The organism is Colwellia sp. E150_009, from assembly GCF_053543955.1.
In genome coordinates this window covers 1-57,671 of sequence record NZ_JBHFOM010000023.1, presented here as the reverse complement: position 1 = coordinate 57,671, position 57,671 = coordinate 1, and the positions used below count along the sequence as shown (strand labels likewise).

Sequence of the window (57,671 nt, the reverse complement as noted above, 5' to 3'; positions counted from 1 at the left end):
TTGCCCTAGAAATTGTAGAAATGCTAGAAAGCGAAGGCAAGCCTATTTTATGGGGGCCAGATCGTCATTTAGGCGCGTATATTGAAAAAGAAACAGGCGCAGAAATGCTAATGTGGCAGGGCGCTTGTATTGTTCATGATGAGTTTAAAGCACAAGCCCTACGTGATTTAAAAATTCAATACCCTGACGCTGCAGTATTAGTTCACCCTGAATCACCTGCTAATGTTGTAGCCCTTGCAGACGCGGTTGGCTCAACAAGTCAACTGATTAAAGCTAGCCAAGAAATGCCTAACCAACACTTTATTGTGGCAACTGACCAAGGCATTTTTTACAAAATGGAACAAGCCAGCCCTAACAAAACTTTTATAGCCGCCCCAACAGGTGGTAATGGTGCTACTTGTCGAAGTTGTGCTAATTGTCCTTGGATGGCAATGAATGGCTTAAAATCAATAGCAGATGCGTTAGAAAACCCTTTGGGCAAAGAGATCTCTGTTGACGAAACTTTAGCAAAAAAAGCCTTAATACCGCTGCATAGAATGTTAAATTTTGCGGCAGAAAACAAACTTAAAGTAAAAGGTAATGCGTAGTTAACCTGAACTCGGCTTATCTTATGATAGTTAATTGAATAAAGTTTCTACAGTCATTCATTTATATTGAGTTATTAAAGGGTTCCACTTGCGTGTTAGTTTCTTTTTCTCTACTATAGCGCGGTTAAAAAATATTGGTGAGCTGGCTGAGTGGCTGAAGGCGCACGCCTGGAAAGTGTGTTTAGGTTTATCCCTAACGAGAGTTCGAATCTCTCGCTCACCGCCATATTTTAAGAAAACCGTTAATTGAAAAGTTAACGGTTTTTTTTTATGTTAAAGCATTTCCTCAATAGTCACTAATGGTATTCGAGTTGATAAAGCATTTAGTGCAATATTATGAATCATTTCATCTATGGTTGTGCAGCAATCCGTTAAAATTGAGACTTTATATTTTTCAGCTGCTTTAGATATTGCAGTATGTGTTACGCAATTTTGAGTCATCATACCGCATATCAATAATTCATCAACTTGTATATCTGAAAGTGTTTTATCTAACGTTGTTTTTTCAAAACTGTCTGCAAATGATTTTATTACTACTTTAGGAAATGGTGATATTTCCATAATTAAAGGATGAATTTTAACACCTTCACTCCCTTTATTAAAAAATGGTGCTTTTCCTTTAGTTGAGTCAGCTATATGTTGAATATAAATTACAGTAATATCTTTTGCATTAGCTTTTTCAATCGCTACTTTAATATTATTGAGTGTTTTTTTTGTATTCCAAAGTGGATATTTACCTCCAGGAAAATAGTCGTTTTGCGGATCGATAATAAGCAGTGCTTTCTTATTCATTTAACTCTCCATTAATTTACAGGTTTATTTTGAATAATTATCGTAAACTTGTAATATAGCTGCTAGTGTCTAAAATGACACAAAACAAGTCAAAAACTACAAAAGTATATTTTAATCAATGAAAAAAATTTCGATTGGTATTTGTTATTATCCTAATGCTTTAAAATCAGCTATCTATGGGTTAGAAGAAATGTTTGTCATGGCGAATAGGTTTTGTAAAGCGCAAGGAATAGAATTTGAACCTATTATATTCAAGACGACAAATAATCTCACACCAAAATTTTCTGTTATTTTATTGCCACCTAGTGTTCAAAGTGATTATTATCTTAAGCCCCAAAGTATTTTAATTGAATGGCTTATAGTACAACATGCCAACGGAACTATTATTGCGTCAGCCTGTGGTGGTGGTTTTATTCTAGCAGCGACAAAGTTGATGAAAACTAGATCTATCACCACACACTGGAATTTATCAGAACTGTTTAAAAAGCAGTTTCCTCATATTTCACTCAATACTAGTGAAATTTTAATTGATCACGGTGATGTTATTAGTGCAGGAGGAATGATGTCTTGGCTAGATTTAGGTTTTGAATTAGTGGCTAAATATTCATCGTTAAATGTGATGAGGCAACTTGGTAAGGCACTTGTCGTAGATACAGCACAAAGGGAACAGCGTTTTTATCAGCAATTCAATCCGTCCTATTTACATGGGGATCATCCCATTATTACCATTCAACAAACAATGAATATTGGGTATATGAAACTTATATCAATTCAAGAATTAGCGAAGCAAGCTAATCTTACTGAACGCACTATGCAACGTCGGTTCTTAAAAGCAACAGGTTACAATCCAAACCAATATTTACAACGTTTAAGAATTCAAAAGGCGTGTGATTTACTAGAGAATTCACAGTATTCATTTGATTGGATCGCTAAACAAGTAGGGTATGAAGACACAGGTGCATGTCGCAAGGTATTCAATAAAACGATGGGTTTAACACCCAAAGAATTTCGAATCAGGTTTGCTAGAAACTAAATTATCTACACTTTATAGTCAAAAAATCAAAGATTTTGATTGCTATCGCTTCGCTCAGCTGTAAATAAAAATCTTATTTTTGACTGTTTTTAGGATTAATCTAATTACTTTTAAATGCAATGCATGCCCACCAATGAGCCTTATTATGTTTTAAGTTTCTGCTGTTACGGGATCAATCATTTTCCGAACTTCGGTTACCTTTGTGGCAGGAAAGCCGCTACGTTCAGCGTGTTCTTGAATGTATGCCTCATTATCGGAAATGTAAATACAGAATGTCTTATTGCCAGCGACATAGGAATGTTCCCATTGAATATTTTTCTGCTCTGATTTCATTTCGGCTAAGATGCTATTAGATTTTTTCGCGGCTTCACGCAGAGCTTCACGTTCGGCTGAGCCGATTTCTGGAATGTCGCGTTCGATTACATATCTTGGCATGGTAGTTCCCCTTTGTATTATGGATTTTTTTATTGCTTAACGAGTTGTAGGATTACTTTTTATATTATTTTTTAATGAAATTACTTTAACTGTATTATTTTTTTTTATCAATCCAAAACATTCACGTTTTTGCCAAATGTTCTCGGGTTGGTTGTGGTGCTTTTAACAGCGTTATTTCAACAAGCCAAAACATTTTTCATACTTGCTCGAATATCGTGACTTGTTAGCCATTTACGGTACAGTGTACATCAATTCAAATTATGCTTTTTTCTCTTTTTTTCTGTGGTATTGTTTTAAAATTCAATTATCAAAAGGCAAAAGAATTAGAACTTTCAAAAGCCTAATACTGAATTCAATTTACCTTATAAATTTTAAAAAATGATGAAGACTTTTATTTATATAATATCGCTAGTGCTCGCGCTTGCAGTACTGGGGCTGTTTGTTATTAAACAGCCTAATGGCGAACCTTGGCTTTCAATAGATGCTTTTTCACCTGGTACAATAGATATTAAGGAAAAAGTTAACCTAGTAACAGGTAAACTTAACAACGTTTATAAAAACATTACATCGCAAGAAAGTGATGATATAAAAGTTTACCGCTGGAAGGATGCAGATGGAAATTGGAGTTATTCAGATAAACCCAATGAAATGAGCAATAGTCAAGAATTAATCCTAAACCCTGATGATGTAATGGTGATACCGTCGTTTGATGCTAGTACTATAAATCAGCCAGAATCTAAGACGGATAAAAGCAAGGCCAAAGCATCACCAAGCAATGAATCTAACTCACCGAGTAAAGTGTTAGATGTGTTTAAAGAAGCAAACAATGTGCAGAAAATAATGGATGATAGGCAACAAACGTTGTCAAAAGCCATTGAAGAAAGCTCTGGTTAATTATGCTACCATCTTCGGCTGAAATAGGTGTCATCGATGCAATTAATTTTTTAATGTGTTTTATCAAGCATATATACTTCAAGCTATTGGTTATATTGTTGTTTGTTAAAGTATTAGTTAGATATTTTTAAACCAAGCACACCAGCAAAAATCAAACAAAAGTAAAATAATTGTTGAAATGAAAGCGGTTGCTCAAAAAAATAATGATTGATGATTGAAATGGATGACGCGCCTATTGCTAACCAAACCAGATAAGCATGGCTAATAGGAATGTCTTTTATTGCTATTGAAAACAACACTAGGCTTAGTGTCATTGATAAAACAGCCAATAAAACATAAGGGATATTTGTAAAAGAGTTAGATTTTTGAATACCAACTAACCAGCCAGCTTCTAAAATTCCAGCAAGAAATAAGATAAACCAACTCATGTAAACACCCTATTAAATATAGGGGTCGTCCCCTGAAAAAATAGAGTGGTGAGGTCGTCCCCACATCGATACTGATTTAATACCGTTGAACCTTAGCAAAGAAAATTTAAAAAGTGAAATTACTTTATTCTCATTTTTTAATTGAAGGGGTAATGAACAAAAATATTGTCAATCATTGTTTCCAATTTACTTTTTTCATTACTTATTTTGGCAAAGGTTCGCAATCCTGCAATTTGAATTTGAACATGTATGGCAAGATCTTTACTATTTTTGTCTTTGTTGATTTCTCCCATGGCTTGGCCTTGTTTAATTAGCTTTATAAATTCACTCGCTATTTCGTTCATGTAAGTTTTTGTTGTATCAATTAAATCTTGATTGTCTTCGGTTAGCTCGCTAATTGTTTTAGATAACATGCACATACCGTTAGGTGAATCCTTTGCGGTATCGACAACTTGAATTTTTATAAATGCCTTCAATACTTCTGTAGGCGATTTATATTTAGCTTTTAGGTTTTCAAGTTGTGTAAGTGCTATATCGGCATAGTTTCTTAATGCTTCTTTAAATAATCCATCTTTGCTACCAAATGCGGCATAAATACTACCAGGGCGCATATCTATTTCAGTTTGTAAATTACGCATTGATGTCGCATGAAACCCTTTTTTCCAATAAAGATTGGTTGCTTTATCTATTACCTTTTGGCGATCAAATTTCGCTGGTTTGGCCATGGTATTACCTTTAAAAAGCATTCTTTGAACAATCGTTCAATTATAGGGAGTTCTTCTTTTAACGTAAAGATAAAACATTTGAACGATCGCTCAAATTAATATTGAGCGTTCGTTCAATTTTATATATAGTTCACTTCTATTTGAGAGAAGCTTGTATTATTTTTAGTTAGACTTTGGTAAATATGCATAGGAGTTATGAATATGAAAAATCAATATGAACCACCTGAAGTATGGACTCACGACGCGGAAAATGGCGGGAAGTGGGCGAGTATAAATCGTCCTATTTCAGGGGCTACGCATGAGAAAACTTTACCCGTTGGCAAACATGCTCTTCAGCTTTATTCCATGGGCACGCCTAATGGTCAAAAAGTTACCATTATGTTGGAAGAGTTATTAGCGTTAGGTAAAGACGCTGAGTACGATGCTCATATGATAAAAATTGCGGAAGGTGAACAATTCTCTTCAGGTTTTGTTGCTATTAACCCTAATTCAAAAATTCCCGCATTAGTGGATCGATCAATTGACGACACTGCGGCCATTTTTGAGTCTGGCTCTATACTTGTTTATCTTGCTGAAAAGTTTGGCACGTTATTGCCAAAAGACGGATTTAAACGTGTAGAGGTGCTTAATTGGTTATTTTGGTTGCACGGTTCGGCACCCTACTTAGGTGGTGGTTTTGGTCACTTCTATGCGTATGCACCCGAAAAATTTGAGTATCCAATCAATCGCTTTACTATGGAAATCAAACGTCAATTAGATTTATTAAATAAGCAATTCGAAAAGAATGAGTTTATTGCTGGCGATGAATTAAGTATTGCTGATATTGCTGTATGGCCTTGGTATGGGAATCTAGTTTTGGGTAATCTTTACGATGCAAAAGACTTCCTCAATGTAAATGAGTATGAGCACGTGCAACGGTGGGCGAAAGCCATGTTAGCTCGTCCTGCGGTTCAACGAGGTGCGATTGTTAATCGAACTTGGGGTAATGAGTGGGAACAACTTGAAAATCGTCATAGTGCTGAAGATATTGATAAAATTTTAGCGTTAAAGCCTGAGTAGTAAGCTATTTATTGTGCACAATAGTTAAGTTTTAAAGGATTCAATATGAGTGAAAAAATTAAATTAGACATCATTTCAGATGTTGTTTGCCCATGGTGTATTGTGGGTTATACGCATTTAGCTGCGGCTATCGCCGAGTTAGGCTTGCAAGATAAAGTAGAAATTGAATGGCAACCTTTTGAACTTAACCCTGATATGCCTGCTGAAGGTGAAGAGTTACGCACCCATGTGGCGAGAAAATATGGTTCATCGAAAGCGGATAGTGATCGTGCAAGAGAAACGATTACACAAGCGGGTGCTCAGTATGGTTTTAACTTTAACTATTTTGATGGTATGAAAATCGTCAATACTTTTGATGCGCATTTGTTACTTGATTATGCATATCAAATAGGTAAGCAAACGGAACTTAAAATGCGCTTGTTTTCTGCCTTCTTCACAGAGCGCAAAGACGTATCTGATAGAAATGTACTGATTAAAGAAGCTGAAACCGTTGGCATCAGCGAAGCACAGTCACACGCTGTATTTGCAGACGACGCACTCAAAAGTAGAGTGAAATCGTCAATTTCACAATGGCAACAAATGGGGGTAAGTGGTGTACCTACGGTAGTATTTAACCGCGAAAGTGCGCTTACGGGTGCTCAACCCCAAGAAACATTCAAGCAAGTGCTGCAGGAATTAACAGCGTGCTAGATGTGATTTTGCATCCCACATTTGCTGAAGAAAACACGGCAGGAATCGTGAATAAAATAATTCCTGCCAGTAAATGCCCCTGATTCACCTTCCTTTAACAGTGCAAAGATTTGGGATTCCGTAAATCGTTTGTTTTTCATCATTATTTTCCGTTGCTTTTAGTGTAACGGATGCTTTTAGTGTAACGGAAAATTTTATTAAATCGATTCTGATTTTACGGGAGGGTTACAGGAGCATTATGAAGTACTCTTTTTATATTGACGCCAAAAGTCACAATTCTTGCTGGGAGCATCGATTTAGGAAGAGGGAAGCTAATTTGACTTTGGTAAGTTTGAGTTGATTGATCATATAATATATCGCTTATATGTATCTCATTAGCTCCATGAGGATTAATGAATTTTGGCTCATCTCCTTGGTATAAGTCTGTTGTCGCTTGGCTTACGGCAAGGGTATAACCATCAGAATCCATCACTAAAATTTCAGTAATAGTGCTGTTAGAGTTGTTTTGTAAATCAGCCAAAAATTTACTTAGTTTAGAATTAATTATAAAGTTGTACAAACCTCCTTGCTCGCCGTTAACTTCGGCATCCCATCTATGATCTAGAGTTTCATAAGCATTTTTAATTAGTTCATCTTTTAGTAAGGTAACTGGGTGCAAATGTAAATAATTTGCCACTTTTGTAAAGTAGTCTTCTGAATAGGTTTTTAATAACTGTTTTTCGTTGTTTGTTAACCGATGAGATATAGGCGCACAAACAAAAATGAATTGGTTGAATTGATCAATTAAATTTGGGTGGTTGGCTAATATTTTATTTGAAAAAACTAAGTGCTCTGATTCATACCGAATAAATAGCCAATGACTTTCTACCGATGCTAAAGTATTTTGAAAATATTTACTTGTATTTATTAAGTTCTTGTCAAAAATAAACGCATCAACTCTTCCCATTTTAAACATATCGAATAATTGTTTTTGTGTACTAACAAGTACATTAATTTCATAATTATTTTCAATAAGCCAAAAGTGTTCAGGGCTTCCTCTTACCGTGCCAATTAACTTTTTATTTGAAATTAACTGAGCGTTATTTATTTTGAAGTTTGACAACCAGTACCATTTTCTAATGGAAACGGGCAAAGTTTTATTATCGTTTTCATTATCTGAATAATTAACAGGAAATACACCATCAATCGTATTTTTTTGTAATTCAACTAATGCTCTTTCTAAGGGATATATAGCAAAAGAAACATCTACGTTGAGTTTATTGAATATACACTCCATTGTATTTATGGACAGACCTTTTACGGTATTATTCTTTACCTGTAAATACGGTGGAGAGCTATAAGTACCAATAAAAAATTTGGAATGTTCATTGGCTGAAACATTGGTAGTTATTATAAGTGCTAGCGCCAATAATATTAAATTTTTCACTCCACTTTAAACCTATCAACACCATCTTTAATATTTTGTGCTAATAATTGTATTTGACTAGAGGTATCATTTGTATCTAAAGATATTTCTTTTGTGACTATTATTTGTTCATTTAAGTCATGTAAATTTCGATTGATTTCGTCAGTAACTGCTGTTTGTTCTTCTGTGGCTGTTGCCGTTTGAATTGACATGTCGCTAACGGTAGTCACACTAGTTAAAATGTTTTCCAACGATAGCTCTGTATCTTTAGATAGCTCAACTGTGCTTGCTACCTTACTAAAGCCATCATCTATTTGTTTTACAACCTTGCTCACCCCAAACTGTAATGATTCAATCATTCCTTGAATACTGTCGGTTGACTCTTGTGTTTTTTGAGCAAGTGAGCGTACTTCATCAGCAACAACAGCAAAACCACGGCCTTGATCGCCAGCCCTAGCAGCTTCAATTGCAGCATTTAATGCTAATAAATTAGTTTGATCAGCAATCCCTCTGATAACATCCAATACACCTGAAATATTGAGAGAGTCTTCTGATAATTTTTTTGTTCCAGTAGAGGCATCTTCAATTGTAGAATAAAGTTGTTCTATTTGAGTAACTGATTCTCCTATTTTGGTTACTCCTTCTTCAGAAAATTGCATAGCATTTTTAGTTTCCTCTGCTGTTCTAAGTGCTATATTTGCTAACTCTTTTGTCGACATACTCATTTCATGTACAGCACTAACAATCATGTCTGACGCTGTATTTTGGGATTCCGCTACGTGTTGTCCTTTTTTAGCAGATGTTTTTAATATATCACTACTAGACGATAACTGGGTAACATCATGTCTGATGTCTAAAATCAGCCCTTTTAAGCTATCAATAAACATATTAAATGCTTTACCAAGCTCTCCAATTTCATCATTTTGTTTTGTTATAATTTTATTTGTTAAATCACCACCGCCAGAGGTTATATCGTTGATACCATCTTTGATCTCGTTCAATCTTTTTATTAATAGTCTTTGGCTAAGTAGCGAAGAGATTATTGTTAAAACAATAATAACTAATGCAATAGCCATTGTTACCGCTTTAAAGTGACGGTTTGCTTCTTCAATTTCTGCTTTTAATAACCCTGCTTTTTTAAATGCACTTTCACCTGCTTGGTCATATAGTTCTCTTAAGGTTGAAAAAAGTTTTTTTGAGTCGCCATTTGCCATAGCTATTGCATCGTTATTATTACCATTATTTTTCATCAAAATAACTTTTTTAACTTCATCAAACCAACGCTGGTAACGACTATCAAAACTATTTAAGGAGTTGAGAACATCAGGATAGTCTTTCATTAATTCTCTATATTTATTAAAACGCTCTTTCGCTTGCTTAGCATTTTCATGTATATCATCAATGAAGGTTGTTGAGGCAGAGGTAGAATTTACCAGTTGTATTTCTGCAACCCTTGCCTGATATAAGTCTCTGTCGGCGTTTAATACGGCATTTATTGCAGGCATAAATTTTTCAGGGAACACATTCGCATTAGTTTCTAGCTTGCTTGTTAATAGGAAATTAGCGTATGTAACTGCGATTAGGGCAATTAGGGCAATAGCTAAAGGAATAGAATATTTTATTTTTATACTGAGGTTGTTAAACATATACAATTGATTTCTAGGTAAATATATTAATAATTATTAGCTTGTTTATCTCTATAAAGCAATAATTTTTGACAATTATCAAAATTAATTAAACGATTAAGATAAATGTCAGGTTACTTGAACTAGAATACCCATATACAAGAAAGGTTAAGTTTTTTGTAAGTATTTGATTTTTATTTTTTTTGTTGATGGGAGATTACATGACTTTATTTTAATTTAAATTTTTTGATTAGATTAATTGTCAATGATGAATTACCCGCCTTTGAACTAATAGATAGCCTGTGATGCAAGCCAAGACGAGTGAGGGGAAGCTACAGTATTATAATAATCAATGAATAATCTGTTACTCATCATTAAAAACGAAAAGGTTAACCATCAAATTTCTTCATCACAAAAAATGCACTAACAATCATGAAAGCGACTGAAATATTACACAAAGATATTGTCAATGCCTACCCTGAAATCCATAAAATTCGGTTAAATACCTTATTTACTTTTGTTCGCTCAGGTTTGCGTGACACTTATTTGATACGAGTTATTTATAAGAGTGGTATGCCGATCAAAGTTACTGTTAATCTAAATGACAGTAATAGTTTTATTGAGGCTGGCTAGTTTGTTATACTCGCCGTCTTAAATTTCATAGGAACTAACCAGTTGTTAACTTTTTTACGTTTTATTTTGATGTCTATTGTTTTTTTATCTATTTGTATTATTTCATGTTTTTATTGTTTATTAAGACCTTTTCATCGAGATAATGTTTATCATACTTCAAAGTATTTAGGTAAGATTACTAAGCTTCTTGGTTTGGGTGTTGAGGTTAGAGTACCTGATTCAATTAAAAATATAGGTCCAGTGATCTACGTTGCTAATCATCAAAGTAATTATGATGTGTTTACTGTTGCTAATGCTGTACAACCTGGAACAGTGACGGTAGGTAAAAAAAGTTTAAAATGGATCCCTATTTTTGGCCAAATGTATTGGTTAACAGGTAACATATTAATTGATCGTAAAGACACAAATAAGGCCATGGGCACTATGAGTGTTACGGTAGATAAAATTATTAAAAATAAACTTTCTGTTTGGATGTTTCCAGAGGGAACTCGTAGTAAAGGGCGTGGTCTTTTACCGTTTAAAACTGGTGCATTTCGTACTGCGATGAAAGCGAATGTACCCATTGTTCCTATTTGTGCGAGTAGCCAAGGAGACGCTTTTAGTTTGGGCCGTTGGAACAATGGAAAAATGATTATAGAACTGTTAGACCCTGTTTACATGCCTGAAGATAAAAACGTTACTGCGCGTAATCTTACAGACCAAGTACATGCGTTAATGAAAGCTAAAATCAGTCAACTTGACGAAGAAGTAGCAAAAGGTAAATAAAATGATTAATGAAGAATTACAACAATGGTTTGAACATACTGATGCACTTGTTGGCGAGTTATTAGAAGATGGTACTAATGAAGAAGTTTATCATACTATTGAGCATCACTTTGCAAGTGAAAATTTTGATTTACTAGAAAAAACCGCTATTGCTGCATTTAAATTAGGTTTTGAAATTGAAGAACCTGAAGAGGCAGAGCTTGAAAATGGTGATAAAGTATTTGCTTTTGATATTGTTACTGAGCAAATGCTAAATGCCGAGTTACTTAAAGCTGAAACAAAAAAAATGTTTGAACTTGCTCAACAATGCAAAGTGGATTACGACGGCTGGGGAACCTATTTCGAAGAATAATACTTTTACATAGGCTAGATAAATACTAAGCCTATGTAATGTTTACAGTAACCTCTTCCTTACAATCGACAAAACCTGCTAAATAAAATACACTAGTGGTCATACCTTATTTGTGTTTTTAGAGAAAATTATATGGCAGTTGTAATTAGTGGTACGGGGTTATTCACTCCTCCTGAAAGTATTTCAAATGATGAGTTGGTTTCTTGTTTTAATACTTATGTTGATCAATTCAATCAAGATAATGAGCAAGCAATTGCTAACGGGGAAGTAGCGCCCCTATCCCATTCAAGTAGTGCCTTTATTGAAAAAGCGTCAGGTATTAAAAGTCGCTATGTTATGTCTAAAGAAGACATATTGAATGTTGATGTAATGAGACCAACCTTTGTTGAACGACCAAACGATACGTTATCATTACAGGCGGAAATTGGCGTTGCTGCGGCAAAACAGGCAATAGCAGCTGCTAATAAAACAGCAGCGGATATTGATTTAGTTATTGTTGCTTGTGCGTATACTCAACGTTCTTACCCTGCTATGGCTATTGAAATACAGCAAGCACTTGGTTGTGCAGGTTGGGGTTTTGATATGCTAGTAGCATGCTCGGCTGCAACGTTTGGTATTATCAATGCCGCTAATGCTGTTCGTAGTGGTACCGCAAAAACGGTACTAGTGATTAACCCTGAAGTATTAACCCCACAAATTAATTACCGAGACCGAGACAGCCACTTTATTTTTGGTGATGTTGCTACAGCCTCTATCATTGAAGATGAATCTACCGCGACGGGTGAGCATCAATTTAAAATTATTGCTGAGCAACCTATTACGGAGTTTTCTAATAATATTCGTAGCAATATTGGTTATATGAATCAATGTAGCCCAGAAACGGCAAAAAATGTTGATAAGTACTTTATCCAACAAGGACGTAAGGTATTTAAAGAAGTATTACCTATGGTGTCTAATTTAATTGCTTCGCAAATGGAAAAAATTAATTTAGCACCTGAAGATATAAAGCGTTTATATTTACATCAAGCTAATATTAATATGAATAATTTTATTGGCAAAAAAGTTTTAGGACGTGATCCAAGCCCTGAAGAAGCGCCCATTATTCTCGATGAATATGCAAATACTAGTTCTGCGGGTTGTATTATTGCGCTACATAAACACCATCAAGGGTTTAGTTCAGGCGACAAGTCAGTATTGTGTTCATTTGGTGCTGGTTATTCGGCTTGTTGTTTAATACTTGAATATGTGTAAATAACGGATATGAATTATCGCTTTAAATAGGTTTGAATAAGCAAGAATAAAAAAGCCACACTTGAGTAATCATTTGTGGCTTTTTATTGGTATAAATCTTTTAATTCAAGTGTTATCCAAAAAATTGATTAAAGAATAATTTAATATAATCTACAATTTTTGAGAAGAAGCTACCTTCATTTACTTCTTGTAATGTTACCAATGGGTATTGAGCAACGTCTTCGCCTTCAAGTTGTAAGAATAATGTACCAACAACCGTACCTTTAGCGATTGGTGCAGTTAATTGTTGGTCTAATTCAAAGGTAGCTTTTAAGTTTTTACGTTGACCACGAGGAATGGTAATAGGGGTCTCTACTAATATTCCTAAATCAACTTCTTCCTTATCACCCATCCAAATTCGGTTGGTCGCAAATTTTTCGCCTGCTGTATAAGGAGTATAGGTTTCGAAAAAACGGAAGCCATAATTGAGTAATTTTTTGCTTTCCACTTTACGAGACCTTTCGCTTTCTGTACCCATAACTACGGTTACAAGACGCATATCCCCCTTAGTTGCTGAGGTAACTAAGCTATAACCTGCGTTAGATGTATGGCCAGTTTTCATACCATCTACATTTAAGCTTTTATCCCATAATAACGAGTTACGGTTATATTGCTTTATCTTGTTGTAGGTAAAAGACTTTTGTTTATAAATAGCATATTCATTTGGCACTTCACGGATAATTGCGCTAGCTAAAACAGCCATATCACGAGGTGTGGTCATATGAGCAGAGCTATCTAAGCCGTGACTGTTTTCAAAGAATGAACTCGACATGCCAAGTTGTTCTGCATGAGCATTCATTAAGTCGGCAAAAGCGCTTTCACTGCCAGCAATATGTTCAGCCATTGCGACACAGGCATCGTTACCTGAAGCAACGATAATTCCTTGATTTAGTAAGCTAACAGGTACTTCTGTACCTACTTCAATAAACATTTTTGATGAATCTGGAAAGTTTTTCGCCCAAGCATTTTCGCTAATTGTTACTTTGTCATCATTAGAAATATTGCCGCTTTCTAATTCTTTTCCGATGATATAGCTCGTCATCATTTTGGTTAAACTTGCAGGGGCTAATTGCATATCGGCATTTGTTTCTGCAATGACCTTACCCGTAGTGAAATCAATTAGAATATAACCTTTGGCATTAATTTGCGGAGCATCAGGAATAATAGTTGCGGCGTAACTAATAGGTGCTATTACTAGAGCTGTGCTTAATAAAGATGTTGTTATCATCTTAATTAATTTATGTGCAATTTTTTGTGACTGTTTGGATGTTTTTAATAGCATAATTATTTAATAGTGAAATGAATAGAATAATGAATTTAAGGTAAACCGTTGAAAGTATACCATCTCTAATTTACTTGGCTATGGTTGATGTGAAGTTAATTGTAAATATTAACTTCAATAACTTAACTAAGCTGTTTGAATGGCGATTGCACGTTATAATTTTCTTAAGTAGGCATTGGGGTAATTGCCCTGTTTTAGTTCTTGTAACAAATTATTGAGGGTTGTGGTATTAAGAATAGGGCCTATCTGAATACGATAAATGCCATCTTTTTCAGGGTAATGTACTGTTTGAGCATGTTTTTCAGCAAGTGTTTTAGCGGTTTCTTTGGCAAATTCTTGCTTGCTTGTTGCAAAAACTTGAATGTAATATTTTTCTTGGTTGGGTGCTTGATTTGATTTTATATCTGTTATTGTGTCGGTTGAAGGCACAGAATATTTTTTCTTTTCAGTTTCTGAATTTGTTAATGGGGTCGTCTTATTAAATTCAGTAATGGCGGTAATTTTTACTTTTGCAGTGCCTGCTTTTAGCATATCAAGCTTATAAGCAGCGCTGTAAGATAAGTCTATAATTCTATTTTCATGAAAAGGGCCGCGATCATTAGCACGAACAATAACTGACTTATTATTAGCAAGATTAGTTACTTTTAAATACGTTGGCAGGGGTAAGTTTTTGTGTGCCGCACTCATGGCGTACATATCATAAATTTCGCCGTTTGATGTTAAATGTCCATGGAACTTTCTTCCGTACCATGAGGCAATGCCTGTTTGTTCAAACCCTTGTGCACTATTTAATACTTTATAATCAATTCCACGTACACGGTAATTTTTATTACCGCCTCTACTATAGGGTTCTGCACGGGCTATCGCATCTTTAAGCTCACTTTCGTTTGGTAGTCGGCTTGGTATGCTATCGTTCGCATGTTTATAGCGTCCTGTGCTACAGGCACTTAAAAGTGTGAGAAAATAGATAATGAAAATTAATTTAAGCATTGAGTTAATTAGTACAAGTTAGCCATTTGTTAACGTTAAATATGAAAGCGCCGATGTGTTCCTACAGCCATTAGCATGCCAAACCCTGCAAGTAATGTCACCATTGATGTACCACCATAACTAACTAAAGGCAGTGGTACCCCAACTACAGGCAGTAAACCTGATACCATACCAATATTTACAAACACATAAACAAAAAAAGTTAAGGTTATGCTACCCGCTAATAATTTAGTAAATGCATGTTGGGCATTTACTGCAATATATAATCCGCGCATTACAATAAATAGGTATACTGCAAGTAGAATACTTACACCAATTAAGCCAAATTCTTCACTAAAAACGGCAAAAATAAAATCAGTGTGACGTTCTGGTAAAAATTCAAGTTGTGATTGCGTTCCTTGTAGCCAGCCTTTTCCATCAATTCCTCCTGAACCAATTGCAATTTTAGATTGAATAATATGATACCCTGAACCGAGGGGGTCTTGTTCTGGATTTAAAAATGTCATGACACGTTGTCTTTGATAATCTTTCATCAAAAACATCCATAAAATGGGTGCAAAAGCTGAAGCTAAACCAGCACATATACCAATTAATTTCCAACTGGCTCCAGCCAAAAAAATAACAAAAATTCCTGAACAGGCAATTAACAACGATGTGCCTAAATCTGGTTGTTTAGCAATAAGTAATGTTGGAACCAACAGTAAAATAAAAGCAAAAATAATAGTTGATAATTTTACAGGTAAGCTACTTTGGCTAACAAACCAAGCGATCATAATAGGCACAATTAATTTCATAATTTCTGAGGGTTGAAACTTCATGAAACCTAAGTCTAACCAGCGTTGTGCTCCTTTACCAACATGACCAAATAGCAATACAGCAACCAACATTAAAATACCTAATACAAATACTGGTACGGCCCACTTTCGATAGGATAGTGGTGGAATTTGAGCAATTACAACCATAACAATAAGCGCTATACCTAATCGAATAGCTTGACGGTAAACAATATCTAAATTTTGTCCTCCAGCACTATAGACGATAAATAAACCCAGTGCCATCAGCGATAATATGCCCAGTAATAAGGGCAAATCAATATGCAATTTTTGCCAAAGGCTACGAACTTTTTGTTCGTCTTGACCTCTATTACCCATTATTCTGCCTCAATGTTTGTTGTGGTTGTATTATGTGACGGGTGAGGGTGCTGGTGTACATTGGCATTGTCTGAGTTATCGTCATTTGAACTAGCATAGTCTAAGCTAGAGGTTATGACTCTATTGCCAAAATATTGATCCATAATTTGTCTTGCAACAGGCCCCGCATTGGTACCACCGCCACCTTTCGATACATTTTCTATTGCCACGGCAACAACAATTTCAGGTGCATTAAAGGGTGCAAAAGCAATGAACATTGCATTATCTCGTTTGTTTTCTTGAATGGCTTTTGCATCATATTTTTCATCTTGCTTAATACGCGCAACTTGGGCTGAACCCGTTTTACCCGCAGCGTCATACTTTGATCCTTTAAACGGTGTATAGGCCGTAGCGCCAACTTGTTGTACAGTGCGATGCATAGCATTGAGAATTAAGTCCCAGTTTTTTTCTTGTTTTAACACTAAAGGGGCTTGTTCTTCATAAATAATTTCTTCGGTTGATGCTTCGTCATCATTCGAACCAGGTAACATAGTTGATTTTAGCAAGTGTGGTACCTTTCGCTTACCACGGTTTACTAAAGTCGTTAGTGCTTGAGTTAGCTGTAAAGGGGTTACTGTCCAATAACTTTGCCCTATACCAACTGATAACGTTTCCCCTGTATACCAAGACTTATTATAGCGAGCGCGTTTCCATTCAATACTAGGCATAATTGCTTTGCTTTCTTCATGAATATCAATACCCGTGTAATCCCCAAAACCAAAGCGCTCCATCATGGTGCTAATTTTAGTTATGCCAAGTTTAAAAGCTAAATCGAAGAAATAGATATTACAAGATTGCTCAATAGCTCTATTTAAATCTACCCAGCCATGACCCCATTTTTTCCAATCTCGGTATTTATTCGGTAAACCTTTTAGCTGATACCAACCTGGATCCCAAATTTTTGTTTCAGGGGTTATTACTTCTTCTTCTAGGCCGGTTAACGCTAAGAAGGGTTTTACTGTTGAGGCAGGAGGGTAACCTTGTACGCTTCGATTAATGAGCGGGAGATCTTTTGAGTTACGTATTTTTTGCCAGTTTTTGTTACTAATGCCATGCACAAATAAATTACCGTCATAACTTGGATTTGAATACATAGCTAAAACCCCACCAGTGCGCGGATCCATAGCAACAACTGCTCCGCGCTTTCCTGATAATGCCCGTTTAGCAATCATTTGTAGTTCAATATCTAAAGTTAAGGTTAAATCTTTACCTGGTGTTGGTGGTGTGTAATCTAACGTTCGAATGATTCTACCTTGGTTATTAATTTCAACTTCTTGATGTCCTATTTTGCCATGTAAAATATCTTCGTAAAACTTTTCAATGCCTAATTTGCCTATATCGTGGGTTGCAGCGTAGTTTTCAGATTTTCCATCTAGCTCAAGTTGATTGGCATCTTTTCTGTTTATTCGAGCAACATAACCTAAGGTATGCGTGGTTAACTTACCAAAGGGATAGTATCGCTTTAAACGTGCATCAACAAAAATACCAGGGAATTTGTGTTGATTAACAGAAAAAATTGCTACTTGCTGTTCACTTAAGCGAGGGTGCAACTCAATTTGCTTGAAACGCCGTTTACGTTTTACTGAATTAAAAAACTTTTCTTGCATGTCTGTACTGATGTCAAGTAAGTCACTAATGTTAGTCACGCTTTCTTGCAAGTTTTTAGTCTGCTCTGGAATAACGGCTAAGCTATAAATAGGTTTATTATCGGCCAGAATCACCCCATTACGATCATAAATAAGGCCGCGATTAGGTGCTACAGGTAATAGTTTAATACGATTTGAATTTGATCGCGTTTGGTATTTTTCATAAGACGCTATTTGCAGTGAGTAGAGGTTACTAAACAACACCAGTACAAGTACGATTACGCCTACGAATGTGATAAAGGTGCGGCGTGCAAATAAATTTGCCTCTGCGCTGTGATTACGGATAATAACGCGACGAACAGCCACTAAGAGTTAACCTTTGTAAATAAAATCTTCACCATCGCAAATAAATTAGCCTTGGCATTCATACAACAACAGAGATTATAAATGATAACACAAAGGGGAGTCACTAGTTATTCTCTATGATACGGGTGGTTATTATTAACGCTCCAAGCGCGATATAAGCTTTCGGCAATAAGTACTCTAACCATAGGATGTGGTAAGGTTAGTGGTGATAAAGACCATTTTTGTTCGCTGGCATTAATACAAGCAGGTGATAAACCTTCAGGCCCACCTACGAGTAGAGCTACATCGCGGCCATCTAATTGCCAACGTTCAAGTTGCATAGCAAGTTGAGGGGTATCCCAGGGGTTACCTTCTACTTCTAATGTAACTATTCTATTACCTTTAGGAATTGCACTCAGCAATTGGTCACCTTCTTTTTCTAAAATACGTGAAATATCGGCATTTTTTCCTCGTTTACCTGCTGAAATTTCTACTAATTCAAATGATAAATCACGTGGAAATCGACGAGAATATTCGTTAAAACCTTGGGTAACCCAAGTAGGCATTTTAGTGCCAACGGCATATAAAGTTAGTTTCATAAATTAATTTTCTACGCCTTACAGAGATAATTATTAGTATCTATTTATTATCATTAAGAGTAATGATACAGCATTTCGAATTTAACGCCCGCAGACGAGAACATATACTGCATGGATGCAGTTAGTTAGAGAATGTTAGATGCACATTCTCCTGTTTACGTACTAAAGCAAAAACCGTAGTTTATACGATTAAAATCTTGGCATTGAATTTTTTATTTTAAATTAGTTACGCAACGGTGATTGTTTTTTATACTAAAAATTATATTAATTTTCAGCCCATAATTGTTCTAAGTTATATTTATCGCGCTGTTCATCTGTCATCACATGCACAATAATATCGCCTAAATCTACTAATGCCCATTCACCTATGTCATTTCCTTCCATTCCGCGTGGCTCAGAACCAGCAGCACGACATTCAATTGCTACAGATTGTGCAATAGACTTCACATGACGGTTTGAATTGCCTGAGCAGATAACCATATAGTCAGCAAAACTCGCTTTGTCGCTAATATGAAGAGAAATGATGTCTCTGCCTTTCATATCTTCAAGTTTTTCAATAACAAAATTCTTCAATTCTTCAGTTTGCAAGGTGTTCATCCTAGTGTCAGGTTTATGGTTTAATTTGGGTGCAAATTGCTGATAATCACAGCGTAAAATTTGCGATAAAGTAATAAGTTACAATTAGTCACTTATTCACTAATTTAATATTGGTTCAGCATAAGTGCGTAATAATAACACTTTTTAACATGATGGTTAACGGTAAAGCTGATTTTTGTTAATAAAATCGAATACTTTTGATGAAAGTAGGTGCGTACAATTTTTTCTGTGAAGTAAACGTTGTCTGATTTCACTTGATGATAAGTTAATATCTAACAAATTTTCACTATTGGGTAGGCTATTTGGCAGTAGTAATATTCCACCCGAACTCATATTTTGTAATGTCTTTACGTTTTCAACTTTGTGTTTTTCTAGCAATAATTGAGTTGTATTATCAATTGTTGTTAATTGATAATTTGGGCGAGTGTTAACGACCAGATGACAAAGCGATAAAATTTCTTTATATTTGTGCCAACGAGAGAAGGTTAACAATGAGTCTAGCCCCATGATGAAATGTAAGCGTGAGTTGGGGTATGAATGTGATAATTCTTTTAGGGTATCAACTGTGAAAGAATAACCATCTCGTGTGAGTTCTCGTTCATCACAATGCAGTATAGGCTCATCATCACAGGCTAATTTAACCATGGCTGCCCGTTGTGTGGCACTGACGTTGGGAGTGTTTTTGTGTGGCGGAATGCTTGCTGGAATCAATAAAACTTTTTCTAATGAAAGATGCGCTGCAACGGCTTTTACAGGTAAGGTATGCCCTAGGTGAATAGGATTAAATGTTCCGCCTAAAATTCCAATGTTATTCACAACTATTTACTCTTAAATATTAATTATTATGGGGGTGTTTAAACGATATTTAACATTAATATTAACCGTAGTTAAGTGAAAAATGTTGCATTGTTTCACCATGATAAAGTGTTACACAAAGATCGGCTAATAAAATAAAAGCATTAAATTCACTGTTGGTTTTGCTGAGTAAATCAATATCTGCTAGTCGTGATATGGCTTGCTTGATATTTTTAAGCGAAATGTGGGTAAGGGCATGCTGATATAAAGGTTTGCGTTTATCCCAAATGCGATATTCTTTATAAATATCATTGAGCGTTTTACCCTGTGCTATTTTGTATATCATGGCATACAATTGATTCATTTCTTTGTGGAATACCCAAATTACTTGTCCTGGCGCTGTGCCCTCCTGCTGTAATTGGTCTAACATTGCGATACATTTTTTACAATTACCCATTAATAAGGCATCAATAATTTGAAAGGGATTAAATTTTGCTTGTTTAATAACTAACTGCTCAGCGGCCTGTAAACTGATTGTCTGATTTTGAGGAAATAGCAAAGACAGCTTTTGTAACTCTTGTGCTAAAGCGGGTAAGTTGCCCTCGAACAGTTCTATTAATAATAAGGATAACTCGGGCGCTAGATTTACATTGAAATATCTGGCTTGACTTTGCAACCAACGAGGTAAGCTTTGAACGTCAATGTCGTATATAGGTACATAGCAACCTAGTTGCATTAAGGTTTTGAACCATTTTCGGTTAGCACTTGGGCCGTCAAGTTTAGGGCCGTGGAGTATAAAAATTACATCCTGAAGTGCTGCATTTTTCTCAAGTACTTCACTTAAAGCGAGTAAGGCTTTGTTGCCACTATCACCTATTTTTATCGTGGTAAATTCAACTTCGATAATACGCTGACTAGCAAATAAGCTCATAGACTGATATTCGTCCATCAACTGTTGCCAGTCAAATTTATTATCGCTACTAAAACGGATAATTTCGCTAAAACCTTGTTGTTGAGCATGGTTTTTTATTTGGGCTAAACTATCATTTTTTTGCCATGGTTCATCACCAAATACTAACCATACAGGTTTAAAGCCTTGCGATAAGGTTTGCTGTAGTTTGTTATGGTAAATTTTCATGGATGCCTTATGCTATGTAAATATAAACAGTTAATTGTTAGCGTTGGATCCTCGCCATATCGCGTAAAATCTTATCAGCGGCTGATTGTCTCATTTCTCTGAGTAGTAATGATAATTCTCGAGACTTTGCCAATGCTAAATTAGGATCATCTTGATAATCACGGTTTAGTTCGAAACGAAAATTTTGTGGTTCTTCAATAGGGTCACCGTCTTTCGGTGCGAAACGTAATTGGTAATTTACGGTGTAAATTAATTCATATTCCGCCACTTGCCCGTTTTCAAATACAGATAAGGTTCTTCTATCAAGTTTATCTGACATTATGCGTAGTTCAGGTGCTTGAGCATTTTTATGTTTTAGCACATTAACTTGGTTGCGAGATAGGTGCTGCTTAACTAAACGCGTTAATTCTCCATGAACATCACTGGAACTCACGTACAATGTTTGTAATTCATCGCTAAGTAAATAATCACCGCGCAGGTGAAATCCGCAACCTCCTAACCAGCTTGCTAGGAGTATAACGAGGTAAATACGACGAGTTTGTCTCGTCATATTTACGCTGACACGGTGCTTTGATGATAAGAGCATATTAGTTAGCCACAATGTTCAATAATTTCCCTGGAATATAAATAACTTTACGAATAGTGTTGCCGTCAGTAAATTTCAACACATTTTCATCATTTAAACCTAAGGCTTCAACGGTTTCTTTAGTGGCATCAGCTGCTACTGTTATTTTCGCGCGCAATTTACCGTTAACTTGCACAATAATCAGCTTTTCATCTTCAACTAATGCACTTTCATCAACAATTGGCCATTGTGCATTTTCAACCGTAGTATCTGTGTCGTTGCCTATTTGTTGCCACAAATAATGGCACATATGCGGTGTGATTGGCGTTAACATTAATACTACAGCGCGCAATGATTCTAGCATAACGGCTTTGTCTTCCATTGACGCCATTGATGCTTTGCTTAAGTGATTCATTAATTCCATTATAGCTGCAATAGCGGTATTAAAGGTGTTGCGACGACCAATATCGTCGGTTACTTTAGCAATGGTTTTATGTAATTCACGACGCAGTTTTTTCTGTTCTGAATTTAATGTTAATGCGTGAATATTAGTAGTAATGGACTCATTGGTTGTTATTTCAGTAAAATCGTGAATAATTTTATAGACACGTTTAACAAAACGGTGGGCACCTTCAACACCCGCATCAGACCATTCTAACGTTTGTTCTGGTGGTGAAGTAAACATAATAAATAAACGCACAGTGTCTGCGCCATATTTATTAATAACTTCTTGCGGGTCAATACCGTTATTTTTAGATTTTGACATCTTACTCATACCAGCAGAAATAACGACTTCTCCATCTGTTTTACTGATGGCTGAAACCACGTGGCCTTTTTCATCACGTTCAACGGTAACGTCACTTGGCGCAATCCATTCTTGTGCGCCGTTATCTGCTTCACGGTAATAAGTATCAGCTAATACCATGCCTTGGCATAATAATTTTTTGTAGGGTTCATCACATTCAACTAAGCCAACATCGCGTAATAATTTATGGAAAAAACGCGAATAAAGTAAATGTAAAATAGCATGCTCAATACCACCAATATATTGGTCGACAGGCAACCAGTAGTTAGCTTTTGCCGAATCAAGCATTTGTGTATCATCGTTGGGTGAACAATAACGTGCGTAATACCATGAAGATTCCATAAAGGTGTCGAAGGTATCAGTTTCACGTAGTGCGTCTTCACCATTAAAAGTGGTTTTTGCCCATTGTGGATCATCTTTAATAGGAGAGGTTACACCATCCATTACCACATCTTCTGGCAATACAACGGGTAACTCATTTTCAGGCACGGGCACCGATTCACCATTAGCAAGGTTAATGATTGGAATGGGCGCCCCCCAATAGCGTTGTCTAGAAACGCCCCAGTCTCGTAAACGAAAGTTAGTGGTGACTTTTCCTTTATTTTCACTGGCTAATTTTTCACTGATCGCCTTAAATGCTTGCTCAAAATCCAAACCGTCAAATTCACCTGAATTAATTAACATACCTTTTTCAGTGATGGCCGCTTTACTGATGTCATCGGCTTCTTGGTTATTTTCATTTGAGGTAGTAATTACTTGCGTAATTTCAAGACCATATTTTTTGGCAAATTCATAATCACGTTGGTCATGCCCTGGTACTGACATTACCGCACCTGAACCGTAGTCCATCAAGACAAAGTTGGCCGCCCAAATGGGGACTAATTTACCCGTAAGTGGGTGAATTGCTTTAAAACCAGTATCAACGCCTTTTTTCTCCATTGCAGCCATGTCGGCTTCGGTGGTTTGATTGCTTTTGCATTCTTGAATGAAGCTTGCAAGCGCAGGGTTTTCTTTCGAGGCAATTAACGCTAACGGATGTTCAGCAGCAAGTGCTACATAGGTTACGCCCATTAATGTGTCTGGACGAGTGGTGTATATGTCAAAGCTTTCTTGTTTGCCTTCTACTAGACCGTTTACTTGAAAGGTCATATCAACACCTTGCGAACGACCAATCCAGTTGCGTTGCATGGTTTTTACTTGCTCTGGCCAATCGGTTAATTGGTCTAAATCATCCAATAATTCTTGGGCGTAATCTGTAATTTTAATAAACCATTGAGGAATTTCTTTCTTTTCAACAACTGCGCCAGAACGCCAGCCGCGACCATCAATAACTTGTTCGTTTGCTAATACGGTTTGATCAACAGGATCCCAATTTACTGAAGAATTTTTCTTATAAACCAAACCTTTTTCATAAAGTTTAGTGAAAAACCATTGTTCCCAGCGATAATAGTCTTGTTTACACGTAGCGAGTTCTCTACCCCAATCGTAACCAAAACCAAGGGATTTTAATTGGTTGCGCATGTAGTCAATATTTTGATAAGTCCACTTACCGGGAGCACTTTTGTTTTTAATTGCTGCATTTTCAGCGGGTAAACCAAAGGCATCCCACCCCATCGGTTGCATTACATTTTTGCCTTGCATGCGTTGATAGCGCGAAATTACATCGCCTAAACTGTAATTGCGAACATGCCCCATATGTAAACGCCCACTAGGATAAGGGAACATAGCAAGACAGTAAAACTTCTCTTTACTGTCATCTTCTACGGCTTTAAATGTATCATTTTCAGTCCAAAAATTTTGTACTGTCGCTTCAATTGCTTGGGGATTATAAATGGCTTCCATTAAGGGGTCTCTAACGCTATATTTAGGTATTGTCTCGTGAATTTTATCTGCTTAGTTTATGATAAGAACAGTATAAAATGCGTAATACACTTGAGTTTAAATTATCGCGATAGAATACCTTATCTGGCTAGTTAACAACAAGCTTAATTGGTAATTTTGTCTATACTATTAGTCAAAATTACAAACAAAAAGAACAGGAATGTGCTATGACAAATGAAAAAAATTATCTTGTACAAATATATCAAGATCTCAGCAACTGGCTTGATGAAGCAAAAGAGCTGCAAAAACCCAAAGTGATTGAGCTGCTCAAACAGGCTAAACTTTATGCCAAAGCGGCGGAAGAGTTATCAGAAGAAAAAGTAAATCAATTTACGGAAAATTTAAAATATGATTTACATGACTTTTATCAACAAAATCAATCGCAAGCGAAAAACTCAACCTATTTAGGTTTACTCGAAGAAACATTATGGTCGAACCTTGCTCAATTAACTGATAAATCGCAAGTTGAATGGGCAGAATTAGTTGAAGATTTTGAACATGATGGCGTATATAACACTGGCGACATTATTGGGTTTGGCGAGTTGGCTTGCCTTCAATGTAATGAAAAGCTTCATGTTATGCACGTAAGTGAGGTACCCGTTTGTGCTAAATGTGGCGGTACAAGTTTTACTCGTTTACCGCTAGACCCTTAATTGTCAGTGAGTTTTTATATTGTGAGCAAAGCGGTTAGCGGGTACAATATGGCAATCGCTTTCTCTATCTTAAAAAGCACATTTCTCAAGGACATACATGACCACAACACCTGCTTTACAATGTAAGCTTACTGCAGCACAACTTAGCGCAACTTTATCAGCAGCGCTTTTTTCTCAAAATACTCCCTCAAGTGAAATAGAACAAACGTTTGTAGGCCATGAACGCGCCAAAGAAGCGTTAGATTTTGGTCTGTCAATGTCGTCAGTTGGGTTTAATGTGTTTGCCATGGGAGAGCACGGAACGGGAAGACAAACCCTAATTCAGCAACTGTTAACTAAGTTGGCAAAACAACAACCAACCCCCACTGAGTGGTGTTACATCAATAACTTTGATGAAACTCACACGCCATATAAGCTTTATGTAAATCCTGGTGATGGTAAACAACTTTTATCGCGCATGAATAAATTTATTGATGAGCTGATGGATTTGTTCCCTGAAATTTTTGATAATCCCGGATATCAAAGGCAGAAGTCGGCCATAGACCGTGCTTTTAATAAAAAATATGATGACGCAATTTCTGAAGTTGAAAAAATTGCTTTAAAAAACAATGTCTCGTTATTTGAAGAAAATGGTGAGGTTGGCTTTTCACCCTTAGTTGATGGCAAGCCATTAAATGATAAAGAGTTTGCTAATATTAATGAAGCTGATAGAGCAACTTTTTATCAATTATTAGCAGAGCTTGAAGTGGTGCTTGCTGAGCAATTACTTGAACTACCATTGTGGAAGCGTGAGTCATCAGATTTATTGCGGAAGTTGAAAAATGAAACAGCAGCGCAAGCGATAAAACCTTATTTAACCGAATTAGAGCAAGAGTTTAGTGAAAACCCAGGTATTTTAAAATACCTCAGTAAAGTTAGTAATCATGTTGTTGATGTTTCATTAGAAATTTTGGTTAATGATGAAGATGATGCGCCAAATGATAAAGAATTACGTAAGCTGTTGGTTGAACGCTTTTTACCTAACTTACTCGTGGCACGCAGCATTGATGAAGGTGCTCCCGTTGTTTACGAGCAAAACCCTACCTATCAAAACTTGTTTGGTCATGTTGATGTTTCTAGTTTTCAAGGCAGTACTTACACAAGTTATCGATTAATTCGCCCAGGGGCTTTACACAAAGCAAATGGTGGTTATTTATTGCTTGATGCAGATAAATTGTTAACACAGCCATTAGTGTGGTCGCGTTTAAAATTAGCGTTAAAAACAAGGCAAATTACCATAGAAAATCCTTACTCTGAACTTAGTCAACCGGGAGCGTATAGCTTACAGCCTGAGAAAATACCGCTGCAAGTTAAAGTGATTTTATTAGGTGATGCTGAAATTTATTACACCCTGCAAGATTATGATCAAGAATTTACAGAACTATTTAGAGTGCTGGCTGATTTTGATCATTACTTAGACAAAAATGATGACAATTTAATCGCGTTTGGTAATTTAATTCGACAACGTGCTTATCGGCATAATTATCCTAATATTGATGACGAAGCAGTGCTTGAATTGGTTCGTTATGCATTAAGGCGAGCAGAACACCAAAATAAAATTTCTGCCAATATTGTTCAGGTTAATGATTTATTAGATGAGGCTCACTATTGTTGGGAAAAAAATGGCGCCAAACGTACATTAACCGCAGAACATGTTGCCATGGCATTAGCCGCCAAAAAACGTCGTACAGGTAGACTAAGCGAAACCTGGCTTGATGAAATTAAAGAGCAACAAGTATTAATTAGTACCGAAGGTGAGTTTATTGGCAAAGTGAATGGCCTAACGGTATTAGAAATTGGTGATAGTGTATTTGGCACGCCAGCCCGCATTACGGCAACAGTATATGCCGGAAGTGAAGGGGTTACCGATATTGAACGTGAAGTAGATTTGGGTAAGTCGATTCATTCTAAAGGTGTGCTGTTATTAACGGGTTACTTAGGGCACAAATATGGTCAAAACTTTCCTGTTTCTATTTCAGCTAATATCGCAATAGAGCAATCTTATGGTCATATCGATGGCGATAGCGCTTCAATGGCAGAACTTTGCGCGTTAATTTCTGCCGTAACGCTATTACCAATAGATCAAAGTTTGGCAATTACTGGCTCGATAAATCAGCATGGTGAAGTACAGTCTATTGGCGGTGCCAATGAAAAAATTGAAGGTTTTTTTCAATTATGTAAAGACAAAGGCTTAACAGGAAAACAAGGGGTAATTATTCCCAAAACAAATGTTATTAACCTGATGCTAAACACAGAAGTTATTGAAGCAGTAGAACGTGGCGATTTTGCCATTTATGCTGTTGAATCTATTGACCAAGCGCTTGAATTATTAATGGCAACCCCAGCAGGAACAATGAGCAGAACAGGACGATACCCTAAAAAGTCTATTCATGGTTTAGCCTTGGCTAAGCTCTCTCACTTTGCCCAACTGTTAGATGGTGATGAAGAATAAGGTGCCCCAACTGAAGTTATTGTTACAATGTATGTTACTAAATAATTAAGGGTTCTATCAAACGGGGTAGGACGCTACAGACCAGTAAATACGGTTAATTCGTTGATTTTAGATGAAAAAAAGACGCCCTAAGACGTCTTTAATCTTATTGTTGGTGGAGCTGGCGGGAATTGAACCTTTGTAATTCATTTTACTTTCAAAGCCTTATATTTATTACTGTCAAAATACTGCTGTTCTGATGTTATAAAAGAAGATAAATTATTTTTTTTCATTATTGTTAATAGCCTCACTTTCTGCCATATCCAAAGCCATTGACCAGTTTTTAGAAACAAGATAAATAGAAACACCTACAAAGAACCATGATAATAAAGCCAAAATTAAACAAATAGATATGAAGTAAGCATTATCACTATAACCAATAGAAATTTGGCTTAAGGCACTTATAAATGAAAAAACAATTGATAATATTAACCAATCTTCTGTCCCTTTTGTCGTCGTTGTTTTACTGCATCCTGATATTGACTTAGATCGTAGTAATCCTCTTTCATTGTTTTAATTATTACAGACTTCATTGAAAACAAAAATGACCCCATAGTAAAACCAGAAATAAATAGGGCAGTTCTAAACTCTTGATGATATTTTACTATTTCACAAACACTATCCATGTTAATTACTCTTGTAACTCTTTTGACTGATTTTGGATATCTGCTTCAAGCTGGGCGTTGTAATCTTTAGCACTAAAAAGCTTCCAAGAAGTGTCGCCTTTTACTCCAAATATTTCAGTTTGACACACTACACTCTTCAATTATTTTTACCAATGCAGCGCAGCTTGTGTAGTTTTTCCATTTAGTTGATGGGAGCAAGTCAACATAATCATCATAATCAATTTTACCAAAATTATCTTGGTTATCACCAACTGCTAACTCTAGAGCATCACCAGAGTGTGAAAGACCTATTAATCTTAATGTTTGCTCTTTCTTCCAAGAAGAAAACGGCTGGAAAATAGACTTCACCAATCTTTTTATTTCTTTTACAGGACTATCTTTATGAAGGTCTAATTGTAGATGTGCTTTTTTTGTCATAGGTTCTATTGGAGTAAAGCAACCAGCATCATCCAATGCATTATCAGCTCGAAGAACTATTTTATGAATCTCTCGGTATTTTGGAAGCAAGTTTTCTAAATCTGATGGTGTAACTAGTATTTTTAATGAGAATTGACCCCAGAACATTTCCCTCGCTTTTTTATCAACATTATCAATATGTTTTTTACCGAATTCAGTTAGTTGATTTTTTCTATCTTTTATTTTGTTAAGCCTGACAATTTCATGTTGTTTTCTGAAAAGCTCATTTATTGAAGTAGGTGAAGCAGAACCATTATAACTGTATAACAAACCTTTGTTAGTTAAAGGGTTTAAACAAAAAACGCAAACTTCTGTACCGTGCTCACCTGCCTTTAGCTCAGATTTGTTTATTATAAGATCTCCTTCGGAATCTTTCTGAGTAGCCAATGATTTTTTATTAGTTTTATAAGTAAGAATTAACCCACAAATATAACTATCGACAACATCTGTAAGCAATATGTGTTTTTTGCTATAAATCGCTATCTCTTTTTCTTCTATAGTTTCTAGTTGCTGAAAAAATTCACCAATTGAAATGTTTTTTGCAATCTCTAGTTCAAAACCAACAATCTTAACTCTCATTTTCCATCCTTAAAAAACAACTACAACATATATTATTCATAATATTCACAAATAATATAAAAGTCACTTGATTTCATATGTCTAAAAGGATTAATGTGTACATTTGTACACAATTAGATGATTTCTTAATTTTTAATGTTATTTATTACTAATGGTTATCTGGTATCCACCGTGCATAAGTGCTTAGTGTCATAGCTATGTCACTATGACCTAATTGTTTGGCGACCCAAGCAATTGGCTCGTTTTCAGTTAACATAGTTGAAGCATAGGTATGACGAGTGTTGTATTTCTTGCGAAATTTCACGCCTGACTTTTTAACAGCAGGAACCCAACCACGATGATAAATAGCGCGGTCATCACGCCAAGGTTGCATTTTTTTAGGGGTAATGAAAATGCGATCTTGCTCTATTGGTAGAAGTGTTAGTTGTGCATTTAATGCTGCTAATGCTTGCGAGGGTAATTGGTGGGTACGTTCATCTGACTTAGTTTGAGTGCCTTTCATACGGCCTTTAACTAAAGCTTTTCTAACAAAAATAACTTGCCGCTCTAAATCAATATCATAACGGCTAAGTGCTAAAAGTTCACTTATTCTAAGGCCAGTCCAAAAAGCAAATTCATACAAGTTACGCACATAGCCTGTCATTTGAGCTAATATCTTTTCACGTTCACTAGTTGTAAATGGTTCAGGTTCAGCTTTAATATGTTTAAAGCGACTTACCCTTGTCATAGGATTACTATCAATTACTTCATCAATATAAAGCTCTTGAAATACTGAATGCATGATGATATTGGTGCTAAATCATGGTTATGCTTTGTGCCATATGGCTCAAATGGGAAAAAGAGAAATGAATATTTTCCTCAATTAAATAATATCGAAAAAGTATTGCCTGAAATAGGTAAAGGCACATCAAGTATTGATTATCGCGTTAGTCAACTCAAAGACACGTCAAAGTTAGTGAAACGATTTGCAAACTTTAAGTTTGATGGTAAAAACCGTTGGTTACTTCCCTCTTTAGTTGCAATGACTTATATCGCTTTTCTAGTATTGCTATTCACAAGTACAGGCGTATTACCTAAATCATGGCAGTAATTCGTGAAATTAGAACCGTCGTCTATGAAGGTATTTTCCCTATTTGTCAGGGTAAAGTAGATGTGATTCAAAGTGGCAAAGAGTTTCATTCAGCGTTTAATTGGGCAATGCCAAGAAGCTCGTTATGAACATTTATTCAGTTTTGATCATATAACAAAAAAAGGAAAATCGCTTAGGTAGCGGTGCTATTCACTTATACAACGTGAAAAAATATTTTCTAGCAATGAATAATCACAATGAACACTGTTGATATTGGCTTGTATCCATTCGTCTTTATTTACATTTGCCCATGAAATTCTATAACCACAATTAACAATGATATGCTCAAATAATATCCTTTGTGAACGGCCATTACCTTCTCTGAATGGGTGAATTATATTCAGGTCACCATAGAATTCAGCAATTTTTATAACCAAATCTACAATTGAAATATCTTGATAGTAATTATCTTTAGTTAATATTTTGAAAAGTTTATCTGTTTCATGTTGGATATATTCAGGACGACAAAACATGGTATCGCCCTTGTTCATACCTATTGTTCTAAGTTTTCCAGCCCAATCGTATAAATCACCAAAGAGGTTTTGGTGAATATTTTGTAAATAAGGGAAATCATAAGGAGGTGGAGCAAAGTCAATTAAAGCAGAAGAAATATCACTAATTTCATTTTCTGCTTGTTCAAGAATTATAGAGTTTTTGATGTTCAATTTATTAATTAAAACATCAGTGTTTTTGTAACAGTATGGGTCGTTACCAGTGCCATACTTGAGTGATGTCATTTAAGACGCTAAAGCCTTATATTTAGCAATTACGCTTTCTTTGGTCATAGCTTTGTTATTTGTACTTTTAACATCAACGCCTTCTAATCTCATGCTTTCACGGTAATTAGCGGAGCGTGTTTGTCTTACAAACTCAATTTTTTCAGCGAGGCTTGTTAACGCCATAAGTTCACCTAAATATTGGTTGAGATTTAATATATTCTACCTGTAAATATACTATATAAGCGTGTTCTATTCAAATGAACAAAGATGCCAATGAGGCGTACCGTCATAATGTGGCTCTACAACTCTAAAACCATAAGGGGATATTTTTCTTTTGTAGGGCAGAGCGAATCAGTTTCCAATTATTATTAAAATAGTCGTTTACTTCTTTAGGTGTTGCACCGTTAAATTTAGGATTTGATTTACTGGATGATAAAACAGCATGTATTTTTGACGGTGAAGTAAGTGTATAGAATTCCCCTGTATGCCCCATTTGACTTGCTACTTCTTCAAACCCTCTAATGCGTGTCATTAGTTCAGCTTTACGTATTCTAGGATTAGAGACTGATTTTTTGTAAATCTCTAATAGGCTAAAAGTTTGACCATCTTCATTGGTGATTTGATTTGCTAATGCATTAGCGAAGTAAGGATGACGTTTAAATATTTTATTTCGGTATGAATAACACTCGCGTGTGCCAATGTCATTTAAGGACGATGGCAAAATCGTGCCATTTTGTAGCCCAAACAGGACTATCTGAGACCAATTTGGTTCCAGAAACAAAAAAGCCATAGCCTTTAGAATCAAAGGCTACAGCTTGGTTTTGTTGACTTACGTCAACCATGAGTTTGGTGGAGCTGGCGGGAATTGAACCCGCGTCCAAAAAACCTACATCCTCGGTACTACATGCTTAGTCGATTATTTGTTTAACCAATTAGACGCCAGTCGACAGGCTTCGTCATGGTGAGCTTGATACTATTTCGCGGTTCAGCCTCAAGCATGCTTCCCTCGCTAACCTATTTGGGGTGACCATCAATCCTCTAACCAATAGGTGAGATTTCAAGGTGATGGCTAGCCTTAGGCGGCTAGTGCGAACGTTTCGTCGTTTGCAATTATAGTTTTGCGGCTTTTTACCAGGCCAACCGCCCCTGGGCATGCACCTTGGGTTTCGTGAATCTTGTCGAATCCTGAATCAGCCCCAAAGTTTTACTAACGTTTACGTGTTAGCAATATTTTAATTATACAGCGTTTTACTAAATAAAACCAAGATAAATAAATGAAGATTACTTCAAATCTTTATTTTTCATCATGCGGCCTTGTTCAACTTTCCATTCTCGGTCTTTAATATCAGCACGTTTGTCATGGTCTTTTTTACCTTTACCAAGATAAAATTCCAATTTAACCCAACATTTTTTCCAGTACATTGCTGTTGCAACCAGTGAATAACCGTCTCGTTCAACCGCACCAATTAGCTTATCTAATTCTCTGCGATTTAGCAGGAGTTTCCTAGGTCGAGTGGGATCACAAACCACATGGGTAGATGCTGAGATAAGTGGGTGAATTTCTGCGCCCACTAAATAAGCTTCACGGTCTTTAATATGTACAAAACACTCGGAAATATTCACTTTACCTGTACGGATGCTTTTTATTTCCCAACCTTGCAGGCTCATTCCGCCTTCAAACTTGTCTGTTAAGGTGTAGTTGTGCCTCGCTTTTTTGTTCAAAGCGATAGTATTACTGTTCGATTTGTTACTTGATTTTTTCTTTGCCATTTTGAATTCCATGATTAACGGCGGTGATTATACCTACAAACTAGTTTTTTTATATAATAAATTTCTGTTTTATATAAAAAGGATGGCGTTGATATTACTTTAAATGACGTTATTGATAAATGACAGGTTTGATATAAGCGCTACTTTAATAGTTAGCCGATCATTTTTATCTGGTTGCGTTAATTACTTTACTTAGATATTTCTGATAAAATAAATTTTTCCATTATTTATTACTACCTCTTAATGAATTCACCTATTTCTTTTACTAGTAAATTTACTTTAGATAAAGCCCATTTTAATGAGTGCTTTAGTGAGTCTACCACTCAAGAGCCTTCATTAAATGTTTTTTTTAAATCAGGCGTTTTAATGGTGTTTGGATTAATTATTTTGTTATTTACCCCCGTAAATGCTTATGCTGGTTGGTTTGTTGTTGCATTAGGAATATTAGAGGCTTTAAGTATTTATTATAAACAGCCTTGGTGGGTGTTACGTCAAACGTTAAGTAAAGCGTCAGGTAGCGAAGTAACACTAACAATTGACGAACAAGGAGTATTAAGTGATTCTTTTTATAATAAAGGCCGAATATTATGGCAAGATGTAACATTAATTCAAGAAACTGACTTGGGTTATGTTTTGCATTTTACAATTGGGAAGAGTACAAACAAAAACTATTTATCAAAATCATACTTATCAAACGATGCTCAAGCTTATATTAAAGCGCAAATGACTGCTTCATTATTAGCAAAGTAATTTGTATATACGTAGGTTGGTTATGTTTAGTTACATAACTTTTATTCTTTTCATATCAAGTCATTCGTTAAAAATAATAGGCTGTGATATGCTTAGTTATCTTTTTTATCATCTTACTTTTAGTAACAATAATTAAATGTTTCAACCTGTTAGCCTATTTATTGGTTTACGTTATAGCCGCAGTAAAAAACGCACTGGCTTTATCTCATTTATTACTTTTTTTTCAACCGTTGGTATTATGCTTGGCGTTGCCTCGTTAATTACGGTTGTTGCGGTAATGAACGGATTTGAAGGTGAATTAAAGAAGCGTATTTTAGGTATTGTGCCCCATGTGATTGTTTCGCAAACGTTAGATAATACACAAAAAGGAAATTTTACCGCATGGCCTCTTTTAAGAAAGCAATTACTGCAACAAAATCATGTAGAGCAAGTAACGCCATTTTTAAGTAGTGAAGCACTCATTCAATCGCCTGAAAATTTACAAGGGGTTTTATTACAGGGAATTGTACCTGAGTATGAGCAGTCAAATATTATTAGTCAAAATATAATCCATGGCACTTTAAATAGCCTATCAGAGCAACCCTATAGCATTGTAATAGGCCAAGCGTTAGCGAGAAAATTAAATGTGTCTTTACACGATAGCATTCGTATTGTGTTACCCAATAAAACTGTATTTACTCCACTAGGAAGAATGCCTGTTCAACGTAAATTTGTTATTCGAGGTGTTTTTGATGTGGGTTCACAAGTTGATGCTACAATGGTTTATGTGCACAGCAAGTATGGTGCAAAGTTATTACGCCGTAAGGGCGATGGAATTGATCAATTACGGCTTTATTTGGATGATGCTTTTAATGCAAAACAAGTTGTGCAAGCGTTAAGCCTTGATAGCCATTTCACACCTTCAATTGACAAACTCACTATAACTACATGGTATGACACGCAAGGCGCGTTATTTTCAGCTGTTAATATGGAAAAGAAAATGATGTGGTTAATGCTGAGTTTAATTGTAGCGGTAGCTGCATTCAACATTGTTTCGGCTCTTGTTATGGTTGTTATTGAAAAACAAGGTGAAATAGGCATACTGCAAACGTTAGGCTTGTCAAGAATAGGCATAGTTAAAATATTTATTACTCAGGGCATGGTGAATGGTTTGTGGGGCGTAACGTTAGGGAGTTTTTTTGGGGTGCTAATTGCCTTAAATCTTAATGAAATATTGTCAATATTAGGGATAAATATTTTAGGTGGAGGCACCACAGTGCAAGCACTTCCTGTGCAGCTGGAAGAAAGTCATGTGTTAGTGATTATTTTATCCGCATTAGCTATGAGTTTTGTGGCAACTTTATATCCAGCATTTCAAGCATCGAAAACTCAACCAGCAGAGGTTTTACGTAATGAGTAGTGTTTTGCATTGTAAGCAATTATCAAAGTCTTACCAGCAAGGGGAAATTGAAACTCATGTTTTAGATGGATTAGACCTTACCGTTGAAAAGGGCGAATTACTCGCTATTGTGGGAAGCTCAGGGTGTGGTAAAAGTACTTTTTTACATCTTGCTGGTGCCTTAGATTTACCTACTTCAGGTGAGGTGTTTATTAATGGCGTTAATATTTTAACGTTATCAGACAAAGAGAGGGCAGTATTTCGAAACCAACATATTGGTTTTATTTATCAATTTCATCATTTGATGATGGAATTTACCGCCCTTGAAAATGTCGCTATGCCTTTGTTAATAAGAGGAGATAAGCCTAAAGAAGCAACCGCAGCGGCTTTAAAAATATTAACAGAAGTAGGGTTAGCTCATCGCATTAACCATAGACCAAGTGAATTGTCTGGTGGTGAACGCCAAAGAACTGCTATTGCTAGAGCGTTAGTGACCGAGCCAGCGTTAATTTTAGCAGACGAACCCACTGGCAATTTAGACAGCGACACTGCTGAGCAAATATACCAATTAATCCGTAGTTTAAATCAACGTGTTCAAACAAGTTTTGTTGTGGTTACTCATGACATTACGTTGGCAATGAGAATGGACAAACAATTAAAATTGGGTCATGGTAAGTTAACGGTGTTTGTAGAACCCAGCAGTGTGAGTAACCCAACTGGGCAATAAATCTATGGTAACTCACTCAAACAAAAAAACTCAATCATCCGTATTTAAACCGTTAAGTGTTTTTTTAGCGTTGCGTTATGTTAGAAGCCGAAATGGGAATGGGTTTTCTTCATTTATTTCGGCTTCTTCTACTGTTGGGATTGCATTAGGTACTATGGTGTTAATTATCGCACTAAGTACCATGAATGGCTTTGAACGCGAATTGGAAAAAAAGCTGTTATCTATTGTACCTCATGCAGAGTTGATTTCTGTTCAAACGCCTATTTCTAATTGGCCCGAAAATGTAAAACAGGTTGAAAATAACCCTGAAGTTATTGCTGCTGCACCAGTAATTATTTTAACTGGAATGATGCAACATAAAACGCAATTAAAAGGATTAGAAATTAGAGGCGTTGATGTCAAATTAGAAACATCAGTATCAGATATTGAACGTTATATTGTCGCGGGAAGTTGGCAAGCGATGTCTCGTCAAAATAATCATAAAAACTCAGCTTTTACGAGTATTGAAAATGGCATTGTTATTGGTGCAGGGGTAGCAAAAACTTTGTCAGTGAAGGTAGGGGATAAGGTGCAACTTCTTTTAGCATCAACAAACACTGCTTCTGCAAGTGAAAGCACGGCACAACAAGGTGTATTTTCTGCGCCACTAACCCGACAAGTTGAAATTGTAGGTATTTTTAAATTTGGTGGCACAGTTGATGACACGCTAGCTTATATTTCATTGGCTCAAGCCGCTGAAATAAAAGGTTATCAAGCTAACGAGGCACAAGGTATTCGTTTAAAGTTAGCGAATGTTTTTTTTGCACCAAGTACAGCGAGCGCTATCGCTTATAACTTTAATCATTATGTATATATTATGGACTGGACACGTACGCAAGGACACTTATTTAATGATATACAAATGGTTCGCATGGTAATGTTTATTGTTTTAGTATTAGTTATTGCTGTTGCGAGTTTTAATATAGTTTCAACCTTGATTATGGCCGTAAATGAGAAAAAAGGTGATATTGCTATTCTCAAAACGATGGGGGCTAGCAACAAACTGATTATGTTAACCTTCATGTATCAGGGGTTGGTTAATGGTGTTTTAGGTACTTTTGTTGGTGGTGTTTGTGGTGTATTGCTTGCACTGAACCTTGCAGATACAGTTGCTTTTTTTGAACAATTATTGTCGTTAAAAGTCTTGTCGGCTGATGTTTATTTTATTGATCATATTCCAAGTGAATTATCAATGCCTGACGTTTATATTACCATTGTCATGGCTATTTTTATGTCGTTTTTAGCAACTATTTATCCTGCTTGGCGAGCAACAAAGGTAGAACCTGCACAAGTGTTAGGTCAACAATAAACGTAGATTGATCTATTAACTTTTTATTCAATGCGTTACATAAATCAGCGACACAAGCTCATATATAGTACTTCATTGATAGTTCTTTATTAAAATTTGAGCAAAAAAAAGCCCACAATAATTTTTGTGGGCCAACTTAAATATCAAGTTGATAGAAGGAAGTCTTTTTTCAAAGAGGAGTTTCCATGAAACATGTCAGAGAGAATAGATAATCAACTTAGTGATATAAAAAATATATCTCAAATAATATCGATTCAAACATTTTCTGAACAACAATGCCTCTTTGGGGAAGAAAAAACATCGTTGTAATAACTCACAGAGCTAAATCAGAAAACAAATGTAGTTTAGACAAAGTTAATCAAAGTGACAAACTAAAAAAAATACTCTTTGACATTAGAAAAACTAATGTGAATTATTGGTGGTCTAATGAGTTTGCTTTTGTGTCTGTAGTGTCTGTTTTGTAGCGGTTTTCTTTTTTATTTGAGTATTAATTAATTATTACATTTTAATTAATTTTTTATTAAGGTATTAGTTATTTTGTTTTAATTGTTGTTAAAATCTGCTTGATGTTTATTTTTAAGTTAAATACGAATTTGTTTTTTTCGTACAAAATGTAATTATTCATTAACTTCACCTTGTTTGTCGGTTATGTTATCTATTATTATAGATTCACTTAAGAACATTGCCGTAGAAACCTAGTTGTAAATGCAAAAATCAGTGTCAAATATGAGCCAAAACTTTTCTTTAAGGGTCTATTACGAAGACACTGATGCAGGTGGAATTGTTTATTATGCCAACTATTTAAAGTTTTTTGAGCGTGCTCGTACCGAGTGGCTTAGAGAATTAGGGATTAATCAAGCAAGTTTTTTAGAACAAAACATCGGTTTTGTGGTCAGAAAGGTTGAAATGGATAATATTGCTTCGGCAAAGTTAGATGATTTACTTAATGTAAACTCGACCATAACATCGCTAAAACGCGCCAGTTTGGTTTTTCATCAACAAGTAACTAACCAAGCAAAACAAGTAATTTGTACGGCAACAGTGCGTGTTGCTTGTGTTAATTTTCAAAGTCATAACGGCCAAACAGTTAAGCCAGTGGCTATTCCAGAATCTATATTAGGAGCGTTAAAACGTGTCTGCTGAATTTTCAATTTTTGAACTTGTATTACAAGCCAGTTTGTTGGTTAAATTTGTTATGTTGGTATTGTTGGGATTTTCTGTCGCTTGTTGGGCGATGATTTTTCAACGACGCCAAGCGTTAAATTTGGCTAAACAACAATTAAAAGCCTTTGAAGACAAGTTTTGGAGTGGGGCGGATTTAAGTAAGCTTTACAATGAAATATCAGCGAAAAATCAAGTTCAAGGTATTGAGAGTTTATTTATTGCAGGTTTTAAAGAATTTGCTCGTTTACGCAAGAGCCATATAGACAACCCCACCCTGATAGTTGACGGTACTCATCGTGCTATGCGCGTTGCACTATCGCGCGAAGTTGATAATTTAGAAACGCATTTGCCTTTTATGGCAACGGTAGGTTCTATTAGTCCGTATATAGGTTTATTTGGTACGGTATGGGGTATTATGAATTCATTCATTGGTTTAGGCTCTGTGCAGCAAGCCACGTTGTCTATGGTGGCGCCAGGTATTGCAGAAGCGCTTATTGCTACAGCTATGGGGTTATTTGCGGCAATCCCTGCTGTAATGGCGTTTAACCGTTTTAGCCATAAAGTAGAAAAACTTGAAAATAGTTATGGTAATTTTATGGAAGAGTTTGCCAGCATTTTACAACGCCAAACGGCTGTTGGTCAGCAAGGGTAAATAAGGGCGCAATTTATGTATCAAAGAGTTAGACGTCGAAAAGTCGCTGAAATCAATGTTGTACCTTATATTGACGTGATGTTGGTGCTATTAATTATTTTTATGGTAACAGCGCCTTTAATAACACAAGGTGTAAAGGTCGACTTACCACAAGCAGAAGCCGAGCCGTTAGACAAAGATACTAAACCACCGCTGGTTGCTTCGGTAGATGCCCAAGGAAGGTATTATATTACCTTGGGAGCTAACGACAAAGAGCCCTTGTCTGCAGAAGAAGTCGCAACGCTAGTAAAAGCTCATCTAGAAGTAAACCCTGACACACCCGTTGTTGTTAACGGTGATGGTGCAGTTTCATATGATGCTGTTATTCAATTAATGGTATTACTACAGACAGTTGCTGGAGTGCCTTCTGTGGGGTTGATGACAGATTCGGTGGAGAATTAATGTGACACAAAAGTATGACCGTGCCACCTTTATTAAGGCTATTTGGTTAAGTGTTTTTTTACATATTGCAATGCTCGCTATTCTCTTTATAGGGGATTTTAGCACCGAGACAAAACCAATAAAAAACACCTCTGTTGCGCAAGAAGTTAAACCAATAGAAGCAACCGTTGTTGATGGCGCTAAACTACAGAAAGCGATTGATAAAATAAAGAAACAAAAAGCTGATGATAAAGCGGCGGAAAAACGTCGTTTAGCAGCAATTGAAAAGCGCGCAAATGATGCAAAAAAACGCAGGGCTAAAGAAGAAGCTCGCATCAAAAAATTAGAGCAACAACGCAAAGTAAAAGAGCAAGAGAAAAAGCGTGCCGACAAAGCAGCAAAAGAAGCGAATGCTAAAGCGGCGAATGCTGAAAAAGTAAGGAAACAGAAAGAACAAGAGAAGAAAAAGGCCGAAGATGCCGCCGCACAAGCTCGTTCAAAAAGATTAGCCGCAGAAAATGCAGCCAAAAAAGCAGATGAGCTGAGAAAAAAACAAGAAGCAGAGCGCAAACGAAAAGCAAAAGAAGCTGCTGAAAAAGCCGCACAAGAGAAAATACTAGCAGAGCAAATGGCTGCTGAAATGGCATCGCGTAATAAAGCACGCCAACAGCAAATGATGTCTGAAATTCAGCGTTATGCTGCGTTAATTACCAGTGTGATTGATCAAAATATGATAAATGATCGCTCTACTATGGAAGGAAAGTCTTGTAAATTGATGATAAGTCTTGCACCATCAGGATTTGTTACTCAGGTAAGAAATATTAGTGGCGATGCAGTAGTGTGCGAAGCTGCTAAAAGGGCAGTTTATAAAGCGGGTACTTTACCTGTTTCAAAAGATCCTGAAATATTTAAAGAAATGCGTAATATTAGTGTTACTGTGGTACCTGAATTTTAACGTTACGTAAAGTAAATGTATCGGAATACATCTATCTAAAAAGTATCACATTTTTAAAATAAAAGAATTGGATTAAATAGAACAATATGAAAATTAAATTACTACTCGGAATTTTTATTACATTACTTTCTACCTCCGCTATGGCGACCCTTGAAATTGTTATTACTGGCGGTGTTGATACCGCTCGACCTATCGCTGTTGCACCATTTCAGTGGAAAGGGGCAGGTGCTCTTCCTGAGCAAGTATCAAAAGTAATTAGTGATGACTTGCTTCGTAGTGGTAAATTTAATCCTATAAGTCAACAGGATTTTCCTCAATTACTTACTTCAACAACAAATATTGACTATAGCGCTTGGGCAGGTATAGGGGTTGAGGCGATTGTTATCGGAACCATTGAAGAAACAACGATCGGCCAATATAGAATTAGTTATCAACTAGTAGATGTTATTCGTGGTCAGATAACAGGCGGACAAACATCTATGTTAAGTAATGGTGAATTGGTGCAAACCCAAGACCACATTCTAGTTCAAAGTAGCGCACAAGTTGGTAGTGACCAATTCCGTCGTTATGCCCATACTATTAGTAATGGGGTTTATGAAGCGTTAACCGGAAGTAAAGGGGCTTTTTTAACTCAAATAGCCTATGTGATTGTACGAGATGAGGGGAGTTTTCCTTATCAATTAGCTTTTGCTGATTATGATGGTTTTAATGAACAAGTGTTGTTAAGTTCTAATGAACCGCTAATGTCTCCAACTTGGCACCCTAACGGTGAACAATTGGCGTATGTTTCTTTTGAAAACCGTCAAGCACAAATTCATACGATGAATATTTATACAGGCCAACGCCAATTAATTAGTTCATTTAATGGTATTAATAGCGCACCACGTTTTTCTCCAGATGGTACTAAAATAGCGATGGTTTTATCAAAAGATGGTAACCCCGATCTTTATGTAATGACCTTAGCAACCAAGAAATTACGTCGTATAACCCGCAATAGAGCAATAGATACTGAGCCAAGTTGGGCTCCAGATGGAAAATCTTTAATATTTAGTTCAGAACGGGGTGGTAAACCGCAACTATATCGCGTAAATTTAGTCGACGGTAATGTTAGACGTTTAACCTTTAACGGTGAAATGAATTTAGGTGGCTCTATTAGCCCTGATGGTAAGCAGTTAATCATGGTAAATAGAACACGTGGTCAGTATCGTTTAGCAAAACAAGAATTAGACTCAGGTCTATTTCAAGTGTTAACTAAAACTCGTTTAGATGAATCACCCAGTGTCTCACCTGATGGTGGTATGATAATTTATAGTACTTTGCATAATAATAGGCAGGTTCTAGGGTTAGTTTCTGTAGATGGTCGCTTTAAAGCGCGATTACCTGCACTTGATGGACAAGTTAAAGCACCTGCTTGGTCTCCATTTTTGTAAATAAAGGTTTGTAAACGAATTTTTGTAAATGATAGTATTAAACAGGTAAGCTAGTTTCACTACAAAAAATTGCCAAATAACACTTTTTGAAAAATAAGGAAAATAATATGCGCTTAAATAAAACACTTAAAAATGTAGCTATTGCTCTACCTCTATTAGCACTTGCGGCTTGTAGTTCTAATGATGCGTCTGATGAACAAGCAAGCGTTAGTACAAATACTGAAGTTGCACAACAAGAAGCGGCGGCTGCTGAAGAAGCTGTAAGAGTTCAAGCTGCTAAGCGTGCTGCTGAAATTAAAGAGCAAGAACGTCAAGCATTAGATAAATTACGCTCAGAGCATATTATCTATTTTGGATTTGATGTTTCAAATATTAATGATGAATTCTCAAGTATATTAAATGCTCATGCAGAATTTTTGAATGCAAACACTAATGTAAAAGTAGTAATTGAAGGTCATGCTGATGAACGTGGTACGCCTGAATATAACATTGCATTGGGTGAACGTCGTGCAAAATCAGTTGCTACATACTTAGAAAATATGGGTGTATCTGCTAGCCAATTATCAGTGGTAAGTTACGGTGAAGAAAAACCAATGGTGAAAGATCGCAGTGAAGACGCTTTCTCAAAAAATCGTCGTGCCGTACTTGTCTATTAATAAGCACTGATTATTGCTAATATTTGTATAGAATTATACATAAAAATTATAGATAAATAATATCGGAAAGAAAATGAAACTAACCCTTTCTAATCGAGCCGTTTTATTTGGCCTTGTTCTGACTGCTAGCACCTTTAATGTGTTAGCAGCTCAAGCGCCAGTAATAGACGTTAGCTCAACACCTCTTGCTAGTCAAAGTTCGGGTTCATTAACTGAACAGTTAGCTAATGTGGAACGAAAGCTTGATTCTCGTAACAGAGCACAAGTGAATATTCAGCGACAGCTTGATGATTTACAAACTCAAGTGAACGAATTACGCGGTGTTACTGAGTTGCATACACATCAACTATCACAAGTGCTTGACAGGCAAAGAGAGCTCTATCAAGAGCTTGATAGACGTGTAAGCGAAGCTTTAAAACCTACAACGCAAATGCCAAGTACAATTGCTGTTAATTCTGCACCTGTATCGAAAGAATATAGTGATGATTTAACAGAAAATGAAGCTTACGATAAAGCACTTAATTTAGTGCTAAAAGATAAGCTTTATGAGCAAGCAATTCCTGAATTTCGTAGTTTCAATAAAGCTTATCCTCAATCAACTTATGCGCCTAACTCGCATTATTGGTTAGGGCAACTATTGTTTAATAAAGGTGAATTAAAGGAAGCAGAACAAGAGTTTTTAATTGTGCTGCAGAAATTTAAAGATTCAAGTAAAAGACCTGATGCTTTATTAAAATTAGCGATGGTTGCACAACAACAGAAAAATACCAATAAAGCAGTACAATTATATCGTCAATTATTAAATGAATACCCAGATTCAACTTCAGCACAATTAGCAAAACCGCGTTTACAAAAATTAACGCAATAAATTATTGCTGTGTTTAATGTTTATATTGGTGACAAAACTAGCGCTTTGCTTTGTTTTTAAACAAACAAGTCGTAATAGGTAAAAAAAACGAAATTTATTGTTGCACTAAATTTTTATATCAGTATCATATGCGGCGCGTCAAGGCACCAACCTTCTCGCAATGTCGGCCGTTAGCTCAGTTGGTAGAGCAGTTGGCTTTTAACCAATTTGTCGAAGGTTCAAATCCTTCACGGCCGACCACTTTTTTTGCATTATATTGGATAAGCTGTGTTAGCAAAAAGCCAAGGCTTTTAACCATTTAATCCAAATGGTCGAAGATTAAAATTCTTCATAGCAGACCACTTGTTTTGCATTATATTGGATAAACTGTGTTAGTAAAAAGCCAAGGCTTTTAACCATTTAATCCAAATGGTCGAAGATTAAAATTCTTCATAACAGACCACTTATTTTGCGTTATGTTGAATAAACTGTGTTAGTAAAAGCTAAGGCTTTTAGCTCGTTGATTCAAATTTGTCGAAGATTTCGATTATTTATTGTCATTTAACTTTTTAAGTTTCGATATTCTAATCAAGAATTTCGTCATGAATACACTCCGCTACAGAGTCTAAAAGGTAGATTGGAATCTATTCAATTAAAAAATATGTCGGCCGTTAGCTCAGTTGGTAGAGCAGTTGGCTTTTAACCAATTTGTCGAAGGTTCAAATCCTTCACGGCCGACCACTTATTTTGCGTTATGTTGAATTAACTGTGCTAGTAAAAGGCTAAGGCTTTTAACCACTTAATCCAACTGGTCGAAGATTAAAACTCTTCATAGCAGACCACTTATTTTGCGTTATGTTGAATTAACTGTGTTAGTAAAAGGCTAAGGCTTTTAACCACTTAATCCAACTGGTCGAAGATTAAAACTCTTCATAGCAGACCACTTATTTATATTTTATTTAAGTGATTCACAAAGAACACGCTCCGCTACAGAGTTTAAAGGGTAGATTGAAGTCTTTTCAATTAAAAAATATGTCGGCCGTTAGCTCAGTTGGTAGAGCAGTTGGCTTTTAACCAATTTGTCGAAGGTTCAAATCCTTCACGGCCGACCACTTATTTTTATCATGCCGTCCTTTTTTATCATACCCCCTTTAATTTATCTGCGAAGATATTGATAAAGTAATAGGGGCGGAAATCCATCAGGGCTAGAGGCATCTAATGATACCTCAGCTAAAAGCCGAATATATGGCTGCAATGCGCTTTATTTCAACGATTTAAATTGTCTTGCAATCGGAGAAGGTCCATATATGGTATAAGTTCATTTGCAAAAGCTGAAGTTAATATGAAATTTTCCAATCTCCCACTTGCTGAACAGTTACAAAAAAATCTTAAGGCGCTTAACTATACTCAAGCAACAGACATTCAACAAAGTGCTATACCTGCTATATTGGCGGGTAGGGATGTTATGGCTAGAGCCAAAACGGGGACAGGTAAAACCGCTGCTTTTGCGCTTCCTATTCTACATCAATTGATTGCTACTGACCGAAAGGTCAGTACACTTTCTGTGTTAGTGCTTGCTCCAACAAGAGAGCTTGTGCAACAGATACATTCAAGCTTTATTCTTTATGGTAATGATACAGGCATTCAAACAGTTGCTGCTTTTGGTGGGGTTAGTATTAAGCCTCAAATTAGTCGTATTGCTGAAGGAGCTGATATTATTATTGCTACACCTGGTCGTTTACTCGATTTATTATCAAATCAACATTTAAGCTTGCAAGATTTATCTGTAGTTGTCTTTGATGAGGCAGATCGTATACTCGATCTGGGTTTTAAAGATGAAATTGATCAAATCACTCAACAAGCCCCCACAAATAGACAAACGTTGTTATTTTCAGCAACGTTTGATGATTATATCTATAAACTTAGTAAATCCTTATTAAATAATCCACAAGTCATTACTATTGATGAGAAAACAGAAGTGGCTGACGCTGTTGAACAGTTAATTTACACTGTTGATGCAGATAGAAAGCGTGAGTTACTTTCCTATTTAATTGGTTCTAAAAACTGGCAACAGGTACTTATTTTTACCCGAACTAAAAGTACCGCTGATGAGCTTGCTAAAGAGATGACTAAGGATGGTATTAAGGCACAATCTTTACACGGAGATAAGTCGCAGGGAGCAAGGGATAAAGTATTATTAGATTTTAAACAAGGCAAAATTAGAGCATTAGTTGCTACAGACGTTGCTGCACGTGGTATTGATATTATTGATTTGGTTTATGTTGTAAATTATGAATTACCTTATGTGGCGGAAGACTATGTTCATCGTATTGGTAGAACAGGAAGGGCGGGTAAAAGTGGTTTTGCACTTTCATTAGTGTCACCAGGTGAAGAGTGGTTATTGACCGCTATTGAAAAAGTGATTGATACTCGTTTATTACAACAATGGTTACCAGGGTATGAACCTGATTTGACTAAGGTAAATAGTACTAAAAGACCAGAAAATAAGAAAAAGGCTAGAAATAAAGCACTAAATAAATCGGCAGGTAAAGGAAGAAGAAAACGATAGAATCTAAAACATTTGCAATAAATGTTTTTGGCTTAGCTTATGGTAGGATCTTGATTGAAAAATTAAGATCCTACCTTTGAATTATTTTTTTATTTTTTTTGCTTTTTTCTTAGCTTGTTTTTTGGCTTTAGCCTTTTTTTGTGCCGTAGTCAGTTTTAGTTTTGCTTTTTTATTGGCAACTTTCGCTTCTTTATTTTTAGGTCTAAGCTCTTCAATAATTCTTCGTTGAAGGCGCTCATCTTGATAACGCTCAATTTTGCCAATAATGGCCATATCATGAGCTTCTACTAACGATATTGCGGTTCCTTTGGAGCCTGCTCGTCCAGTACGTCCAATACGGTGAATATAAATATCAACTTTTCGAGGCATATCAAAATTGATGACATGAGTGATATCATCAATGTCTAAACCACGAGCTGCAACGTCTGTGGCTACCAGTACCTTGATTTCACCATTTTTAAACCGCTCAATGGCTTTATTTCGTTTGTCTTGTGGCATTTTTCCTTCAAGCCAAACACAAGGCAATTCTTCAGCATAAAGTTTGCCTGAAAGGTATTGCACTGTTTCCCGTTTGTTGGCAAATACTACGGTTCTATCAACGCCAGCTTGTTTTAATGTGTTAATCAATAGGTTTAATTTATGCGGTGCGCTATCAGCGAGGTGTATCCACTGGTGTATTTTAGCTTTTTCTTTACGTGAAGGCGTTGATTCTAAAAATTCAGGTTCAGTCAATACTTCTTTAGCAAAGCGAATAACACCAGCACCTTCCAATGTTGCAGAGAAAAGCATGGTTTGTTTACGCCAGCGAGCTTCCCCGACAATACGGTTAATTGTTTCACTAAACCCCATATCTAACATGCGATCAGCTTCATCAAGAACCAGTATTTCTATTTCGCGTGCATCAAATTGTTCATTTTCAATGTACTCTAATAAACGTCCTGGCGTAGCAACCAAAATATCAGTAGTGCTAGTTAATATGTCATTGTGACTACCGTAATTAACACCACCAGTAATGACACCTGTTTTTATTTTAGTTAATTTTGTAAGATGCTCACTGTCTTCACCTATTTGAATCGCTAATTCGCGTGTTGGTGTTAAGATGAGAATACGAGGAAACCCTGGCTTTGTTCGAGGGTAGTCTAGCAGGTGTTGAGCAATGGGTAACAAAAAAGCAGCTGTTTTTCCTGTGCCTGTTGGTGCAGAGGCAAGTATATCTTTTCCCACCATTGCTTTAGGAATAACTAACTCTTGGATAGAGGTCGGTTTTTTGTAACCAAGTGTTTTAACATTGGCTAATAATTCAGAGTCGAGATCAAATTGCTCAAACATAAGGGGGAGTTCACTAATTTTAGGTGGATATAACTAGAGCTGCATTATAGTAGTTTTCGTGTTGGCTGTAACTAATTTATCTTGTGGATAGAGTCAGCTATCGTATGTGCCTATAAATCACTATATTCTTCTAATATTTGTTCACACCATTGGCTGATTCTGTCGTCACTCAGTTCGTATTGATTATCTTCATCAAGCGACAATCCAACAAAGTGACTATTGTCGGGGGTTACTCCTTTTGAAGCATTGAACTCATAGCCTTTGTTTGGCCAATAGCCTATGAGTTGTGCGCCTTGTGCAATAACTTGTTCGTGTAACATACCTAATGCGTCTTGAAACCATTCGGTATAGCCTATTTGATCACCCATACCATATAAAGCAATAACTTTGTTATTTAAATCAAGATCATTGATATCTAACCAAATGGATTCCCAGTCTTCTTGAAGTTCACCGTAATCCCAAGTGGAAATGCCAAAAATAATAAAATCGTAATCCAGGCACTTATTTAACGGGGTATCTTTAATATTATATAATTCAACGAAATCAGCCCCTATAGTCTCTTGAATTTTTTCAGCTGCTATTTCAGTGTAGCAAGTACTTGAGCCATAGAATAAGCCTATTCGCATGTTAGTTCGCCTAAAAAAGTGTTAATAAAAGTAAATAGCCATGATTTTAACAAAAGCATTTAGTACAATTCAATTTATTGTTGCAAAGTTATCACATCGTCTGTAATTTCGCTTGTCAAATAACGGTCTGTATTATTCATGTTACTCTTGAGTGAAAAAATTTAGGAAATTAAGTATGTTTAAAAAAATTATCATTGTTGGTGTTATAGCGCTTTCAGCTACGGGTGTATTTTTCTCAATGAATGAGGAGGCCGTGGCAAATAGTGCGACAACGTCACAAGAGGCAGATATAGCTCCTACTCAACTCAATGTAGAATTATTAAAAGAGAAAATAAAAGCAAAATTGGGTTTAACAGTACGAAAAGTTGAAGCGACTCCTGTGCCAGGTATTGCCCTTTTAATCACTAATCAAGGATTATTTTATTCTAGTTATAATGGTGATTATTTTATTCAAGGCAAAGTATATAGTTTAGTGTCTGAGGTAACCGATTTAGCAGAACAAAGCCTATCTAACATACGTCTTGAAGGCTTAGAAACATTTAAAGATGATATGATTGAATTCAAGGCAAAAGATGAAAAATATGTGGTGACGGCTTTTACTGATATTACTTGTGGTTATTGCCGTAAAATGCATAAACAAATGGATGATTATAATAGCCGAGGTATTACGTTTCGTTATTTAGCTTACCCTCGTTCAGGTATAAAAGATCAAACAGGTAATTTGAGTCAAGGTTTTAAGGATTTACGTTCAGTATGGTGTAGTGAAGATCCCGCTGCGGCGATGACTAATGCAAAAAATAGCCGAAATGTTGCCTATCGTGTTTGTGATAAACCAATTGAAGGTCAGTTTAATTTTGGTCGTCAGGTAGGCGTTAATGGCACGCCCGCTTTAGTGTTGTCTAATGGCATGATGGTACCAGGTTATCAGCCACCAGAGCAATTAGAGCAGTTGTTGAAAAGTTTATAACCTTAGTTAACTTAAAGCATACTTTAATGAAAAGCATAGTTCGCCGTGAACAAATCAACGATACGCATTTACCTAATGATTTAGATCCAATAATAAAACAAGTTTATGCTTGTAGAGGGGTAATGTCGGCACAACAACTTGATCTTAGCGTTGCTAATCTACAAGGGGTAAGTGTTGCAAATGACAATGAGCAATCACTAAAAGGGTTAGATGATGCGTGTGCGTTGCTATACCAAGCACTAGTCAATAAAACTAATATTGTTATCGTGGGCGATTTTGATGCTGATGGGGCAACCAGCACGGCTTTGATGATGGTTGCGTTAAATTTAATGGGCAGTACAAACCATTCATTCTTAGTGCCTAATCGCTTTGAGTATGGCTATGGTTTAACTCCTGAAATAGTTGATATTGCTGCTAGTCAAGGTGCGGAAATGCTAGTAACCGTTGATAATGGCATTAGTTGTGTTGCTGGTGTAAATCATGCCAAATCACTTGGATTACAAGTGATTGTTACCGATCACCACTTACCTGGTCATGAACTACCTAATGCTGATGCTATTGTTAACCCAAACCAAGAAGGTTGTCCATTCCCCAGTAAATCGCTTGCAGGTGTTGGTGTTGCTTTTTATGTGATGCTTGCCTTGCGAAGTTATCTTAGAAAACATGGTTATTTTACAAGTCAACACATTAGCGAACCTAATATTGCTCAGTTACTCGATTTGGTTGCTTTAGGTACTGTTGCCGATGTGGTGTCACTTGATAGTAATAATCGTATTTTAGTCGAACAAGGATTAAAACGAATTCGTGCGGGTCAAACACGCCCAGGTATTCAGGCATTAATAGAAGTTGCTAATAAAAACCAACAAAAACTGGTCGCGTCTGATTTTGGCTTTGCCTTAGGGCCAAGAATCAATGCTGCAGGCAGATTAGACGATATGTCGTATGGTATTAACTGTTTGCTCGCGCCTGACTTAGCTAGCGCAAGGTTTATTGCCCGTGATTTAGATGCTTTAAATAAGGCTCGACGTGAAATAGAACAGGGGATGCAACATGAAGCTGAGCAGATACTTAAGTTCTTGAATTTTGATGAAGATAATTTACCCAATGCCATTTCGCTTTATCAACAAGATTGGCATCAAGGAGTGATAGGGATTGTTGCAGGGCGTTTAAAAGAAAAATATCATCGACCTTGTATTGTTTTCGCTAAAGCTAGTGATACTGACGACAATAGTGAAGTAAAGGGATCTGCGCGCTCTATTTCAGGATTACATATCCGTGATTTATTAGAGCATATTGATAGTCAGCATCCTAACCTAATAATAAAATTTGGCGGTCATGCTATGGCTGCGGGATTATCAATTAAAGAAGGTAACTTTGAACAATTTCAATCAGTATTCAATAAGCTAGCTGGCATCTGGCTGAAAGAAGAAGATTTACAAAGCATTATTTTATCTGATGGCGAATTAGATGCTAAATATTTAACCTTATCTTTTGCTGAGCAGCTAAGCGCTGCAGGCCCTTGGGGACAAAACTTTCCTGAACCAATATTTGACGGTGTGTTTACCTTAGTTCAACAACGCATTGTTGGTGAAAAGCACCTTAAGTTAGTGGTAGAAAAACACGGTGAAGTCTTTGATGGCATTGCCTTCAATGTCGATATTCAATCATGGCCAAATGAACATGCTAAACAAATTCATATAGCTTATCGCCTAGATGTTAATGAATTTCGTGGCAAACGAACAGTGCAATTGATGGTTGAAAATATCACTGCTGTACCGTCATAAACGGTATAAAGTAGGGAGAGCAATAAATGACAAAATCATTGGCAATAATTGAATTACCTCAGCTAGCGTTAGCATTTATTCCAGTATTTGCTGTTTTGTTAATTCAATTTAAATGGCGTTTACCACAAAGAAAAACATTTTCAGCATTAGCTCGAATGTTGATTCAGTTATTATTAGTAGGTTTTTTTCTTGGTTATCTCTTTAAATCAAGTAGTGCTCCGTTAGTATTGGTTTTATTGGTTATAATGGTGTTTTTTTCAAGTTGGATAGCATTAGGGAATATTGAAACGCCTAAAAGATTGCTCTTTCAAAAAGCCATTTTTGCTATTGGGCTAAGCGGTAGCTTTACGTTGATAATTATTACTCAGGGTGTATTACAATTGTCTCCTTGGTGGCATGCACAAACATTGATACCGTTAGCGGGAATGGTATTTGCGAGCAGCATGAATAGTGTTAGCTTATCAGGTGAACGATTCTATTGTGAAATTGCTAATAAAGCCAACTACAATCAGGCGAGGAACATAGCATTTCAAGCCTCAATGATCCCCAATGTTAATGCGCTTTTAGCGGTAGGAATAGTGTCTTTACCTGGCATGATGACAGGACAAATCCTCTCAGGGGTATCACCTCTAATTGCTGCAAGGTATCAGATCATGGTGATGTGTATGATCTTTGCTTCAGCAGGTATCTCGTCGGCTTATTTTCTCTATTTACTAAAACCGATAACTAGCACTCAAATTAAGCTTTAAAACCTGGCTCTTAGTCGTTTATTTACCTAGTTTTTTAGGCTATAATGCGCGACTATTTTTCTACAGTTTAACGCTAGTTAATATTGTTTTTGAAAACTTCTATAGAGAGAATATATTCGAAGGCTTATGTTTGAAGTTAACCCAATAATAAATAAATTAAAAGAAATTCGTGAACGTGCCGATTTACTTCGGGGGTATCTTTGACTACGACGTTAAAGCGGAGCGTTTAGTTGAAGTTTCTAGAGAATTAGAATTACCCGATATATGGAATGAACCAGAGCGAGCGCAAGCGTTAGGTAAAGAGCGCAGTAGTCTTGAAGAAGTTGTTAATACCATTGTTGAATTAGAAACTGGTTGTGACGATATAGAAGGTTTGGTTGAACTTGCCCTTGAAGAAGAAGATCAAGAAACCTTTGATGATGCTAAAAACGAAGCTGATGCATTAGATGCTGTATTAGAAAAGCTTGAGTTTCGTCGGATGTTTAGTGGCGACCAAGATGCTAATAATTGTTATCTTGATATTCAATCTGGCTCAGGTGGTACAGAAGCGCAAGATTGGGCAGAAATGCTCATGCGCATGTATTTACGCTGGGGGGAAGCACATGGTTTTAAAACTGAAGCGATTGAAGTAACTGATGGCGATGTAGCTGGCATTAAAGGTTGCACTATTAAATATACCGGCGAGTATGCCTATGGCTGGTTACGTACTGAAACGGGTGTTCACCGATTAGTTAGAAAATCACCATTTGATTCAAGTGGTCGTCGTCATACGTCTTTTGCTTCAGCATTTATTTATCCAGAAATAGATGACAATATTGAAATTGACATAAACCCTGCTGATTTGCGAGTTGATACGTTCCGCGCTTCAGGGGCTGGTGGTCAGCATGTTAATAAAACTGATTCTGCTATTCGTTTAACGCATATTCCTTCGGGGGCAGTTGTTGCTTGTCAAGCGGACAGGTCGCAACATAAAAACCGTGCAACTGCGATGAAATTGTTAAAAGCAAAATTGTATGAAATGGAGATTCAAAAGCAAAATGAAGGGAAACAAGAACTTGAAGATGGTAAATCTGATATAGGGTGGGGTAGTCAAATTCGCTCTTACGTTTTAGATGACAGCCGCATCAAAGATTTAAGAACAGGTGTTGAAAACCGCAATACCCAAGCTGTTTTAGATGGTGATCTAGATAAGTTTTTAGAAGCCAGTTTGAAGTCTGGTTTGTAGTAAGAAAATACAGATTAAGATTAATTTACATATACGTAATGAGAAATATAATGACTGACAAAGCAAAAAATAACCAAGCTCTAGCTCAAGATGAAAACAAATTAATTGCTGAGCGTCGTACAAAATTAGAGAAAATCCGTTCTAATTGTAACGCCAATGGTTTTCCAAACGATTTCAACCGTGAACATTTAGCTGCTGATATTCAAGCTGAACATGGTGAAAAAACTAAAGAAGAACTTGAATCATTACAACTCACTTATGCAATTGCTGGCCGAGTGATGGCTAAGCGTGGTCCGTTCTTGGTTTTGCAAGATATGTCTGGACGCATTCAAGCATATGCTGAAAAAACAGTGCAAAAAGAAATCAGAGAGAAATCGGGTAGCTTAGATATTGGGGATATTGTTGGTGTTAAAGGTATTTTACATAAATCAGGTAAAGGTGATCTTTACGTAAATATGGACAATTACCAGTTATTAACAAAATCATTACGCCCGTTGCCTGAAAAGTTTCATGGATTGTCTGATCAAGAAATGAAATATCGTCAGCGATATGTTGATTTGATCATTAATGAAGATACACGAAACACTTTTAAAATGCGTTCTAAAATTATTGATGGAATACGCAGCTTCCTAGTCTCTCGTGACTTTATGGAAGTTGAAACACCTATGTTGCAAGTAATCCCTGGTGGCGCAACGGCTAAGCCTTTTCAAACGTACCATAATGCCCTTGATATCGATATGTATTTAAGAATAGCGCCAGAGCTTTACTTAAAACGTTTAGTTGTAGGTGGCTTTGAGCGTGTATTTGAAATAAATCGTAATTTCCGTAACGAAGGTTTATCAACACGCCATAATCCAGAATTTACTATGATTGAATTTTATCAAGCCTATGCAGATTATAATGATTTGATGAACTTGACCGAAGAAATGTTACGCACTATAGCCCAAGATGTTCTGGGTACCTCTATGGTTCGAAATACAGTTAAAAACTCTGATGGTGAAGTAGTAGAAGAAAAATTCTATGATTTTGGTAGTTCATTCCAGCGTTTATCTATGGTTGACGCTATTATTAAATATGCAGAAGAAAGACACCAAATAAATGAAGCGGCACTGCGTGACCCTGAAAATAACTTTGATGCGATTAAAGCGATGGCAAAAACCGTTGGAGTTAAAGAGGGCGATGCTGCTAAAGTTTGGGGGCCAGGTAAATATATTTGTGAAATCTTTGAAGAAGTTGCAGAGCATTTATTAGAACAACCTACGTTTATTACAGAATATCCTTGGGAAGTTTCACCATTGGCTCGTCGCAATGATGTAAACCCATTTATTACGGATCGCTTTGAATTTTTCGTAGGTGGTCGTGAGTTAGCAAATGGTTTCTCGGAGTTAAATGATGCTGAAGATCAAGCTGCACGATTCAAAAAACAAGTGGAAGAAAAAGATGCAGGCGATGATGAAGCGATGCACTTTGATGATGACTATATTCGTGCTCTAGAATATGGTTTACCACCAACCGCAGGTGAAGGTATTGGTATAGATAGATTAGTAATGTTGTTTAGTGATTCACCGACTATTAAAGACGTTATCTTATTTCCGCATATGCGTCCAGAAGTAGAGTAATATTCACTTTTAATGTTTAAACATGTTCAAACAAGTGTGAGTATTGTAAATATTCAATACTCACATTTTTAATTTTTTATATTGAAAATTACATATCATCTTCTTTTGATCCAGTATCGTCTCTTGATTTTGCTCGGATAACTTGGCTAATTCGATTGTCTACTTTTTTGTTGTTCTCGTCATCCCTATTCTGGTATATCCTTACTTGGTTACGTCCATTGTTTTTGGCAAAGTATAGTGCTTGATCGGCACGGCTTATCATTTTGTCATATTCTGTTACGTCACTATTGTCAGTTAATCCTATGCTGATAGTTATATTAAGATCCTCAATTATATTTGAAAAATCATAATTTTTAACGGTGACTCTAATAAGCTCACAAAAATCATATGCTTTATTTTCATCGGTGTTCATTAATATTGTAAACTCTTCACCTCCCCAACGCGCTAACTTGGTTTGACAAGTGTTCTCTTGAATTAGCTTAAGTAAAATATTGGCAATCGCTTTAATAACTTGATCACCAATAAGGTGTGAATATTCATCATTAACTTTTTTAAAATGGTCTATGTCGAGAATAATGATAGTTAATGGCTGGTTATTTATTTTAGCTTTAGCAAAATCATCATTACACCAAGCATCAAAAGCCCTGCGGTTAAATAAGCCTGTTAGTTGATCATGGTTAGCTTGATAAGAAAATAACTCAGCTTGTTTTTGTAATTCAATAGTTTGTTGAGCAACTAAGTCTTTTAACTTCACTTGGCTTTGCTCAATATTTACCATTCGATACCGGTAAACTGTATATAAAATCAAACATAAACTAATCAGAATAAACAGTTTAAAAAAGTTTGTTTGCCAATAAAAAGGCGTGATAACAAAATTGATACTAGCAATATTTTCCTGCCATTGCCCATTAGGGTATTTTGCTCGCATATTAAAAGTATAGTGACCAGGGGCTAAATTAGTAAACTCTGTGAAAGTTTGATTGTTTTTGTTTTGCCAATCCTGATCAAAACCAATTAACTGAGTTTGGTATTCAATGTGTTTCGCCATTAAGTAGCCCAAACCTGCATAATGAATGGTAATGCGAGACGCACCTTCAGGTAGTGTGGCCGTTGATGAAATAGTATAAAGCTTACCATCAACATTGAGTTGTTCTATTGCGACTGGAATTATTGTTTCAGCCAAGTGCTGTAATCTGTCATGATTAACATGACTAACGCCTTTTGCTGTAGCAATCCAAACGCTACCATCATCATGTAGCGTAGCAGCAGGTGTAGACCCCCCATTTGCTTGAGAACTTAATAAGCCAACGCCTTCAGCAAATAACCGATAGTCAATGTGATCGCTTGTGCCTTGAATAATATTATTGATTTCTTCTCTTGCAATACTGATTATCCCTCGGTTGCTGGTTAGCCAGAAGGTGTTGTTATTATCTACAACTATTTGAAATATTTTGTCGACAGGCAGTCCATTTTCTTTGTTTATGGCATTCATTTCGTTTGTGGTTAGATTAATTTGAATTAAACCTCTGTCAGTGGCCATCCATAGTATGTTGTGCTCAATGTAGAAACCAAAAGCATACTCTGCATCAAATTTTTCATTAAGACGGTATGTTTGTATCGTACCCTGATTATAAGATGCAATACCATCGCCTGTCCCAATCCATATTTTCCCATAATCATCTTCAATAAGTGCCATGATAAAACTAGCAGGTAAACCACTTTGTTTGCTATATACTTCTATACTTTTATCAGGAGATATTTTGACTAATCCTGACGCCGTGCCAAGCCAAAGGCGCTTAGAAGAATCAACTAAAATAGTTCTAATTTCATTACTTGGCAAACCGTTTTCGGTTGACATAATTTTATGCAGTTTATTGTCAGTAACAATATATAATCCTTGATTGTAGGTTCCTACCAACACTTGCTTTTCAGGTGTTTCAGCTAAACTTAAGACAGAAATTTGCTCATTTTCATGGGTGAGACTAATGGTGCTAATTATGCCATTTTTAATTTGGTTTAAGCCTTTACTACTGCCAATCCATAAGCTGCCATCTGAATGCGATAAAACACTGCGAATATAGTCATCAACTAATCCTTGTTTAGTGGTTAAAGTTATAAACGGGGCTTCTCTTAAACGGAATAAACCACTGTTTGTACCCACCCAAATACTTTGTTCAAAATCTTGATATAAAGCAGAAATTTTATTGTTAGGTAAACCACTTTTATCATCTAGTTGCTCTATTTTATTTTTTTTTGTATTAAGTCTGAAGATTCCATGGTTATCTGTACCTAGCCAAATATTTAAAGCATTGTCTTGTAATAAACTGCTAATTCTTTCGTTTGAAAGCTGTGGATGTAAAGGTTGGAAAAAATTATCAATTAATATATATGCTCCTTGTTGTGTACCGACAATAAGTTTATTTTCTTGGGTTAGTAAAAGTGCTTGGACAGGTACATTAGGGAGACCATAAGTTTCATCAAAGTGGTGTACTAGGGTTTTATTTTTAACAGAATATAAACCTTTATTTGTTGCAACCCAAATAGTCTTTTCGTTATCTTGCACTATTTTATAGGCTCTAATATTGTTGATAATAATAGTGCTTTGCTGACTTTTTACGTTTCGATAAAGCAACCCTTTACCTTCTAAAGCTAACCAAAGGTTGTTGTCGTGATCGTAGATAGCATGATTGATCATTGTTGAAGCAGGAGCTTTGGCTGACCATTGATTATTGCTGCGTTCTGATAACCCCCCGCGAGCTCCAGCCACTAAAAGATCACCTGACAGTGTTGAAGTTAAACTCTTTATTGCAGAATCGGGCAAACCAGCTTCAGATCCTCGGGTAAATATTTTGAAGTCTCTTCCATTAAAACGAGCTAATCCTTCCCATGTGCCAATCCAAAGGTAGCCATCATGAGTCTGCGATATGGTATTAATACCATTGTGGGGTAACCCATCGTGTGTGCTCCATGTTTGAGTGAAGTAGTCAGAGACAGGTAATGATTCATCATTAGTCGAGAAATGGTTTGAGAGCACTGAAAAACAGGGAAGAGAAAAATAAAAAACTAAAAACTTATGTAAGATTGATGAATATTTCAAGGTTGAGGATTCCTCAGCGTAACCTGTTTAGTTTATATTTTAGCAATGTTAAGGGAATTATGGGGGATTTTTTATTAATTAAGTGGATAAAATTGTTATTAATTAACTGTTTTATTTATTACTGTAAATATTAAACTGTAATCATATTGAAACACTCGGCTTTTGATAATAAAAATATATTCTTCTAAAAACTATTTTTTTTATTAAGTTTTAAGTAGATTATGCAACCATGTAAGTAAAAGTAGTAGATAAAAAGTAAAGATCGAAAAAAACAATACCAATTTGATTAAATTTCTTCCCAACTCAGAGCTTTATTAGCGAGCTTAGAACAAGGAAAATTGATTAAACATAGTTACTCTATATTTCTTCAATTTTGTGATGTTATCAGTTTGCTAATGAGCTCCCAAAGGGCGAGTTTAAAAGGCTTATAT

At 36.1% G+C, this 57,671-nt stretch carries 54 protein-coding genes, 4 tRNA genes, 1 other RNA gene and 1 pseudogene (1 of these 60 running past the window's edge); 34 read left to right on the top strand and 26 right to left on the bottom strand.

The features are described 5' to 3' along the window. Both nadA and ACE1OF_RS11620 read left to right on the top strand, forming a co-directional pair. Window positions 1–587 carry the 3' portion of a quinolinate synthase NadA gene (gene nadA, locus ACE1OF_RS11625; protein WP_448894625.1) on the top strand. It extends 472 nt beyond the left edge of the window, so only the last 587 of its 1,059 coding nucleotides appear in the window; its start codon lies beyond the left edge, outside the window; it ends in the stop codon at window positions 585–587. Window positions 588–723: 136 nt separating this feature from the next. Then, window positions 724–813: transfer RNA gene (locus tag ACE1OF_RS11620), tRNA-Ser, on the top strand. Window positions 814–860: 47 nt separating this feature from the next. Here ACE1OF_RS11620 and ACE1OF_RS11615 read toward each other — a convergent pair. Beyond that, window positions 861–1,379, bottom strand: a complete 519-nt coding sequence (locus ACE1OF_RS11615; protein WP_448894624.1) for a cysteine hydrolase family protein — start codon at window positions 1,377–1,379, stop codon at window positions 861–863. Window positions 1,380–1,497: 118 nt separating this feature from the next. Here ACE1OF_RS11615 and ACE1OF_RS11610 point away from each other — a divergent pair, with 118 nt between their 5' ends. Further along, on the top strand, window positions 1,498–2,412 hold the full coding sequence (locus tag ACE1OF_RS11610; protein ID WP_448894623.1) for a GlxA family transcriptional regulator: 915 nt from the start codon (window positions 1,498–1,500) through the stop codon (window positions 2,410–2,412). Window positions 2,413–2,562: 150 nt separating this feature from the next. Here the strand turns inward: ACE1OF_RS11610 and ACE1OF_RS11605 are convergent, their stop codons facing one another. Beyond that, entirely contained in the window at window positions 2,563–2,847 is a 285-nt protein-coding gene (locus tag ACE1OF_RS11605; protein ID WP_448894622.1) for a DUF4242 domain-containing protein, read from the bottom strand. Between the two features lie 378 nt (window positions 2,848–3,225). On the opposite strand from ACE1OF_RS11605, the gene ACE1OF_RS11600 reads away from it, so the two are divergent. Then, entirely contained in the window at window positions 3,226–3,741 is a 516-nt protein-coding gene (locus tag ACE1OF_RS11600) for a DUF4124 domain-containing protein (protein ID WP_448894621.1), read from the top strand. Between the two features lie 113 nt (window positions 3,742–3,854). Here the strand turns inward: ACE1OF_RS11600 and ACE1OF_RS11595 are convergent, their stop codons facing one another. Both ACE1OF_RS11595 and ACE1OF_RS11590 read right to left on the bottom strand, forming a co-directional pair. Continuing rightward, window positions 3,855–4,169, bottom strand: coding sequence for a DMT family transporter (locus ACE1OF_RS11595; RefSeq protein ID WP_448894620.1), 315 nt, complete (start codon window positions 4,167–4,169; stop codon window positions 3,855–3,857). Between the two features lie 137 nt (window positions 4,170–4,306). After that, a complete protein-coding gene (locus ACE1OF_RS11590) occupies window positions 4,307–4,894 on the bottom strand; it encodes a TetR/AcrR family transcriptional regulator (protein WP_448894619.1) in 588 nt (195 codons plus the stop codon). Window positions 4,895–5,095: 201 nt separating this feature from the next. On the opposite strand from ACE1OF_RS11590, the gene yghU reads away from it, so the two are divergent. Next, complete coding sequence (yghU, locus tag ACE1OF_RS11585) at window positions 5,096–5,953, top strand: glutathione-dependent disulfide-bond oxidoreductase (RefSeq protein ID WP_448894618.1); 858 nt, start codon at window positions 5,096–5,098, stop codon at window positions 5,951–5,953. A gap of 45 nt (window positions 5,954–5,998) precedes the next feature. After that, the gene (locus ACE1OF_RS11580) at window positions 5,999–6,643 is read left to right on the top strand and encodes a DsbA family oxidoreductase (protein ID WP_448894617.1); all 645 of its coding nucleotides are present in this window, start codon (window positions 5,999–6,001) and stop codon (window positions 6,641–6,643) included. 214 nt (window positions 6,644–6,857) lie between these two features. On the opposite strand, the gene ACE1OF_RS11575 is transcribed toward ACE1OF_RS11580, so the two are convergent. Together ACE1OF_RS11575 and ACE1OF_RS11570 are read right to left on the bottom strand one after the other, a co-directional pair. Beyond that, window positions 6,858–8,069: a substrate-binding periplasmic protein gene (locus ACE1OF_RS11575; protein ID WP_448894616.1), complete on the bottom strand. Its 1,212-nt coding sequence runs from the start codon at window positions 8,067–8,069 to the stop codon at window positions 6,858–6,860. Beyond that, on the bottom strand, window positions 8,066–9,694 hold the full coding sequence (locus tag ACE1OF_RS11570) for a methyl-accepting chemotaxis protein (protein WP_448894615.1): 1,629 nt from the start codon (window positions 9,692–9,694) through the stop codon (window positions 8,066–8,068). The genes ACE1OF_RS11575 and ACE1OF_RS11570 overlap by 4 nt, the downstream gene beginning before the upstream one ends. A gap of 411 nt (window positions 9,695–10,105) precedes the next feature. On the opposite strand from ACE1OF_RS11570, the gene ACE1OF_RS11565 reads away from it, so the two are divergent. The 4 genes from ACE1OF_RS11565 to ACE1OF_RS11550 all read left to right on the top strand — a co-directional run bounded on the left by ACE1OF_RS11565 (window position 10,106) and on the right by ACE1OF_RS11550 (window position 12,674). Next, a complete protein-coding gene (locus ACE1OF_RS11565; protein ID WP_448894614.1) occupies window positions 10,106–10,306 on the top strand; it encodes a hypothetical protein in 201 nt (66 codons plus the stop codon). A gap of 42 nt (window positions 10,307–10,348) precedes the next feature. Continuing rightward, window positions 10,349–11,071 (top strand): 1-acylglycerol-3-phosphate O-acyltransferase, encoded by a 723-nt coding sequence (locus ACE1OF_RS11560; protein ID WP_448894612.1) that lies wholly within the window; start codon window positions 10,349–10,351, stop codon window positions 11,069–11,071. A 1-nt stretch (window position 11,072) separates the two neighbouring features. Then, window positions 11,073–11,423, top strand: a complete 351-nt coding sequence (gene rraB, locus ACE1OF_RS11555) for a ribonuclease E inhibitor RraB (protein ID WP_448894611.1) — start codon at window positions 11,073–11,075, stop codon at window positions 11,421–11,423. A gap of 132 nt (window positions 11,424–11,555) precedes the next feature. Then, on the top strand, window positions 11,556–12,674 hold the full coding sequence (locus ACE1OF_RS11550) for a beta-ketoacyl-ACP synthase III (protein ID WP_448894609.1): 1,119 nt from the start codon (window positions 11,556–11,558) through the stop codon (window positions 12,672–12,674). A 112-nt stretch (window positions 12,675–12,786) separates the two neighbouring features. On the opposite strand, the gene ACE1OF_RS11545 is transcribed toward ACE1OF_RS11550, so the two are convergent. From ACE1OF_RS11545 to leuS, 10 genes are all read right to left on the bottom strand, one after another. Then, on the bottom strand, window positions 12,787–13,941 hold the full coding sequence (locus ACE1OF_RS11545) for a serine hydrolase (RefSeq protein ID WP_448894607.1): 1,155 nt from the start codon (window positions 13,939–13,941) through the stop codon (window positions 12,787–12,789). A gap of 207 nt (window positions 13,942–14,148) precedes the next feature. Then, on the bottom strand, window positions 14,149–14,985 hold the full coding sequence (locus ACE1OF_RS11540) for a septal ring lytic transglycosylase RlpA family protein (protein ID WP_448894606.1): 837 nt from the start codon (window positions 14,983–14,985) through the stop codon (window positions 14,149–14,151). A 35-nt stretch (window positions 14,986–15,020) separates the two neighbouring features. Then, window positions 15,021–16,136: a rod shape-determining protein RodA gene (rodA, locus tag ACE1OF_RS11535; protein WP_448894605.1), complete on the bottom strand. Its 1,116-nt coding sequence runs from the start codon at window positions 16,134–16,136 to the stop codon at window positions 15,021–15,023. After that, window positions 16,136–18,127, bottom strand: a complete 1,992-nt coding sequence (mrdA, locus tag ACE1OF_RS11530; protein ID WP_448894604.1) for a penicillin-binding protein 2 — start codon at window positions 18,125–18,127, stop codon at window positions 16,136–16,138. Before mrdA ends, rodA begins: the two co-directional genes overlap by 1 nt. A gap of 107 nt (window positions 18,128–18,234) precedes the next feature. Next, window positions 18,235–18,705, bottom strand: coding sequence for a 23S rRNA (pseudouridine(1915)-N(3))-methyltransferase RlmH (gene rlmH, locus ACE1OF_RS11525; protein WP_448894602.1), 471 nt, complete (start codon window positions 18,703–18,705; stop codon window positions 18,235–18,237). 264 nt (window positions 18,706–18,969) lie between these two features. Beyond that, a complete protein-coding gene (gene rsfS, locus ACE1OF_RS11520; RefSeq protein WP_448894601.1) occupies window positions 18,970–19,293 on the bottom strand; it encodes a ribosome silencing factor in 324 nt (107 codons plus the stop codon). Between the two features lie 165 nt (window positions 19,294–19,458). Next, window positions 19,459–20,118: a nicotinate-nucleotide adenylyltransferase gene (gene nadD / locus ACE1OF_RS11515; RefSeq protein ID WP_448894600.1), complete on the bottom strand. Its 660-nt coding sequence runs from the start codon at window positions 20,116–20,118 to the stop codon at window positions 19,459–19,461. Window positions 20,119–20,179: 61 nt separating this feature from the next. Beyond that, a complete protein-coding gene (holA, locus tag ACE1OF_RS11510; protein ID WP_448894598.1) occupies window positions 20,180–21,235 on the bottom strand; it encodes a DNA polymerase III subunit delta in 1,056 nt (351 codons plus the stop codon). Between the two features lie 37 nt (window positions 21,236–21,272). Next, window positions 21,273–21,785: an LPS-assembly lipoprotein LptE gene (locus ACE1OF_RS11505; RefSeq protein WP_448894597.1), complete on the bottom strand. Its 513-nt coding sequence runs from the start codon at window positions 21,783–21,785 to the stop codon at window positions 21,273–21,275. A gap of 37 nt (window positions 21,786–21,822) precedes the next feature. Beyond that, window positions 21,823–24,447 carry a leucine--tRNA ligase gene (gene leuS / locus ACE1OF_RS11500; RefSeq protein ID WP_448894596.1) on the bottom strand — a complete coding sequence of 875 codons (2,625 nt, stop codon included), beginning with the start codon at window positions 24,445–24,447 and terminating at the stop codon, window positions 21,823–21,825. Between the two features lie 206 nt (window positions 24,448–24,653). On the opposite strand from leuS, the gene ACE1OF_RS11495 reads away from it, so the two are divergent. Together ACE1OF_RS11495 and ACE1OF_RS11490 are read left to right on the top strand one after the other, a co-directional pair. Beyond that, window positions 24,654–25,139, top strand: coding sequence for a zinc ribbon-containing protein (locus tag ACE1OF_RS11495; RefSeq protein ID WP_448894594.1), 486 nt, complete (start codon window positions 24,654–24,656; stop codon window positions 25,137–25,139). A gap of 97 nt (window positions 25,140–25,236) precedes the next feature. Next, complete coding sequence (locus ACE1OF_RS11490; RefSeq protein WP_448894593.1) at window positions 25,237–27,630, top strand: Lon protease family protein; 2,394 nt, start codon at window positions 25,237–25,239, stop codon at window positions 27,628–27,630. Between the two features lie 779 nt (window positions 27,631–28,409). On the opposite strand, the gene ACE1OF_RS11485 is transcribed toward ACE1OF_RS11490, so the two are convergent. Together ACE1OF_RS11485 and ACE1OF_RS11480 are read right to left on the bottom strand one after the other, a co-directional pair. Beyond that, on the bottom strand, window positions 28,410–29,330 hold the full coding sequence (locus ACE1OF_RS11485; protein ID WP_448894592.1) for a hypothetical protein: 921 nt from the start codon (window positions 29,328–29,330) through the stop codon (window positions 28,410–28,412). Between the two features lie 148 nt (window positions 29,331–29,478). After that, window positions 29,479–30,111, bottom strand: coding sequence for a tyrosine-type recombinase/integrase (locus tag ACE1OF_RS11480; RefSeq protein ID WP_448894591.1), 633 nt, complete (start codon window positions 30,109–30,111; stop codon window positions 29,479–29,481). Here ACE1OF_RS11480 and ACE1OF_RS11475 point away from each other — a divergent pair. Both ACE1OF_RS11475 and ACE1OF_RS11470 read left to right on the top strand, forming a co-directional pair. Then, window positions 30,106–30,420, top strand: coding sequence for a hypothetical protein (locus ACE1OF_RS11475; protein ID WP_448894590.1), 315 nt, complete (start codon window positions 30,106–30,108; stop codon window positions 30,418–30,420). The genes ACE1OF_RS11480 and ACE1OF_RS11475 overlap by 6 nt on opposite strands. Further along, the gene (locus tag ACE1OF_RS11470) at window positions 30,411–30,548 is read left to right on the top strand and encodes a hypothetical protein (RefSeq protein ID WP_448894589.1); all 138 of its coding nucleotides are present in this window, start codon (window positions 30,411–30,413) and stop codon (window positions 30,546–30,548) included. Before ACE1OF_RS11475 ends, ACE1OF_RS11470 begins: the two co-directional genes overlap by 10 nt. A gap of 57 nt (window positions 30,549–30,605) precedes the next feature. Here ACE1OF_RS11470 and ACE1OF_RS11465 read toward each other — a convergent pair whose 3' ends face one another. From ACE1OF_RS11465 to smpB, 5 genes and pseudogenes are all read right to left on the bottom strand, one after another. Beyond that, window positions 30,606–31,196, bottom strand: a complete 591-nt coding sequence (locus ACE1OF_RS11465; protein WP_448894588.1) for a putative adenosine monophosphate-protein transferase Fic — start codon at window positions 31,194–31,196, stop codon at window positions 30,606–30,608. After that, a complete protein-coding gene (locus tag ACE1OF_RS11460) occupies window positions 31,197–31,361 on the bottom strand; it encodes a YhfG family protein (protein ID WP_448894587.1) in 165 nt (54 codons plus the stop codon). Between the two features lie 66 nt (window positions 31,362–31,427). Next, a pseudogene (locus ACE1OF_RS11455) lies at window positions 31,428–31,968 on the bottom strand (replication endonuclease). 57 nt (window positions 31,969–32,025) lie between these two features. Further along, window positions 32,026–32,376, bottom strand: a transfer-messenger RNA (tmRNA) gene (gene ssrA / locus ACE1OF_RS11450). Window positions 32,377–32,459: 83 nt separating this feature from the next. Beyond that, window positions 32,460–32,948: an SsrA-binding protein SmpB gene (gene smpB / locus ACE1OF_RS11445; protein WP_448894585.1), complete on the bottom strand. Its 489-nt coding sequence runs from the start codon at window positions 32,946–32,948 to the stop codon at window positions 32,460–32,462. A gap of 243 nt (window positions 32,949–33,191) precedes the next feature. Here smpB and ACE1OF_RS11440 point away from each other — a divergent pair, with 243 nt between their 5' ends. From ACE1OF_RS11440 to ACE1OF_RS11370, 15 genes are all read left to right on the top strand, one after another. After that, entirely contained in the window at window positions 33,192–33,698 is a 507-nt protein-coding gene (locus ACE1OF_RS11440; protein WP_448894584.1) for a YcxB family protein, read from the top strand. Window positions 33,699–33,834: 136 nt separating this feature from the next. Then, window positions 33,835–35,097: a lipoprotein-releasing ABC transporter permease subunit gene (locus ACE1OF_RS11435; protein WP_448894583.1), complete on the top strand. Its 1,263-nt coding sequence runs from the start codon at window positions 33,835–33,837 to the stop codon at window positions 35,095–35,097. After that, entirely contained in the window at window positions 35,090–35,803 is a 714-nt protein-coding gene (gene lolD, locus ACE1OF_RS11430; RefSeq protein WP_448894582.1) for a lipoprotein-releasing ABC transporter ATP-binding protein LolD, read from the top strand. Before ACE1OF_RS11435 ends, lolD begins: the two co-directional genes overlap by 8 nt. Before the next feature lie 4 nt (window positions 35,804–35,807). Next, on the top strand, window positions 35,808–37,151 hold the full coding sequence (locus ACE1OF_RS11425) for a lipoprotein-releasing ABC transporter permease subunit (protein ID WP_448894581.1): 1,344 nt from the start codon (window positions 35,808–35,810) through the stop codon (window positions 37,149–37,151). 705 nt (window positions 37,152–37,856) lie between these two features. Next, window positions 37,857–38,294, top strand: coding sequence for a tol-pal system-associated acyl-CoA thioesterase (gene ybgC / locus ACE1OF_RS11420; protein ID WP_448894579.1), 438 nt, complete (start codon window positions 37,857–37,859; stop codon window positions 38,292–38,294). Beyond that, window positions 38,284–38,967, top strand: a complete 684-nt coding sequence (gene tolQ, locus ACE1OF_RS11415) for a protein TolQ (RefSeq protein WP_448894578.1) — start codon at window positions 38,284–38,286, stop codon at window positions 38,965–38,967. The genes ybgC and tolQ overlap by 11 nt, the downstream gene beginning before the upstream one ends. A gap of 15 nt (window positions 38,968–38,982) precedes the next feature. Beyond that, complete coding sequence (tolR, locus tag ACE1OF_RS11410) at window positions 38,983–39,408, top strand: protein TolR (protein WP_448894577.1); 426 nt, start codon at window positions 38,983–38,985, stop codon at window positions 39,406–39,408. 1 nt (window position 39,409) lies between these two features. Then, window positions 39,410–40,342: a cell envelope integrity protein TolA gene (gene tolA, locus ACE1OF_RS11405; protein ID WP_448894576.1), complete on the top strand. Its 933-nt coding sequence runs from the start codon at window positions 39,410–39,412 to the stop codon at window positions 40,340–40,342. 86 nt (window positions 40,343–40,428) lie between these two features. Beyond that, the gene (gene tolB, locus ACE1OF_RS11400; protein ID WP_448894575.1) at window positions 40,429–41,772 is read left to right on the top strand and encodes a Tol-Pal system beta propeller repeat protein TolB; all 1,344 of its coding nucleotides are present in this window, start codon (window positions 40,429–40,431) and stop codon (window positions 41,770–41,772) included. Between the two features lie 107 nt (window positions 41,773–41,879). Continuing rightward, complete coding sequence (pal, locus tag ACE1OF_RS11395; protein ID WP_448894574.1) at window positions 41,880–42,428, top strand: peptidoglycan-associated lipoprotein Pal; 549 nt, start codon at window positions 41,880–41,882, stop codon at window positions 42,426–42,428. Between the two features lie 73 nt (window positions 42,429–42,501). Continuing rightward, complete coding sequence (ybgF, locus tag ACE1OF_RS11390; protein WP_448894573.1) at window positions 42,502–43,296, top strand: tol-pal system protein YbgF; 795 nt, start codon at window positions 42,502–42,504, stop codon at window positions 43,294–43,296. 164 nt (window positions 43,297–43,460) lie between these two features. Next, a tRNA-Lys gene (locus ACE1OF_RS11385) sits at window positions 43,461–43,536 on the top strand. 404 nt (window positions 43,537–43,940) lie between these two features. Next, window positions 43,941–44,016, top strand: a tRNA-Lys gene (locus ACE1OF_RS11380). Between the two features lie 295 nt (window positions 44,017–44,311). Further along, window positions 44,312–44,387 (top strand) — tRNA-Lys (locus ACE1OF_RS11375). A 230-nt stretch (window positions 44,388–44,617) separates the two neighbouring features. Next, the gene (locus ACE1OF_RS11370; protein WP_448894572.1) at window positions 44,618–45,844 is read left to right on the top strand and encodes a DEAD/DEAH box helicase; all 1,227 of its coding nucleotides are present in this window, start codon (window positions 44,618–44,620) and stop codon (window positions 45,842–45,844) included. Window positions 45,845–45,925: 81 nt separating this feature from the next. Here the strand turns inward: ACE1OF_RS11370 and srmB are convergent, their stop codons facing one another. Together srmB and fldB are read right to left on the bottom strand one after the other, a co-directional pair. Then, window positions 45,926–47,173 carry an ATP-dependent RNA helicase SrmB gene (gene srmB, locus ACE1OF_RS11365; RefSeq protein ID WP_448894570.1) on the bottom strand — a complete coding sequence of 416 codons (1,248 nt, stop codon included), beginning with the start codon at window positions 47,171–47,173 and terminating at the stop codon, window positions 45,926–45,928. A 110-nt stretch (window positions 47,174–47,283) separates the two neighbouring features. Then, the gene (gene fldB / locus ACE1OF_RS11360) at window positions 47,284–47,799 is read right to left on the bottom strand and encodes a flavodoxin FldB (protein ID WP_448894569.1); all 516 of its coding nucleotides are present in this window, start codon (window positions 47,797–47,799) and stop codon (window positions 47,284–47,286) included. A gap of 175 nt (window positions 47,800–47,974) precedes the next feature. On the opposite strand from fldB, the gene ACE1OF_RS11355 reads away from it, so the two are divergent. The 5 genes from ACE1OF_RS11355 (at window position 47,975) to lysS (ending at window position 54,143) form a co-directional block, all read left to right on the top strand. Beyond that, a complete protein-coding gene (locus tag ACE1OF_RS11355; protein ID WP_448894568.1) occupies window positions 47,975–48,766 on the top strand; it encodes a thioredoxin fold domain-containing protein in 792 nt (263 codons plus the stop codon). A gap of 26 nt (window positions 48,767–48,792) precedes the next feature. Then, on the top strand, window positions 48,793–50,550 hold the full coding sequence (recJ, locus tag ACE1OF_RS11350) for a single-stranded-DNA-specific exonuclease RecJ (RefSeq protein WP_448894567.1): 1,758 nt from the start codon (window positions 48,793–48,795) through the stop codon (window positions 50,548–50,550). Between the two features lie 26 nt (window positions 50,551–50,576). Further along, window positions 50,577–51,299 carry an ABC transporter permease gene (locus tag ACE1OF_RS11345; protein ID WP_448894565.1) on the top strand — a complete coding sequence of 241 codons (723 nt, stop codon included), beginning with the start codon at window positions 50,577–50,579 and terminating at the stop codon, window positions 51,297–51,299. Window positions 51,300–51,425: 126 nt separating this feature from the next. Further along, a protein-coding gene (prfB, locus tag ACE1OF_RS11340) for a peptide chain release factor 2 (protein WP_448894564.1) occupies window positions 51,426–52,524 on the top strand; the annotation gives its coding sequence in 2 pieces (ribosomal slippage) (window positions 51,426–51,500 and window positions 51,502–52,524; 1,098 coding nt in all). A gap of 50 nt (window positions 52,525–52,574) precedes the next feature. Then, window positions 52,575–54,143 carry a lysine--tRNA ligase gene (gene lysS / locus ACE1OF_RS11335; protein ID WP_448894563.1) on the top strand — a complete coding sequence of 523 codons (1,569 nt, stop codon included), beginning with the start codon at window positions 52,575–52,577 and terminating at the stop codon, window positions 54,141–54,143. Window positions 54,144–54,231: 88 nt separating this feature from the next. Here lysS and ACE1OF_RS11330 read toward each other — a convergent pair whose 3' ends face one another. Beyond that, window positions 54,232–57,240 carry a ligand-binding sensor domain-containing protein gene (locus ACE1OF_RS11330; RefSeq protein ID WP_448894562.1) on the bottom strand — a complete coding sequence of 1,003 codons (3,009 nt, stop codon included), beginning with the start codon at window positions 57,238–57,240 and terminating at the stop codon, window positions 54,232–54,234. Between the last annotated feature and the right edge of the window lie 431 nt (window positions 57,241–57,671).

Coding starts and splice junctions, on each gene's coding strand:
- ACE1OF_RS11435 (WP_448894583.1), top strand. CDS start 33,835: ATGTTTCAACCTGTTAGCCTATTTATTGGTTTACGTTATAGCCGCAGT.
- ACE1OF_RS11600 (WP_448894621.1), top strand. CDS start 3,226: ATGATGAAGACTTTTATTTATATAATATCGCTAGTGCTCGCGCTTGCA.
- ACE1OF_RS11605 (WP_448894622.1), bottom strand. CDS start 2,847: ATGCCAAGATATGTAATCGAACGCGACATTCCAGAAATCGGCTCAGCC.
- ACE1OF_RS11490 (WP_448894593.1), top strand. CDS start 25,237: ATGACCACAACACCTGCTTTACAATGTAAGCTTACTGCAGCACAACTT.
- ACE1OF_RS11540 (WP_448894606.1), bottom strand. CDS start 14,985: ATGCTTAAATTAATTTTCATTATCTATTTTCTCACACTTTTAAGTGCC.
- ACE1OF_RS11595 (WP_448894620.1), bottom strand. CDS start 4,169: ATGAGTTGGTTTATCTTATTTCTTGCTGGAATTTTAGAAGCTGGCTGG.
- ACE1OF_RS11465 (WP_448894588.1), bottom strand. CDS start 31,196: ATGACATCACTCAAGTATGGCACTGGTAACGACCCATACTGTTACAAA.
- ybgC (WP_448894579.1), top strand. CDS start 37,857: ATGCAAAAATCAGTGTCAAATATGAGCCAAAACTTTTCTTTAAGGGTC.
- ACE1OF_RS11495 (WP_448894594.1), top strand. CDS start 24,654: ATGACAAATGAAAAAAATTATCTTGTACAAATATATCAAGATCTCAGC.
- ACE1OF_RS11580 (WP_448894617.1), top strand. CDS start 5,999: ATGAGTGAAAAAATTAAATTAGACATCATTTCAGATGTTGTTTGCCCA.
- lysS (WP_448894563.1), top strand. CDS start 52,575: ATGACTGACAAAGCAAAAAATAACCAAGCTCTAGCTCAAGATGAAAAC.
- tolB (WP_448894575.1), top strand. CDS start 40,429: ATGAAAATTAAATTACTACTCGGAATTTTTATTACATTACTTTCTACC.
- ACE1OF_RS11460 (WP_448894587.1), bottom strand. CDS start 31,361: ATGGCGTTAACAAGCCTCGCTGAAAAAATTGAGTTTGTAAGACAAACA.
- ACE1OF_RS11425 (WP_448894581.1), top strand. CDS start 35,808: ATGGTAACTCACTCAAACAAAAAAACTCAATCATCCGTATTTAAACCG.
- ACE1OF_RS11355 (WP_448894568.1), top strand. CDS start 47,975: ATGTTTAAAAAAATTATCATTGTTGGTGTTATAGCGCTTTCAGCTACG.
- yghU (WP_448894618.1), top strand. CDS start 5,096: ATGAAAAATCAATATGAACCACCTGAAGTATGGACTCACGACGCGGAA.
- holA (WP_448894598.1), bottom strand. CDS start 21,235: ATGAAAATTTACCATAACAAACTACAGCAAACCTTATCGCAAGGCTTT.
- recJ (WP_448894567.1), top strand. CDS start 48,793: ATGAAAAGCATAGTTCGCCGTGAACAAATCAACGATACGCATTTACCT.
- ACE1OF_RS11545 (WP_448894607.1), bottom strand. CDS start 13,941: ATGATAACAACATCTTTATTAAGCACAGCTCTAGTAATAGCACCTATT.
- ACE1OF_RS11590 (WP_448894619.1), bottom strand. CDS start 4,894: ATGGCCAAACCAGCGAAATTTGATCGCCAAAAGGTAATAGATAAAGCA.
- ACE1OF_RS11570 (WP_448894615.1), bottom strand. CDS start 9,694: ATGTTTAACAACCTCAGTATAAAAATAAAATATTCTATTCCTTTAGCT.
- ACE1OF_RS11370 (WP_448894572.1), top strand. CDS start 44,618: ATGAAATTTTCCAATCTCCCACTTGCTGAACAGTTACAAAAAAATCTT.
- rraB (WP_448894611.1), top strand. CDS start 11,073: ATGATTAATGAAGAATTACAACAATGGTTTGAACATACTGATGCACTT.
- rlmH (WP_448894602.1), bottom strand. CDS start 18,705: ATGAAACTAACTTTATATGCCGTTGGCACTAAAATGCCTACTTGGGTT.
- ACE1OF_RS11485 (WP_448894592.1), bottom strand. CDS start 29,330: ATGAGAGTTAAGATTGTTGGTTTTGAACTAGAGATTGCAAAAAACATT.
- lolD (WP_448894582.1), top strand. CDS start 35,090: ATGAGTAGTGTTTTGCATTGTAAGCAATTATCAAAGTCTTACCAGCAA.
- ACE1OF_RS11615 (WP_448894624.1), bottom strand. CDS start 1,379: ATGAATAAGAAAGCACTGCTTATTATCGATCCGCAAAACGACTATTTT.
- tolR (WP_448894577.1), top strand. CDS start 38,983: ATGTATCAAAGAGTTAGACGTCGAAAAGTCGCTGAAATCAATGTTGTA.
- ACE1OF_RS11610 (WP_448894623.1), top strand. CDS start 1,498: ATGAAAAAAATTTCGATTGGTATTTGTTATTATCCTAATGCTTTAAAA.
- pal (WP_448894574.1), top strand. CDS start 41,880: ATGCGCTTAAATAAAACACTTAAAAATGTAGCTATTGCTCTACCTCTA.
- ACE1OF_RS11480 (WP_448894591.1), bottom strand. CDS start 30,111: ATGCATTCAGTATTTCAAGAGCTTTATATTGATGAAGTAATTGATAGT.
- ACE1OF_RS11440 (WP_448894584.1), top strand. CDS start 33,192: ATGAATTCACCTATTTCTTTTACTAGTAAATTTACTTTAGATAAAGCC.
- srmB (WP_448894570.1), bottom strand. CDS start 47,173: ATGTTTGAGCAATTTGATCTCGACTCTGAATTATTAGCCAATGTTAAA.
- ACE1OF_RS11565 (WP_448894614.1), top strand. CDS start 10,106: ATGAAAGCGACTGAAATATTACACAAAGATATTGTCAATGCCTACCCT.
- ACE1OF_RS11505 (WP_448894597.1), bottom strand. CDS start 21,785: ATGACGAGACAAACTCGTCGTATTTACCTCGTTATACTCCTAGCAAGC.
- ybgF (WP_448894573.1), top strand. CDS start 42,502: ATGAAACTAACCCTTTCTAATCGAGCCGTTTTATTTGGCCTTGTTCTG.
- smpB (WP_448894585.1), bottom strand. CDS start 32,948: ATGGCAAAGAAAAAATCAAGTAACAAATCGAACAGTAATACTATCGCT.
- ACE1OF_RS11475 (WP_448894590.1), top strand. CDS start 30,106: ATGCATGATGATATTGGTGCTAAATCATGGTTATGCTTTGTGCCATAT.
- ACE1OF_RS11470 (WP_448894589.1), top strand. CDS start 30,411: ATGGCAGTAATTCGTGAAATTAGAACCGTCGTCTATGAAGGTATTTTC.
- rodA (WP_448894605.1), bottom strand. CDS start 16,136: ATGGGTAATAGAGGTCAAGACGAACAAAAAGTTCGTAGCCTTTGGCAA.
- ACE1OF_RS11550 (WP_448894609.1), top strand. CDS start 11,556: ATGGCAGTTGTAATTAGTGGTACGGGGTTATTCACTCCTCCTGAAAGT.
- ACE1OF_RS11345 (WP_448894565.1), top strand. CDS start 50,577: ATGACAAAATCATTGGCAATAATTGAATTACCTCAGCTAGCGTTAGCA.
- leuS (WP_448894596.1), bottom strand. CDS start 24,447: ATGGAAGCCATTTATAATCCCCAAGCAATTGAAGCGACAGTACAAAAT.
- fldB (WP_448894569.1), bottom strand. CDS start 47,799: ATGCGAATAGGCTTATTCTATGGCTCAAGTACTTGCTACACTGAAATA.